Genomic DNA, 57,671 nt, shown 5'->3' with positions numbered 1-57,671 from the left:
GTCTCTGGCAAACCGAGCCGTTGGCCGGATAGCAAAATGAAGAGGACGGCCGTCCAGCCAACCAGAGCCAACAACGCTGGCGTCCAGCGGCGGAAACGCAGCGCCGGGATGAGCAGCAGCACCAATACACCACCAGCCAGATAGAGGAACGGCCGTTCCCAGGCCACGGACAGATAAGCTACCGGGAAGGTGTTGTAATTCTCCATGCTGTACCGCACCGTCTCGACCGGTTCGGTGACGCGGAACAAGTGGAGCATGTGTGGGCTTACCAGGAAAACAGCCAGGCCGGCCGCCGCCGCCAGCCAACGGCCGTGCCGTGCCCAACTCATCAGCCAGACGATGAAGGCAAAGGGCAGATAGAACAGAAAGACGCGAAAGTGAACCAGGAACACGCCGGCCGCCAGCAGCCCCACCAGCCACCAAACGCGCCGCCAGCCACGCCCACCGCGCACCAACTGCCAGGTCAGCCCCAATAAAACGGGCATGAGGAGAACGGCCGTTAACTGCGTCAAGCGTCCCCAAGACAGGTAGTAGGCGGGAAAGAAAAAGGGCAGCGCTGTCAGGAAGGCAGCGGCCAGCCCGGCGCGGCGGCGGCGCGTGAACAGCCAGCCGGCGGTATAGATTGCCAGGGGAATCAGCGCGTTGAGCAGTTGACCCAGGTAAAGCAGCAAGGTTGGCAGCGGCGCGCCGGTCATCAGAGACAGACTGGCGGAGAGTGTGTGGAAGCCAAAGTGGTAGGGAAAATGGTCTACCGGCAGATAAGGTGCGTAATTGTCGGGAATCGTGCCTTTTTCGACCATGACGGCCGTAATCAACCCATGGCGGCTGGCATCTACCCAGGGCGGAAACGCCAGATCGCGGACGGCCAGCAGACGCACCGCCAGACCCGCCAGCAGCAAGAGGAGCAGCGCCAGATGTTCCTTATGAAATTGCGGATTGCGGATTGCGGATTGCGGAAATCTGAAACCTGAAATCCGCAATCTCCAGAGCGCCAGCAGCCAGCCGCCAATAACCAGCAGCCAAAGCAGCCCACCAGAGAAACGTCCGCCAATCAGCGAGACCCACTGCCACAACAAAGCCCAACCAGCAATACCCGTCGTCAGCGCCACGCCCAACCAGGCCAGGGCGTCCCAGCGCCGCCAGACGGCAGGGCCAAACAACAACAGCAGCAAACCTGGCAGCGGCAAAAACAGCAGCGCCACAGCCAACAGCGCCCCAGCCTGCGCCAGAGCCGCGCCCAGGGCGCGGCTGGCATTGGCCCAGGTAAGTTGATAACGGGTGATCAGGCGCAGGTCTTGGGCGCCGGTGGTGGGTGTTTCGGTGTCTAACGGGCCGGTTTGCAGGCGCAGCGCGCCGCCGGCGTACACGTCCTGGTCGTAGCCCCAGACGGTCATGGGGTTGTCGGCGCTGCCGCTGATACGCAGGGTGTAGGTTTGCCCGGCAGACTGAGGCTGCGGCGCAAAGGCCAGCGTGATGGTTTGATTATGGGTCAGGGGGCGGGTGTCCCACTGTTTTTCGGCGGTCAGCCCACCGGCGGCGTCGAACAGTTGAACCAGTAAATAACCATCGCCGCCGCTGCCGGACAAGATCAGCTCGACTTCGGACAGGCCATCGTGGCCAGGGGTGATGGTTTGTTCCAGGCGCAGGGTGTCGCGGGGGATGGGCAGGGAGGTGTTGGCCCGGCTCTGGTTGGCGTCTACGGCCGTTATTGTACTCCACACCTCACGGCCCGTCGGCCACCACCCAGATCAGCGCCGCCAGGCAGCCAAACAGGAAAGGCAGTCCCCACCAGCGCCAGAGATGCGCCGGGCGCGCGGGGGGGGGAGAGGGGGAGAGAACGGCCGTTTCTGCAATCGGTTCCATACAGGTCTTATACACTTTGCCGGATAAAAAAAACCGCTCACATGGAGCGGCTTTCTGGTGGCGCCAACTGGACTTGAACCAGTGACCTAGGGCTTATGAGTCCCTCGCTCTGCCGACTGAGCTATAGCGCCAAAGCGAATGAGATTATAACCAAATCAGGCGGCGCTGCCAAATCCTGTGTCTAGTCTATGCCTGATAAGGCGATATCCGACAAGGTGACAAAAATGTCAGATGATGACCTTTGTGAGTATCCGTAAATCCTGCCAATCCGCTGTTCCTCTGGCGACTACCTCAAGGGGTAATAATCTGAAAGGGAATGGGCACAAACACCAGGAGGAACAAAAGCAGGGTAAAAATCGCCAACGCCCGGCGGCGGGGGTCCAGGGGCGTCACATCATCCAATGGCTCGGCGTAAGCGCGGCCAAAAAAGAAGAGCAGGAAAATCCAGAACAACCACATCGTCGCCCCGGTGAAGATGGCTAAAAACGCCAAAGCGATAAGCACGGGCCAAAAGAAGCGCCGCGCGCGCTTGCCAAACAACACATAAGCCACGTGCCCGCCATCCAACTGTCCGACAGGAATCAGGTTAAGTCCGGTCACCAACAAACCAACCCACCCGGCCCAGGCCACCTGATTCAGGGAAACGTCCAGACCATTGGCCGGCAGCATTTGCCCCAACACCAGAATTTTGGCGGCGGCATACAGCAAGGAATTGCCTTCGAGCATGTAATCAATGGTTGGCAGCGGTCCTACCGGTGAAGTCGCCAGACCATAAAGCAGGATTGGGATGGCAAATACCAGACCGCTCAACGGACCGGCCGCGCCGACATCGAACAGGGCGCGTTTGTTTTTCACCGGTGCTTTCAGGCGAATAAAAGCGCCCATCGTGCCGATGAGGGAGAAAGGCATGGGGATGAAATAGGGCAGGGTGACGGGCACTTTGTGGTAGCGGGCAGCAAAATAGTGGCCCAATTCGTGTGCTCCCAAAATGGTCATCAGGCTGAGGCTGAAGGGGATGCCGAGCCAGATTTGGGACAGGGCGGCGGCGAATCCACCTTCGCCTACCTCGCCCAGGGCGGCCATGAACATGGTGGAGAAGATGGTGGCGATGAGCAGGACCAGGTTGATGCCCCAATTGGAGGGCGGTGGATTGAAAACGCCTGGCAAGCCAATGAGAACAACACTGCCTTCTTCTTCACGGAGCATGGGGGTGAAGCCATGTTGTTCAAAAGCGACGCGCAGGTCGTCGTAACAGTCGGCGGTGGGGCGCAAAAAACGGCCGCGCAGCCGAAAATGCCCCGGCTCCGGCCAATCCAGGGTGGTGTCGGCGGTGGTGAAGAGGGGGGTGATGGCGTGGCGGATGTCTTCGACGGCCGTTAATGAAACCGTCGTGGCGTTGGGGTTATTAAACATTAATCAGGCTTAAACCCGTTCTTCTTCGGCGGCGTCTTCATCATTGTCACCCCAACTGATAATCCAGATGCAGGCTCCGGCCACCAAAATGGTGATAAGGATGAGCCAGAACCACTGCATGGTTTCTAGCCCTACGTCGCGGGCTTCATACAGCAAGATCAACACCATGCCCAGCGCCAGAACAAACCAGGCAGACAAGTTGGGGTGGTTGGTGACCGTTTTTTTGATTGTTTCCATGTGAAAATCCTTTTTGCGTGTGGCGCGTAGCGAGCGGCGCGTAGCAAATGGGTCGCCGGTCGCCTCGTATTAGCTTTTGTGCAGGCGCTCGTCTCGCAATACTTTGATCATGAGTAATGTGTCGGGCGGCTGCGATTCGGCTACGGCCGTTTGCCATACGTCCGGCAGCAGTTCATGTTCTACGACAATATACCCCTCATCGCGGAACAGGGTAGGCAATTCATCCGGCGCGTCGGCCGGCAAAAAAGCGGCCACCAGTTCGCCGATGTGGGCGTTGGCCGATTTTTCGATTTCCAGCAAAACGGCCGTCGCCGTCAGCCAGGCATCCACAGCCGGCAGCACAAAAATCTGGTCAATTCGGGCTACCTGGGCATCTATGCTCCAACCCATCACCACACCCACCTCAGCCCCAATCTGGCCCATAAAATAGCTGCGCTCGCTGAACGACATAAGCAGATCGGCTCGCTTCATGGTGACGGTCCCGTTGGTCGCCCTTTGGATCAGCAGCAGCACTGAAGGAATGTCGGACGGTTTAGCGCGCCGCACCTGGAGCGCATCCGGCCATGTCCGTTCGCCGGCGGGCTTGTGGGCCGACGCCAGCAGCTCTTTCAGACTTTGTGGACCGGTGGTGCGGGGTCTGGTTCTAGCGGCAGCGGCCGTATCGCCGATCAGCAACGTCATCGGCGCCGCCGCCGCCGGGTCGGGCAAACGGTTCCAGGCCAGCATAAACTGTGATTCCGTTTCCGTCATCAGGCCATCGGTGTCTAGCACCACGTCGGCCAGCGCCACTTTTTCTTCCTGCGGCGGCTGCGCTTTGATGCGCGTGGCCGCGCCCTCGGCATCCAGACCACGACAGATCATCAGCCGCTGCAGTTGGCGCTGACGCTGGCAGCGCGTCACCCAAATCTGGTGGCACGCTTTTGCCAGGTCGCCTTCCAGCAGTTTGATGGCTTCAATAAAGACGATGGCCGACGGACTGGCGCTGATGCGTTCGGCGACGACAACGCGCACAGCCGGATGCAGCATCGCTTCCAGGTCTTGCAGCGCGGCCGGGTCGTTAAACACAATCTGGCCCAGGGCGCGGCGGTTGATACGGCCGTCTTCCCGGCGCACCTCCGAGCCAAAAGCCACGGCAATGGCCGCCTGAATATCTGGGTCGTGGTCCATCAACTCGTGGACGATCTTGTCGGCGTCTATGGTCAACGCGCCCTGTTCGGCGGCCAGACGCATCACGGCCGATTTGCCACTGGCAATGTTACCCGTCAAGCCAATGATTAGTTTGCCGGCAAGGGTGATGGTTTGCGGCTGGTCACTCATGCGCCAATGTCTCCCATTCGCTCATACGCTGCGCCAATTCTTCTTCCACAGCGGCGTATTCTAAGCTCAGGCTTTGTATCTTGTCAAAGGATTGCGCCTGGGTGGCCGCTTGCAGTGTCTGGCTGATGGCGTGCAGCCGGGCTTCCAATTCATGGACTTGCCGTTCCAAAGCGGCCAGGGCTTCGGCCCGTCTGCGCTGCTCATTTTTGCTCAGCCGGGGCGCATCGTCGCCGTTGCTGGCCGGGGTGATAACGGCGCGGGCCTGGGCAGCGGCTTCGCGCGCAGCTTCGGTTTCCAGGCTGCGCTGCGCCAGGTACTCCTGGTAACTGCCGGTGTAAATGCGGAGACGGCCGTCGCGCAGTTCCCAAATTTGCGTCGCCAGCCGGTCCACCAGATACCGGTCGTGGGTCACCATCAAAATTGTCCCTTCAAACTCGGCCAGGGCCGCCTGCAACGTCTCCTGCGCTGGGATGTCCAGGTGATTCGTCGGCTCATCCAACAGCAAAAAGTTGGCCTTTTGCAAGGCCAGCAAAGCCAACGCCAACCGCCCGCGCTCCCCGCCGCTGAGCAGGCTGATAGGTTTGTACACATCGTCGCCGCGAAACAGATAGCGCGCCAGATAGCTGCGGGCCTCGCTGAGCATCATGTTTTGCTGCGCCAGCAGTTCGTCTAACACGGTGTTGTCCCGGTTCAAATTATCATGGGCCTGCGAAAAGTAGCCGATTTCCAGGCTGGCTCCCGGCGTAATCTGCCCGGCCAGTGGCGGCTGATGGCCCAAAATGGTGCGCAAAAAGGTGGTTTTGCCAGCGCCGTTGGGTCCAATCAACGCCGCCCGTTCCTGGCGATTCAACACAATGTCATCGGCCGTAAACAGCAGAGCGCCGGGGAAGCCAATTTGCAGGCTGCTGGTACGCAGCACCAGGTTGCCACTGCGATGAGAGGCCTGGATGCGCATTTTTACTTCTGCCGGACGACCTGGTCCTTGCAAGGCTTTAATTTGTTCATGGAGTTCGCCGATGGTGGACGCCTGCATCTCCACGCCATATTCCGCTTTCACCTGCATCCAACCTTTGCTTTCTAAATCGCCCAACACGCCCAACCCACCAGCGCGGATGGCCGCCACTTCCCGGCTGAGGCGGCTGAGTTTGCCCTGGGCCATTTGCGTGCGCTGCCCGGCCATGTTGCGGCGGATGTAATCCACTTCTTTTTCCAGCCGCTCCTTGAGTGTCGCAAATTCCTCCAGGCGGCGTTCCCAGCGCGCGTCGCGCTGCATCACGTAGGCGGAATAGTTGCCACGGTAGGTCTGGATGTCGGTAGGGGTCATTTCCCAAATGGTGTTGACGGTTTTGTCCAGAAAATAGCGGTCGTGGCTGACGATGAGGACCGCGCCTTCCCAGGTTTTGAGCGTGCCTTCCAACCATTCGATGGCCTGTACGTCCAGGTGATTGGTCGGCTCGTCGAGGATGAGCAGGTCGGGCGCTTCCAGCAGCAGCCGGGCCAGCAGGACGCGGGTCTTTTGCCCGCCGCTGAGGTGGGGCAAGGGCAGCTGCCAGGTCTGGTCATCGAACCCCAGGCCGGTGAGAACCTGACGGATACGCAGGTCGTATTGGTAGCCGCCGGCCAGTTCAAATTGCGCTTGCAAGGCGCTGTAGCGCTCGAACAAGTCGTCGCTGGCAGATTGACTGATGGCCGGATCGCTCATGGCGGTTTCCATGGCGTGCAGTTCGGTTTCGGTGGCTCGGAGTTGTTTGAAGACCAGCAGCATTTCATCGTAGACGCTGTGCTGCCGACCGGAAAAAGCTTCGGCGGCTTCCTGGCGCAAGTAACCAAAGCGGGTTCCTTTGGCCATATGGATGCTGCCGGCCGAGGGGGCCATCTGCCCGGCCAGGATGAGGAGGAAGGTGGTTTTGCCGATGCCGTTGGGACCAACCAGGCCGACTTTACCGTCTTTAGGGATGCTAACGGAGATGCCGCTGAACAGGTCAAACGCGCCGAAGGATTGGCCCAGGTTGGTGGTGGTCAGAATTGCCATAGCGGCTGATTATACCGTAATGGCCGGGGTTGTGGCTAAAGCGGATAAGAGCTTTTGGTTAGTGGAACAGGTTGAGGAAGCCGGTATTGATGGTTTGCAGGCGTTCTTTCCAGGATTTACGGCCGTTCCCCTCTGGCACGGGCTGATAGTTGGTGCGGTAATAATAGTTGTAGGCGTGCCCGAAACGGCCGTTGGCGTTTACCTTGTTTAAGATGACTCCGGCGATGGGGCTGTCCAGGGCTTGAATTTGGGCGACGGCCGTGCCAAACGCCGGGTAACGGGTGTGCCCCGCACTGGCGACAAGAATCGTCGTATCCACCAGGCGCGACAAAACCACGGCGTCGGTCACCGCCAACACCGGCGGGCTGTCGAAAATGACATAATCAGCCTGATCTTTTAGCCAGGCAAAAACCTCTTTCATACGCTCCGACCCCAACAATTCCGCCGGATTGGGTGGCAGGCGGCCGGCCGGCAGCACATAGAGGTTCGGGATGAGCGTCCCTTTGATGTAATGCGCGTCTTCCCGCCCGCGAATAATTAAGTTGCTCAACCCTTTGCTGCCGTCTACTTCTAACATCCGGTGCAGCATGGGGCGGCGCATATCGGTGTCTACCAACAACACCCGTTTGCCAGACTGCGCCAGGGCCGTCGCCAGGTTGATGGAGACGGTCGTTTTGCCCTCGCCAATGTTGGCGCTGGTGATGAGCAAGGTGCGTACTTCCCGGTCTACGCTAATAAATTGGATGTTGGTCCGTATCTGGCGGTAAGCCTCGGCCGCCGGTGAACGGGGTTCCATCGCCACAACCAGGGCGTCTACCGGCTTGGTGACTTTTACTTTTTGTAAGGAGCCAAGCGTCGTCAGACCGATGTTCAGTTCAATGTCTTTCGGGTTTTTGAGCGTGTCATCCAGATACTCCACCAGGAACACCAACCCCAGGGCCAACATGCCGCCAACAACGGCCGCCAGCAGCGTATTGGTCACGACACGGGGACGAACAGGCAGCAGCGGCAGGCGCGCCGCTTCGTCAATGACCAGATTGTCCAGGCTGCGTACCTCGGCGATGCGCACATCTTCGAAGTTGACCAACATGCGGGCGTAGGTTTCGCGCAGGCGAAGGATGTTGTCGTTTTGGCGGTTAACGGCCGTTTGGTTTAACACTGGCCTCTCTAATTCTATCGCCAGAGCCGTCTCGGCATTCGCCAATTCACCCGCCAACCGCTGCAGTTCATCTTCCAGACTTAACTTAAGGCTGGCATAACGCGCCAACTGTTGGGCGCTGTTACGTTCGGCAAATACGGCCGGAATTTCATTCGCCAGGTCGCGGGCCACCTGCGGGTCGGTATTCTCCACGCTCAGAATAATGAGCTGCGTATTATTGACCAACTGCACTTGCAGGAATTCCACCAGGTCTTCAGGCGGCAGAGACAGCCCCAGGTTAGCCAGCGCCTCAGCCAGCACTTCATAATTCTTCAGCCGCTCGGCGTAAGACTGGGCCAACTGCTCGCTGGTCAGCAGCGCGTTATAGGCGGTATCTACGCCATTACTGCCTTCGATGACCAACAGAGTAGCGGAAGCGCGATAAACCGGCGCTTGTGCGCGGCTGACATAATAAGCAACACCGCCAGCCAGCAGCACGCCGGAGATAATCAACCACAACCAGCGCCAAACCAAATATACGTATTGCCTTAGTTCCACACAGTTTCTCCAATATCTGCTATCGTGCTGCCTGCAAGGTAACGCATCTGGCAGCAAACTGCGGTAAAAGCGTGGTGAAACAACGGTGAAGGGGCCGTGAAACTCCTAAAAACAGGCAAAAAGAAAGCCCCTCAGCAGAGGGGCCTTTCTAAAAGAGTCGTAGCTGTATTCAGTATTCAGTATTCAGTATTCAGTGGCCAGTTTTCAGTCGGCGTCAGCTCTGGAAAACACCCTCTGAAAACTGACTGCTGAACACTGGTACAACAAATCAGGTCAGTTCAGGTATTGGCGTAAATGACCGGCAAAGTTGGGATGGCGCAGTTTACGCAGCGCTTCTTTTTCAAGCTGCCGGATGCGTTCGCGGGACAGACCAAACATTTCGCCCACCTCTTTGAGGGTGCGCGACTCGCCGTCTTGCAGCCCATAGCGCAGGCGCAAAATGCGCGCCTCGCGGGGGGTTAGTTGGTCTAAAATATCGCCCAGCTCTTCGGTGAGCATTTTGTTGGCGACCATTTCGGCCGGCGGCGGCGCTTCGATGTCTTCGATAAAGTCACCCAGTTCGGCGTCGGATTCGTCGCCGACGGGGCGTTCCAGGTGGACGGGCTGGCGGCTGGTGCGCAGCATCCAGCGGACGCGCTCGGCCGGCAGTTCCATGTTTTCGGCGATTTCTTCGGCGGTAGGTTGACGGCCGTATTCCTGCTCTAACTCCTGGGCGACCTGATACAATTTGCTGATGCGTCCGCCTAAATGGGCCGGAATACGAATGGTACGGCCGTGATTGGCCAACGCCCGCGTCACCGCCTGCCGAATCCACCAGGTGGCATAGGTGCTAAACCGATTACCCCGGCGATAATCATACTTTTCTACCGCTTTCATCAGCCCGACGTTGCCTTCCTGAATCAGGTCCAGGAATTGTAGGCCACGCCCCCGATATTTTTTGGCGATACTCACAACCAGACGGGTGTTTGCCCGAATAAGATGAGCGCGGGCCGCGTTGCCCACTTCGATCAAACGTTCCAGCTCATCCATCTCATCATAATCCGTGATGTTGTACTCCCCACTCTGCATCACATCTTCGGCGGCGCGACCGGCCTCAATTTCCATGGCCAACTGCACTTCTTCGTCAGCCGTCAGCAGCTGCTGCTGCCCCATTTCACGGAAATACAGGCCAACCGAATCGTCAATCGGCACGTTACTCAGATCAAATAAGGGAGCAACGTGCGCTTTGGGAGACGACGCCGTAAAAACAGGACCATCGGTATCATCCAGGTCAGCCAAATCAGCCAGTTCGGTGTCTTCTAAGGCCGCGCTCATCGCGTTGCTGGCCTCGTCCTCGTTTTCAAACACCGGCACACCCATAGATTGGGCTTCTTCCAGGATCGCCTCTAAAAGCGGTAAATTGTTTTCTACGTGGGGGAGAGCTTCAAGAATTTGATCGTATGTGATGTACCCCTGCTCCATACCATCAGTTAGCAAAGCGCCAACTACGTCCATTTCATCAAATGGATTGTCTAAATCGCTCAAGATTCCCTTTTCTCCTTAAATAAAATTGTGCTCAGGTTGTGTGGTATTGTGACTCTCACCCAACTCTGCCTCTTCCTGCACTGGGGCAGTCTAGCATACTCGACGAGCAAAAGTCAAGGGGGTGAGACGCTTCAAGCTGTTCTAAAAATATCTAAATCGAGGCCTAAAAAATTGTCTGAGTAGGGCATGAGCCAGAGGTGAGGAGGGCTATAAAGAAGAGGGGCATGGGCAAGGCAAACGGCCGTTACCCATCACCGGCACACATCATCCACACCGAGGAGGGGAATCTGCAAAACGGCCGCTGCCCGCCGCAAATCCAACTCGCAGTTCAGGGGCCACTGGCCGCCGGTAGACGGCCCAATGGTCAACGTTTGGCGCTGGCCGATGCCCCACCAGTCTAACATTTTCAGGGCAAATTCGGCTCGCGTCATCACCTGGCGGCCGGCCACGTTGAGGATGCCGGTGTAGGGGTGGTGGATCAGTTCCAGGCAGGCGTCCGCCAGCGTGTTCAGCCACACCGGGTTGCGAATCTGGTTGTCGAACAGCGTCACCGGCTGATTGGCGTGCAGGGCGTGGACCATCCAGGCGGTACCGTGGTCCATCCGCTGCAAACTGTAGATGAGCGAGGTGCGGATGATGACGTGGTTAGGGTGGGCGCTGACGGTGGTTTCGGCGTTGGCTTTGGCCCGGCCATAGGCGTTGACCGGGGTCGGCACGGCCGTTTCGTTATATGGCGCGCCTCCACGGCCGGAAAAGACCACATCGGTAGACAGGTGGATGAGCCGCGCGCCCACCGCAGCAGCCGCCTGGCTGATGTGGGCCGCGCCCAGTTCAATCACCGCCGCCATATCGCCGCCGCGGTTAGACCCGGCCATGTGGATGATGGCGTCGGGGGCAAAATCGGTGACGAGTTGGCGGACGGCCGTTTCCTGGCGTATGTCCAGGGTACGGCCGTTGGGCAGGCCCAGCGGATCCTGGCTGAAGGTGGTATACAACACCTCGTGGTCAGCCATCGCCTGCGACACAAAGTGCTGCCCCAGGTAACTGCTGCCGCCAGTAATCAGTAAACGGGTCACGCCATTTCCTCGTCCAATTCTTCCGCTTTGAGCAGCGCTTCTCGCGCGGCGGACTGCGCCGCGATCTGTTTGCTGCGCCCCTGACCCGTACCCCACGCCTGCTCACCGATCATCACCTGCACGGTAAATATCTTGGCATGGTCAGGGCCGGCCGTTTCCACCACAGCATAATGGGGGGTGATGTTATAGCGCGCCTGCGCCCAGACCTGGAATTCACTCTTGGCGTCTTTGTGCAGCGATTCTTCCAGGATGGTGACCAGCGTTGGCGCAATCAACTTTTCCACCAACGCCTGCGTCATCGGCAAGCCCTGGTCCAGATAGATAGCGCCAATCACCGCCTCAAAGGTGGCGCAGAGGATGGGCGTGCGCTCCCGGCCGCCGCTTTCCCCTTCGCCAAAGCCCACGCGCAAAAAACGGCCAAGCTGCCATTGGCGGGCAAACTCAGCCAATGTGTCGGCCCGCACCAACGCCGCCCGCAGGCTGGTCAGCTCGCCCTCGTCCATTTCCGGGAGCCGGTTATATAAATAAGCGCCAACCACAAAATCCAGCACCGCGTCGCCCAGAAATTCCAGGCGTTCGTTGTCTTGCAGCACTTGTTCATTTTCATTTAAAAAAGAACGGTGCGTTAAGGAGCGCGTTAGCAGCGAATAATCATGAAATTGTACGCCGATGAGGCTTTGCAACGTGGTAATAGCTTCGTCCATAGTGAGTAAACAGCGAAGGCCCTAAAAGTTTCAAAAATGTTAAGGTCTACAAGGCAAATTCCTGAATCGCCAGAACGGCGTTGTGGCCGCCAAACCCAAAAGCATGGTTCAGGCAGACGCGAATGCGACCAGGGCGGGCCACATTGGGCACGTAATCCAGGTCGCAGTCGGGATCGGGCGTTTCATAATGAATAGTTGGTGGGGCGATCTGGTCTCGAATTGCCAGGGCGCAAAAGATGGTTTCGATGGCGCCGGTAGCCCCCATGATGTGGCCGGTCATGGATTTGGTGGAACTGACGGCTAGATTGTAGGCGTGGGAGCCAAAGACGCTTTTGATAGCGGCCGTTTCGGCCGCGTCGTTGAGCTGGGTGGCTGTGCCATGGGCGCTGATATAGTCCACGTCGGTGGGTTGCAGGCCGGCGTCGGCCAATGCTTTGCGGATGGCTCTGGCGGCGCCGGCGCCGCCTTCGGCCGGGGCGGTGATGTGGTGGGCGTCGGTGGTTTGGCCGTAGCCAACAATTTCGCCCAGAATGGCTGCGCCGCGCGCCTGGGCGTGGTCCAACCGCTCCAGCACCAGCATACCGGCCCCTTCGCCAACTACCAGGCCGTCGCGGTTTTTGTCGAACGGCCGTGGCGCAAAACTATCAGCGCTGGAAGTGGCGCCGGCCCGTTCAAAACCGGCCACAGCCACGTCGGTGATGATGGTTTCGCTGCCGCCGGTTAACACGGCGTCTACTTCGCCCCATTGGATGGCGCGCAGGGCATGGCCGATGGCGTCGGCGCCGGCCGCGCAGGCAGTGGTGATGGTGGTGGTGGGGCCTTGAATGCCGTAATCAATCGCCAACATGCCCGCCGCGCCGTTGGGCATTATCATGGTAATGGCAAAGGGGCTGACACGGCGCAGTCCTTTTTCGATGACGACATGTTCTTGTTCTACCAACGTGCGGATGCCGCCGACGCCCGTGCCCAAAATGACGCCAATGCGTTCCCGATTGGCGGCGGTAATGGGCAGTTGGGCCTGGGCCATAGCTTCGTTGGCGGCGATGGTTGCCAATTGTTGGTAACGGTCGCGGCGGCGGGCCAGGCGTTTGTCCATGTGGTCTTCGGCGTCAAAGTCTTTGATTTCGCACGCGCCGCCGGACGTATGGTCGCCTTGTTCAATGGAGGTGAAAGGACCAATGCCAGGTTGGCCGGACAGAATGGCCGCCCAGGTATCGGGTAGGTTATGGCCCAACGCGGTGATGAGACCCATACCGGTGATGACCACACGCGGCTTTTGCCGGTTGCTGTTTTCCATGAATGCCCTCCGCTATTGTCAGGATGTTGAACTGCCGACGTGCCCGGTGGTTTGGCGACGTGTGGCGTATTTTTCCAGGGTGATTGTCAGAGCTTCGTCCAGGTCTACGCCAACGGCCGTTGCCAGCAGGCACAGGCTGTACAAGGCGTCGCCCAATTCACCGGTAAGGTTGGCGCGGGGGGCAAACGGCCGTTCGCCATACTCCGTCGCCAGCAAAATCTCTTTGGCCACCTCACCGACCTCGCTCATCAAATCAAGAGCATAAACACCGGGCGTGTGGGTTAAGTTCTGTTTTTTGGCAAATTCTGCGGCTTGCTGCTGCCAGTTCATAGGAGTTGTTAGTTGGGAGTTGTTAGTTGGGAGTTGGGAGGTCTATCAACTATCAACTATTATCTTCTTCCGTAGGTTGGTAATGCCCTTCTACCCACACACTGCGGTCGGCGCCCACCTCTTTCTTCCAGACGGGTACGATTTCCTTCAGGCGGTCAATGCCATAACGGGCGGCGTCGAACACACCCTGGTCGCGGTGGCCGGCGGCGCAGGCAATGTAGGTTGTCACGTCGCCGATGGTTAGCTGGCCGATGCGCTGCACGATGGCGATGCCCTTCACCAGCGGCCATTGCGCCCATATCTCCTGGGCGATTTGGGCCATCTTGCGCTCGGCCATGGTCGAATAGGCTTCGTATTCCAGATAAAGCGTCTCCGGTGGCAGGCCATCGCGTTGGGTCTGGCCGCGCACAGAACCGGTGAAACTGACCACCGCGCCTACGTCGGGCTGGGTCAGGCGTTGGTGGATGGCGTGCATGTCCAACGGTTCGTGGGTAATGGCGAAGTAGGTGGGATGGGGCAGTTGGTCTGCGCCGCCGCTGACGGGGGGGAAGATGGCGATTTCATCGCCGGGCTGTACGGCCGTATCCGCAAAGGCAAATGCCTGGTTAACGGCTACCAATGCACTGGGCAGCGCTTCTTGCAGAGTAGGATACTGGTCAGCAACGGCCGCCAGCAGTGTGTCTACGGTGGCTGGAGAGTCCAGCGCCAGATTGATTCTATCTTGTCCGGCGCGGTCTTTCAGGCTGGCAAACAGACGAATCGTCAGGTTCATACGCATTCTTCGGCGGTAAATGTACGCCGCTTTGTCCGCCAGATTTGTGTACCAGGCGGATGTCTGTCAGGCGCATGTGGCGGTCTACGGCTTTGGCCATGTCATAAATGGTGAGGGCAGCAACGGAGACGGCCGTTAACGCTTCCATCTCCACCCCCGTTTTTCCGGTCAACCGGGCAGTGGCCTCCACGTCTACGCAATTTTCTGCTGCATTGGGGGTGCAAGTCACATCAATGTGCGTCAGCATCAGCGGATGGCACAGGGGAATCAGTTCGCTGGTCCGTTTGGCAGCCATGATGCCGGCCAGTTTGGCGGTGGTTAAAACATCCCCCTTTTTAAGGTTTCCCTCTATAATCAGGCGGATTGTTTCAGGTTCCATAAGCACGCGCCCGCGGGCCACCGCCATTCGCTCTGTTTCCGGTTTGTGGCCCACGTCTACCATGTGCGCCTGACCCCGTTCATCAAGATGGGTTAACTGTTTTGTCATTGCTCTGTTATTATATGGATCATTGGATGATGCGCACACATTACGACGCAATCTACCTATCTCCCCATCTCGATGATGCTGCCCTATCTTGCGGTGGTCAAATTTATGAACAGACGGCCGTTGGTCATTCCGTACTCATCGTCACCATCATGGCCGGAGATCCGCCGCCGCAGGGTCCGTTTTCCGCTTTTGTCCAGGAGCTTCATGCGCGTTGGCGTCTGGTAGAGAACGCGGCTGCGGCCCGGCGCGCCGAAGATGTGCAAGCCTGCCAAATTTTGGGCGCAGCTTATGAACATTGGAGCATTCCAGACTGCGTTTACCGCACCCACCCGGTAAATGGGCGGCCTTTGTACCCAACCTGGGAAGACGTGATTGCCGCCGTTCATCCGGCTGAGGAGGGGTTGATTGGGCAGTTGGCCCAACAGATTGGGCGGCTGCCACCGGCGGGTCAGGTCTACACGCCGTTGGCGGCCGGCGGACACGCCGACCACCGCATCACGCGGGCGGCAGCGGAGCGGCGTTTTGGGGCAAAGCTGTTATATTATGAAGATTATCCATATGCGGCGGAGCGAGATGCGTTAACGGCCGTTATCCCCTCAGGTGACCCATCCTGGCAGTGGCGGGTTGTACCCCTGTCCGCAGCGAGTCTGGCAGCAAAGATAACGGCCGTTGCCGCTTATACATCTCAGGTTAGCACCTTTTTTGCCGGCCAGGCAGACCTGGAGCAAAAAATAACCGCGTATACAGCGCCGGGCGGCGGCGAACGAGTGTGGCAAAGAAGAGTGGGAAGCGGTGTTGTATAGATTGTAAGCGGTGTTCAGTGTTCAGAATACGGCTTACGGCTTACGTAACCCCATTGTACTGTTTGCTTGATAAATAAGGCCGGGTCAACTTATAATAAGCTCCTCTAGATAAATAGGGAAGGCGTTCACATATGGGGCGATTAACAACTCGTCAACTCCCCGGTAAACAGGGTCGAAAAAAGAAAGCCACCGCCAAAATCGGTTTACAACCCGGCGATATGCTGCAAGATCGGTATCGTATTGTGGGCGTGTTGGGCGCGGGTGGCTTCAGCTCGGTTTACCAGGCGCGAGATATGCGCTTTCCCAATGTGACCAAATTATGCGCCATCAAAGAAATGGTCATCTCAGCCCCGGACCCCAAAATCCGCGAGCTGACCATCCAATCTTTTGAGCGAGAAGCCAGTATGTTGGCGATGCTGGACCATCCCGCCATCCCCGATGTTTCTGATTACTTCACCGAAAAAGACCGCAGCTATCTGGTTCTGGATCTCATTCGTGGCAAAGACCTGGACCATTGGCTGGACGAACAAACCGAGGCGTTAGACCAGGAGCGGGCGCTGGATTGGGCCATTCAACTCTGCGACGCTCTGGGGCATTTACACCACCAAAAGCCGAATCCCATCGTTTTCCGCGACATGAAACCTTCCAATGTGATGCTGGACCAGCACAATCGCATTCGGTTGATTGATTTTGGCATCGCCAAGATATTTGAAGGCGGCAACAAAGGTACGATGATCGGCACGGAAGGGTATTCACCGCCGGAGCAGTACCGGGGGCTGGCTACGCCGGCCGGTGATGTATATGCGTTGGGCGCGACGCTGCACCACTTGCTGACCGGGCAAGATCCGCGCCTGGAACCGCCATTCACGTTTGCCGAACGGCCGATTCGTCCGATCAATTCCTCGGTGACGCCGGCGTTCGAGGCGATTATCATGCGCTGTCTGGCCTATGATCCCAAAGAGCGTTTTGCCGACGCCTGGGCGCTGAAGGAAGCGCTGGAGTTATTGGCGAATGCAATGCCGGTTAGTCGGGATGCGGGACCGGCGGTTATCGGCGGGGCAGCGGCCACGGAAAAAGGGGAAACGGCCGTTCCCAGACCTGTCACCAAACCCGTTACCGCGGCCAACATCCAGGCGCAGCCATTGTGGGTGTTTAAATGTGAAGATGAGATACGCTCTAAAGCGGCCGTAACTGAAAACCGCGTCCTGGTGAGCGTCTACGATAACAATCTATACGCCATCAATAAAGAAGATGGCGAATTTGTCTGGAAATTCCCTACATCCGATGGCGTGGGCGCATCGCCCTGCGTTTACGAAGACATGGTATTTATCGGTTCGTCTGACTCCATGATGTACGCGCTGGATTTGCGCAGCGGGCGCAAGATATGGCACTTCAATACAAACGGCGCCATCTATTCATCGCCGACAGCCCGCTTTGAGCACGTTTTTTTTGGATCGGACGATGGGAATTTATATGCGCTGAATGTGAAACACGGCCGTTCTGCCTGGAAAACCAACGCCTTCAGCGCCATCCGCTCATCTCCCTACGTAGACGACGAGCGGGTATTTTTCGGCACAGAAGGGGGCTACATTTTCTGCCTGGAACTCTCCAGCGGCAAGACCAAATGGCAGGCGCAAGCCCGCCGCGCCGTCACCTCATCGCCAACATTTGCCGAAGAAATTGTATTTGTGGGGTCCCTGGACACCACCGTATATGCTCTGGATGCCGCGACCGGTTGGGCGGTGTGGCGCTTCCGCACCCGTCGCCCAATCATTTCTTCCCCGGTGGTACACAATGGCGTGGTTTACATCGGCTCTTCAGATGGCAGCCTGTACGCGGTAGACATGAATTCCGGTCGCCAACTCTGGACATATGACACCAACGGACAAGTCAACTCTTCGCCGGCCGTCTGGCAAGACGCCGTCTATTTTGGCTCGACAGACGGGCATATCTACAGCGTCTCGTGCAAACGGGGTGAACTGCGCTGGCGGTACGACACAGGTAAACCAGTTATCTCGTCGCCAGTCATTGATGCGGGGGTTGTATACATTGGCTCAACCAACCATCATTTATATGCGCTGCCCGCCTAATCACAAAACAAACATGGTGCTAAAATAATGAATATGATTACGGATTTGGACGAACCCGAAGAAGAGAACGCAGACAAAACCCCAGACAGTATGCCTGATAAGGAAACCGATCTGACGGCCGAATCCTCCCAGGAAGACGACGAAGAAACAGAAATCGTTATTCCAGAAACAACGCCACTGACGAAAAATCCCTTTTTAGATGTGGGTGGTATAGAACCGGCCAAAACGCGCCCCATTATTAGCAAGGTAACAGAGCCTCTGCTGGACGACGAACCGCATATGCGGGTGGCGAAACGCTGCCACGTGGGAGCCAGGCGAGACCGCAACGAAGATTCCAGCCTGACTCTGGTGTCGGAAATCGGTGGGCATTTTGCCGTTTTGCCCTTTGGTTTGTATATCGTCGCTGATGGCATGGGTGGGCATTCAGACGGGCATGTTGCCAGCAAGATTGCTTCACGCACAGCGGCCGCGCATATTATCAACCATATTTACCTGCCTTTGCTGCAAGCTGACGACAAAGGCTTTAAGACGCCCATCCAGGAAGTGCTGGAGCAGGCCGTGCAAAAGGCGAACCGGGCAGTATTTGAGCATGATCCAGAAATGGACAGTGGCACAACGTTGACAGTAGCCCTGGTATTGGGGCGGCGGCTGCACGTGGCCCATGTGGGTGACAGCCGCCTGTACTTATGGTCCAATGGCAAGTTCGATCCGATTACCAACGATCATTCTTTGGTGCAGCGGCTGCAAGATGTGGGGCAGCTAACGGCCGAAGAAGCGACGTTTTATCGTTATGGGCACATTTTACTGCGGGCTGTGGGCCAGGCAGATGAAGTGGAAGTAGATACATACATGCGACTGCTGCCAAAATCTGGTAAGCTGTTGATGTGCAGCGATGGTTTGTCTGGTTTTGTTTCGGAAGGGGAGATCCGCGATATTTTGGAACGAGAGATAAGTCTGGAAGAGATGGCCGACGCATTGTTCCGGGCCGCGATGGATGCCGGCGGGTTCGACAATATAACGGCCGTTCTAGTTGACTTCGATCTATAATTGGGCTTGGTATGAGCGGCGAATCCACCTATTATTCCACGTTAGGGCTGACACCCGGGGCTTCGCCAGAAGCGGTGCGGGATGCGTTTGCCACCCTGGTTGCCCAATTCCCTCACGACGCCACCCATTCGCCACAGTATCAACAGCTGCTCCAGGCGTATGAAGTCTTAAACGACCCAAGCCGGCGAGCGACCTATGATTCTTTGATCCAAGATATATCACCGGCGCGGTTGGTGGTTACGGCCCAGGTCAGCCGGTCTAAAATTCCCATCGCCAACGCGCCACAAATTTTTTACCTGCTGGTAGAGGTGAACCCACCACAGCAAACGGCAAGATCGCGACGGCCGTTAAATTTGTGCCTGGTTTTAGACCGCAGCACCTCCATGCAAGGCCAGCGACTAGATTTCCTGAAAGCGGCCGTCGAACTGGTCATCGAAAAACTGGCCCCAGAAGATGTCATCTCCCTCGTTTCCTTCAGCGACCGGGCCGACGTAATACAGCCACCCACCCACGCCACTCACAAAAACGCGATCATTGCCCACATACGCAGCATTCGCGCTTCTGGCGGCACCGAAATGTACCAGGGCTTGTCAACCGGCATTGAACAACTTCAGAAAACCACGCTAAACCAATACAACAACCAACTCATCTTGCTAACAGACGGCCACACCTATGGCGACGCCCAAGAATGTATAGATTTATGCGCCAAAGCCGCCACACAGCAGATTGGCGTCACCGCCTTTGGCATTGGCAATGAATGGAACGACGCTTTTCTAGACCGCCTGGTGACGTTCTCCGGCGGACAATCGGCCTTTGTCGAAGAACCCACCCAGATCATCACCCATTTGCAGCAGCGTATTCAGGGCCTCGGACTCATTCATGCCCGCAATCTGCGCCTGAAAAAAGAGCTGCCACCACAACTTACCTGGCAATATGGCTTCAAACTGCTGCCTTTTGCCCAACCATTAGACGCCAGCAGCCCAGAGATTAAACTGGGCAATATTGAAGGCAAAGGCGCGCTGTCTTTTTTGTTGGAACTGGCGCTGCAACCGCAGCAGCACGAAGCGCGCATCGTTATTCCCCTGGAAATAAGCGCCGACATCCCGGAGCACAACGCCAAAGACCAGACATTCAAAAGCCAGGTGCAAATAACCGTAACCGCCAATCCACTGGAAGCGCCGCCGCCAAAAGACCTGGTGAAAGCGGTCCGCATGTTAAACATGTATCGGATGAACGAAAAAGTATGGGAAGAAATTCAAGCGGGTAACGTAGGCATAGCCGCAACGCGCTTGCGCCATCTGACCACCCGGTTGTTGGAGGCGGGGGAGATTAAACTCGCCCAACAGGCGCACGCCGAAACCGAACGCCTGACGACCATCGGCGCATTGTCGGCGGAGGGTTGGAAGCGGCTAAAATATGGGACCCGCGCCTTGATTGGTGAAACCGTAAAAATAGATACCGATGATACGTTGTAAAGAATGTGGAGCAACACAGTATGAGGGCGCATTGTTTTGCAGTGAATGCGGCCGTTTTTTGTTGGAAGATGACCGTAAAGCCACCGATGTTTTACCATTTTCTGATTACTACAGCCACCGGCCACCGCCACCACCCACCGAAGATTTTCAGTTGGAGACGGGCGCAGACCACAAAAAAATCACCTTTGTCATTCCCCACAGCCGCAACCGGCATGTCATGGAACTGGTCGGCCAAATTCGCATCGGGCGGGGCAGCACAGACACAGACGACACCCCAGAATTGGACCTGGCGGAAGAAAATGGGGCCGAGTTGGGCGTCTCCCGGCTGCACGCTACCATTCAATGGTCTAATCATGGCCTGGTGCTGATTGACCTGGAGAGTACCAACGGAACCTTATTAAATAACCATCGGCTGCCAGCGAAACGGCCGTATCCCCTCCGCAGCGGCGATGAAATTCGTTTTGGCGATTTACTCATACACATATTTTTTGATGCGTGACACCCATATCAATCAGATTTTCTTTCGGTATAAAACCCTATGATTTCCATAATCGTACACATAGCCAACGAAGACCCTATCGTTTGTGAAGTAGAAACTTTGCCACAAGGCGAAGACACCCTGGTCCAGATTCACAACCCACGCCGCCGTGACGGCCTGGACGTTCATTACCTGGACGAAGATGTCACCTCCGTCATCTACCCCATGCACCGCATCAACTTCATTCAGGTACTCCCCTCCACCGATGTCAACGAAGTCGTCGGCTTTGTACGCGAATAATGGTCGAACAAATTCCCACATCCCTCGATAAAAGCCCTCCCCGGCTGATCCTCATCGTAGACGACGAAATCCGTATGCGGCGCTTCATCCGCATGAACATGGAACTAGAAGGCTACCAGGTGATAGAAGCTGAAAATGGCCTGCAAGCCCTGGAACAAATCCGCAAATACACCCCAGACCTGGTTGTGATGGATGTGATGATGCCCGAAATGGACGGTTTTGAGACCCTGCGCCTACTGCGCGAAGTCTCTACCGTCCCCGTCATCTTACTGACTGTCAAAAGCGACGAAGATGACAAAATTCAGGGGCTTGGCCTGGGAGCCGACGATTATGTCACCAAGCCGTTCAGCCCACGCGAACTGAACAGCCGCGTCAGCGCCGTCATGCGGCGGGCCGATTGGCCCGCACCCGCGCCGCGCACCATCCTGCACGTTGATGATCGCCTGTCTATTGACTTCAATCGTCACCAGGTCATCGTTGCCGGCGAACGGATAGACTTGCGCCCCACCGAATACCGCCTGTTGAGTCAACTCATCCAAAACGCTGGTTGGGTTGTGCCCCACGAATCGCTGCTGGCAAAAGTATGGGGGTATGAATATCGTGACGAGACCCATTACCTGCGACTTTACATTAACTATTTACGCAAAAAAAAATGAAGAGAGACCTGCCAATCCCAAATACATTCTCCCAGAACGCGGCGTTGGCTATCGCTTCGCAGACCACAAAAAGATAAGAGCGCCCCGACAGAACAACCCTCTGGATTTTTCTTTCCCAAATTTCCATTATCATTCAGGGCTATGCTGATGCAAACGCATCATACGACCACTGACGCTACAAAGTTCTTTGACCAGATCAACACCTATCTGGGTGTCGAAGATCGCCTGAAGGTTCAAGAAGCGTTTACCCTTGCGCGCCAGGAACATGGGGACCAGCGGCGAAAATCCGGCGAACTTTTTTTCACCCATCCCCTTACCGTTGCCTATTACCTTTCCCAATACCACCTGGACGCTCCGGCCCTGGAAGCCGCCCTTCTCCACGACATCGCCGAAGACACACGTGTTTCCATCGAGGAAATCGAGGCGATGTTCAGCCCAGAGGTTGCCCGCCTGGTGAACGGCGTCACCAAACTGAAAGATGTTACGGAAGGCGTTTCTAAAGGGAAAAAACTGCCCCCTGAAGAAATCCAAGATAAAACACTCCACAAATTGTTTACGGCTATGACCGAAGATGTGCGCACGGTCATTATCAAACTGTTTGACCGCTTGCACAATATGCGCACCATCAAAGCCATGTCGCCGGCCCAACAACGACGCAAAGCGGAAGAAACCATGTCGGTTTATGCACCGCTGGCGAATCGCCTGGGTTTGTGGGAATTAAAAAACGAACTGGAGACGCTTTCTCTGGAAGTGCTGCACAACAATGCCTACAACATCATCAAACGGCGGCGCGACGATCTGGAACGTGAGCACCAGGAAATCTACCAACTGCTCGGCGGGCAAGTTTTTAATTGTTCTCGAAGCGGAAAATTGACGTGCGCAAGTGGTGTTGACCCCGAAAATATCTATTCGGTTCTCAGACCTGACCAACAATGGCGCTTCTTATGATGATTTAGACCGCACCATTCGGCTGGTTGTTTTGGTGAATGAGTGGCATGAATGCTATCTGGCGCTGGGCCATTTGCACCAGATATGGCGACCTGTTCCCGGCACATTCGATGACTATATTGCCGTGCCGCGAGACAATTTGTACCGTTCGCTGCATACGACGGTAGTCCATGCCAATGGACAGGCCATTAAACTGCGAATTCGCACGGTGGCGATGGACAAGGTGTCCGAGTCCTTTTTGAGAATATTAACGACAACATCAACCTGGAGCCGCTTAATCCGGGGGCCGGCGTAAAGGGGGTAGGAAGATGTCTTCCGCAAGCAGATTCGGGTCTACACGCCGCGCGGCGACATTGTGGAGTTGGGCCAGGGGGCGACAATTATTGATTTTGCCTATGCCATCCACACCGGTCTGGGCAATCAGGCGCACGCGGCCTATGTGAATGATGTGTTTTATCCGCTTAATAAGCCGCTCAATGATGGCGACCAGGTGCGGGTGGTGAAGAAGGTGAATGCTCAGCCGCAGCGCGCCTGGTTGGATGATGATTTGGGTTATATTGCCACGAATTATGCCCGTTCTCATGCGCGGCGCTGGTTCCGGCGTTTGCCTGGGCATCGGGCCATCGCGGAGGGGCAGGCGTTGGTGCAAACAGAGCTGAACATTTTGGGTTTCCCCGACTTTTCTCATGAGGAGATCGCCCAATCTTTTGGTTACGAAGCGCCGGAGCAGTTGTATTATGCGGTGGGGCGGGCGGATGTGCTGCCAACGGCCGTTGCCATTCACGTTCTAGAGTACAAATGGGATACCGGACCGGCGCGCAACCTGGATAATATGATCCTCACGGATACCGGCGAAGAAGTGGTTATCACCAAATCGCCAACACGCCGCCTTGCGCCTGTGGGGACTTGCCAGCCACGTCCCCGTGAACCCATTTTGGGCTTTATGCGTAAAGACGGCGGACTGACGTGCATAAAAGCGCTGTCACCTGCTGCGCCCGAACGCGGCCGCACAGTCAAATTAGGGCTGGGGCGAGACAACCCGTGAAGCCCACGAAGTGACCGTGCAAGTCGATGTGTATGACCGACCAGGGTCTATTATTTGAGATTTCCCAATTAATGGAAGATGAGCAAATTAACATTGCTTATATCCATACCCCACCCCGGCGCGGCGGCGAATTGCAGATTATTCTAACGCTAGAAGTGCTTCGCCCCCGCCAATTGGTGCGCATTTTGCACCAAATTCACGCTTTACCGAACGTTTTTGACCTCAGGTGCCTGCCAGATGGTCCCCCAGACCACAAATGGCGGCGCCCCCTTCCCCTTATTTACCAGAGTAGCCAGATTTGACCGGTTAGAATCGGCCGTTATAATCTTACGCTGCCCTGTTCACCTGAAAACAAAAGGTGCGGCCTGATATAAAGATAAGATGCGAGTTAGTTTTGAAGGAGTTAACCCATGCTTAAGAAAAAATTCTTTAAAACCAACGACGAATGCGAAGTGACATTCGAGTTTTCAGCCCCCGAAGCCACAGAAGTAGCCCTGTTCAGCGACGCACACAATTGGGAACCGGTTGCCATGAAAAAGACAAAAGAAGGCGCTTTCCGGGCCAAGGTTCGTCTGCCCAAAGATGGAAAATACCAGTTCCGCTACTTCGTAGATGGCACAACCTGGGCTAACGATGAAGCCGCCGATGCCTACTGGACCAATGAACACGGCAGCGACAACAGCGTTGTGTTCACCAGCTCTGAAAACTAACCACCATCTTTTTCGCATTAAAAAGCGGTCTGGCAGCAGACCGCTTTTTGTTTTCCCCACTACCACCTCTGGTTGTACAGCGCCCTCCCTCACGTTACAATTTGCAGGTAAGAGAAATGGCCGTCCTGCCAAATTCCTTGTCGTACAGACCCTATGGGATTCCAGACCATCTTGGTTATTCAAGAATCAAAACGGCAAACCCCAAGGGTTTTCATCAAACCAACGGAGAAACCCTTGGGGGCTTCCAATTTCAAAAAGGAGCATTCATGGAAAAGAACATGTCATTATTATTGGCTCAGGTCCCGCTGGACTGGCAGCCGCCATCTACACGGCGCGCGCCCAACTACAGCCGCTGGTCATTGCCGGAACCCAAATCGGCGGGCAGGTGGCTTTAACTTCTGAAATAGAAAATTACCCTGGGTTTCTGGTCCCAGGAACGCCCGTTCACCGGTCCCGAACTGGTAGAAGTGATGCAGAAACAGGCCGAGCACTTTGGCGCGCGCCTGGAATACGACGAAGTGGTTGCGGTGGACTTTAGCAAAGGCTCGCCGTTTACCGTCAAAACTTACGGCAATGAATATCAGGCCGACGCCGTCATTGTGACGGCTGGCGCTTCGCCGCGCCGCCTGGGCATACCGGGCGAGGAAGAGTTTATTGGCCGCGGCGTTAGCTACTGCGGCACATGCGATGGCTTCTTCTTTCGCGGCAAAGAGGTGATCGTCGTCGGCGGCGGCGACAGCGCTCTGGAAGAAGGATTGTTCCTGACCAAGTTTGCCAACTCCGTCAGCGTTGTTCACCGCGCGGGATCCCTTCGCGCCGGGCCGGCGCTGCAGAAGCGCGCTTTCGCCAACGAAAAATCCGCTTTGTGTGGGACTCGGCCGTTGAGGAAATTGGGCAACGGCACTGTTCAAGCTGTTAAAGCGCATAATCTAAAAACCAACGAAGCCAGCGAAATGCCGATTGATGGTGTGTTTGTGTTTGTCGGCCATTATCCTAACAGCAAGTTCCTGGAAGGGCAGGTAGCTATGGACGAGCATGGCTATATCATCACCGATGAGCTGATGCGTACCAGTGTGTCGGGCGTATTTGCCGCCGGTGAAATTCAGGACCCCATTTATCGCCAGGTCGGCACGTCGGTAGGCCAGGGCGTGGCTGCCGGTATGCAGACAGAACGGTGGCTGAGCGAACGAGAGTAAGAAGTGAACAGTGTTCAGTCAACAGTTTACAGAACACTGAACACTGAACACTGGCTACTGGATACCGAACACCATCATGCTGCGTTTCCTTTGGGCTTATCTGGTTTACACCTGGGGCGGACTGCACCGCTATTTTGGCAACCAAAACGCCATGCGCAGCGAACATGAGGCGGCGGTACGTTATTTTACGAAGGCCTATGAGATTGACCCCACGTTTCTACGGGTGCGTTTGGAACGTGGGGTCTTATTGTTTCGGGAATTGGGGCGTTATGGAAGAGGCGTTGGCCGATTTTAACGCCTGGTTGGTTGAAGAGTCCGTTTTATGCAGCGGAACGCTGTTTAACCGCGCCTTGCTGGCCCAGCAAAATTGCTCGTTACCAGGACGCCCTGGCTGATTTAGAAGCCTATTGCCCTTGCCCCCTGAGTACCTGCCCCAATCATCTGCTAGTTGTCTTGCGGACTTTGGTCGCCTCCGATGACGAGGCGGAGTAGGAGGGGTGTTCAGTGTTCAGTTTTGGGGGATGATAAAAACTATGGGGTAACGGCCGTTGCTTCTAACCCCGCCTCTGCTGCCACCTGCTGTAAATCAGCAAAACTGCCAATCCGGGCCACCCGCTGCAAGAAATCTTTGAGCGATGGGCTGGCCTCGCGCAGCGCCAGCACCGTCGGGCCAATTGGATCGGCGCCGGCTGCGCCCGGTTCGTCAGCATAAGCGCCGTAGAAGGCAAAATAAGCCTGGTTCAGTTTGCGAATGGTGTACCCGTTTGCCACAAACAGCTGCGGCGGCGGCTCCATATACGCTTCCGCGCCGTCCACGTCGCCGGCCGCCAGCATCGCGTCGGCCTGAATCCGGGTAGCGGCCATTTCGGCGGCAAAGTTAAATGGGGGTGGTGCGTCAGGGTCTAGCGGGGCGAGGGCCGTCGGCGCGGCCGGCGGGGGCACAAATTCCGGGTAAAACCGGGCGATCACCTGCTCGCCAATCTCCCGTCCCACAATAGAGGCCACCGTCTCGTTGATGGTGCGCACCTGGGGGTCGCTGACGTAATTCAGGCTCACCGGATAGGGCATGAGCCAATGATGGGTCCATTCGTGGGCCGTCACATCGGCCAGCCAGTTGATGTTGCTCGTTTCCATGATCATCGCCGGGTATACGGCCAGTCCGCCAATGGGCACAACCAGGGCTGAGAGGCTCAGGGTGTCGGCGACGGCCGTTTCCATCGCTTCCTTCTGCGGCGTGGTCAGGCCCACCGCCAGGGAAATCTGGTATTGGCGCTCAATTTTGTCTCGCGGCGAGACAATAAGAATCGTTGGCAGGGGGGTCATGTGCATCATCACCGGCGGCCACGTTCGCCCGGCTATTTGCAGCCCTTGTTCGCGCAAAATTTGCGCCACCTGGTCTTGCAAGACGGCCTCCGCCAACGGCTGTAGGCGGGCCATTGCGGCGCGGCTGGCGGCCAATTCGGCCTGCTGCGTCTGGGTGGCCGCATCCGGGTCGGCCACATCTGGGTTTACGTAAGCCTGTTCAATCTCCCAGTTGAGGCGGCTGCTGGTTTGCACCATGTTCAGATAGTCCAGCACCGCCTGGCGGCGCGCCGTCTCATCCAGAAAAGCGTGCCCGTTGCTCAGAATCGCCGTCCCCTTCGCCCAGGCAGCACGCAGCTCCCAAACAACAAAATCAAACTGGTTTGGCCCAACAATGGCTTGTAGTTGGTAGGCTTCCTGGCCAAAAGCGGGCCAATTAGGCACTAACAGCAAGGCCAACATGGTCAGGAGGGTGGCAACTTTTGCAAGCTGTAAGAGAAGCTGTTTACGCATAGGCTGGATGATAGTCAACTGGGGATGGGCGTACAAGGAAACGGCCGTGCGCTTCACCAGACGCTAAGCAACTTTCGGCGTCAAGCGTAAAACGCCGGGGGAGGTTGACGCCTGACGCCTGAGGCACGACAATACCATCAGGAGTAACGACGATGCGATTTTTAATTACCGGGGGGGCGGGCTTTTTGGGCGCGGCGCTGGCGAACTGGCTGGCCGAAGCCGGGCACATGGTGAGCGTGTTGGATGATCTGAGCAATGGGAATGCGGGGTATCTGGCTGCGGCCGTTACCTTCCACCAGGGCGACGTAGACAACATTCCCCATCTGTGGTCTTTGCTGCAAGGCGTAGACTGCGTCTATCACCTGGCCGCTCGCGTTTCCGTGGCCCAATCTATCCATCACCCGCGCGACTACACCCGCGTCAACGTCGGCGGCACAGTTGGGCTGATGGAAGCGATGCGCGATACCGGGGTGCGGCGGGTGGTGTTTGCGTCGTCAGGGGCGATATACGGCCGTTTGCCCAACCAGCCCGTCCATGAAGACGACCAACCCCAGCCCGATTCCCCCTATGCCGTCAGCAAATGGGCCGCCGAACAATACATCCACACCATCGGCCACTTGTGGGGAATTGAAACCGTCGCCCTGCGTATTTTCAACGCCTATGGCCCGCGCCAAAGCCTGCCCGTCTCTCATGCCCCGGTCATCCCCCGTTTTTTGCAGCAGGCGCTTACCGGCGGTTCGGTGGTCTTGTTTGGCGCTGGCGACCAGACCCGCGATTTTGTCTATGTAGACGACGTTGTGGCCGCGCTGGTAAGCGCCGCTACGGCCGGTCAGGTCAACCGGCAAATCATCAATATCGGCAGCGGCGTGGAAACCAGCCTCAACCAATTGGTAGACCAGATTGAACACGTAACCGGTCGCGCTGTCAGCCGCATCTACAACAACGAAAAAAGCGGCGGCGTTCCCCGCCTGGTGGCCGGCATCAGTCGGGCGCAAACGCTGCTCGGCTTCCGCCCCACCACCAGCCTGACGGCCGGCCTGCGCCGCACCCTACAAGAGGATGAGCGGTTTAGTCGGATAAAATAAAAAGAGCCGGAACAATGATGTTCCGGCTCTTCATGCCCAGGAGAGGACTCGAACCTCCACGCCCTAAGGGCACAGGCCCTCAACCTGCCGCGTATGCCAATTCCGCCACCTGGGCGATGCAGCGAAAGGTATTATAACTTGTGACCGGGTAGAGTCAAAAAAATTGGGTGGTGATAAAATACGTATCTTTCCCTGAGTTTCGTAGAAGGACCTGTTACCCAAACTGAACATGCTCCAATTCACAATTCACAATTCACAACTCTCCAGGAGTCTCCCATGAACCCCACTTCTATCACCTCCGTGGCCGATTTACGCCGCCACATTGTTGGTTTAGACCAACCTGTGCCGCTGCTAGACGGCCGTTGCCAACCCTACATCAACCTGGACAACGCCGCCAGCACCCCCGCCCTCCAACCCGTCTTGGACGCCATCGTCCAGTTCATGCCCTATTACGCCAGCGTCCATCGTGGCACAGGCTTTAAGTCGCGCCTCAGCACGGCCGCCTACGACCAGGCCCATCAGATTATCGGCCATTTTGTCGGCGCAGATTTAGCCACCAATACCGTCATCTTCGGCAAAAATTCCACCGAAGCGCTGAACAAACTCTCTTATCGCTTCCCCTTCCAGCCAGACTCAGTGGTCATCACCACCCAGTTGGAACACCATTCCAACGACCTACCCTGGCGGCAGCGGGCCAATGTGCGGCATGTACGGGCAATGAAGGACGGCCGTTTCGACGAAAACCACTTCGATCAACTCATGCGTGAAAATGCCGGGCGCGTCGCTCTGGTCGCCGTCACTGGCGCGTCCAACGTCAGCGGCTTCTTGCAGCCCATCCACCGCCTGGCGCGCAAGGCCCACGCCGCCGGGGCGCTCATCCTGGTAGACGCCGCCCAACTCGCCCCCCACCGCCGCGTAGATATGCGCCCCGACGACGACCCCGAACATCTGGATTTTGTCGTCCTGTCCGGGCATAAAATGTACGCCCCTTTTGGAACCGGCGCGCTCATCGGCCCCAAAGCCATTTTCCTGCAAGGCATACCCGACTATGTGGGCGGCGGCACGGTAGAAGTGGTGACGCTGGACGAAGTACACTGGGCTGGCGTGCCCGACCGCGACGAAGCGGGCAGCCCCAACGTCGTTGGCGCTATGGCGATGGCAGTGGCGGCGCAAATTCTCATGGACGTGGGTATGGAGCAGATCGCCGCCCACGAGGAAGAACTCATCGCCTACGCCCTGGAACGCCTGCCAACCGTCCCCGACCTGCAAATCTACGGTGAAACGGACCCCAGCCGCGCCCATGAAAAAGTGGGCGTCATTCCCTTCAATCTGGCGGGCATTTCCCACTTTAAATTGGCGGCGATTTTGGGTTACGAAGGGGGTATTGGCGTGCGCAGCGGCTGCTTCTGCGCCCATCCCTATGTGGTCCATTTGCTGCAATTGGATGACGCTGCGGCCGCCACGTGGCGCGATCAGCTGCTTTCCGGCGACAAATCGCATATGCCCGGTATGGTTCGCGCCAGCTTTGGCTGTTATAACAACACAGGTGATGTGGACCGGCTGGTAGAGATGCTGACGCGCATCGCTCGCGGCGACTACCGGGGCGATTACACGCTAGACACAGCTTCCGGCGAATACGCCCCGGCCAATTTCGTCGAGCCATTGGCCGATCACTTCCAGCTATTGTAAAAATAGACCCGACGGGTCTTAGAAATTCAGTAAGAGGCTTTGAACTGTATGAAACTGTGGCATTCATTATTTGTATCATTGATGTTGTTGTTGGCGCTGGCAGCGTGCAGCAACAAAGAGGAACTACTGCCAACGCCCATTCCTCCTGCGGCGGATGGGGTGGTGGGGGCAACGGCCGTCGCCCAAACCATCCCCACCATCCCCCCCACCACCGGGGCCTCTGGCCCGGCCACTTTGCCGCCACCACCTACCCTGGCCCCGGCTCCCACGGCCACGCCGCTGCCGGCCGCCACACCTGATCCGGCGCTGGAACCCGTTACCCTGCTGACGGCCGAGGATTTTGGCGACAACCGCAATCCCCTCACCGGCGAACTGGTGGACCCGGCCGATTTGCAGCGCCGGCCCATCATCGTCAAAATCCCCAATTCCCCGCCCAGCTACGTCCGCCCCCAGTCTGGCCTGAATGACGCCGACATCATCTACGAACATCTGGCCGAAGGCAGCGTCACCCGACTGTCGGCCATCTTCTACGACAGCCTGCCGGAAAAAATCGGCCCCATTCGCAGCGCCCGGATGATTGACCTGGAACTGCCGGCCATGTATGACGCGGCGCTGGTATACTCCGGCGCCGGCATCGGCGTCAGCCGCCTGCTGTTCGCCTCCGATTTCAGCTCGCGGATTTTGCGCTCCAACGCCCAGGGCTACTACCGTTCCGGCGAGAACAAACCAACGGAACACACCCTGTACATTGATCCCGTTGGCATCTACCAGGAACTCGAGGATCGCGGCCTGAACACCGCGCCCAACTTTAATCAGGTGATGGCTTTTGGCACCGAAGCGCCAGAGGGCGGGCAGCCGGCGACGAACCTGAAGATTGACTACATCTGGGAAGAAGTGGAGTGGCGTTACAATGCGGAGGACGGCCGTTACTACCGTTACGGCGACGGCCAACCCGTGTTGGATGGCAACAGCGGCGAACAGGCGCACACGGCCAATGTCGTCATCATCACCCCTTACCACGTGCAAGACCCATCTATCTGCGAACAGGTAGACGCCGCCGGCAACTGCCTGGCCCTCTCGGTGGAAATCCAGTTATGGGGCAGTGGCAGCGGCATTGTGCTGCGCGACGGGCAGCAGTTTCCAGTTACCTGGCAGCGCGTCGGCCGTTACGACCTGCTTACCTTTACCGACAAAGAAGGCAATCCCTTCCCGCTTAAAGTAGGCAACACCTGGGTACAAATTGTGCCTACCTGGCGCGGCTACGAAGGCGCGGTGCAGATTACCCCGTGACAGACAGCACGATGATCGCCGCGAAAGAAGCGCTTGAACGGCTGCAAGAAGGCAACGGCCGTTTCATTTCCGGCATTTCCGCTCGTGGTACCCTGGCCAGCCAGGCGCGGCGCAGCGAATTACTGGTCGGTCAGGCGCCGTTTGCCATCATCCTCGGCTGTTCCGATTCGCGGGTTCCGGCGGAAATCATCTTCGACCAGGGCCTGGGCGACCTGTTTGTCATCCGCGTAGCGGGCAACATTGTCGCCCCTTCATTGGTGGGCAGTGTGGAATTTGCCGCGACTAAATTTGGCACGCGGCTGGTGGTGGTATTGGGCCATTCCCAGTGCGGCGCCATTCTCACCACCCTGGACGAACTGACGCACCCCACAGAGCAGCGCTCGCCCAACTTGCGCTCCATCGTAGACCGCATTCGCCCCTCGGTGCAGCCGTTGTTGGCGACCGATCTGCGCCACGACCGGGATGAATTGGTGCGCCAGGCCGTGCGGGCCAACATCGCTGTCTCTGTAAACCATCTGCGGCACGGTTCGGCCGTTCTGGAACAGTTGATTCAGCGCGATGGCGTGCAAATTGTGGGCGCTGAATACTCGCTGGAGACCGGCGTCGTGGCGTTCTTAGACAGAGTTAAAGGGTGACTTGGTGACAAGGTACACCTTGTCACCAAGTCACCTTATCATCTCAACATCCCCTGCTTCACCAGCAGCTCTGCATTTAACACCGAGCCGCTGGCCGCGCCGCGTAGGGTATTGTGGGCAATTGCCATGAAGCGCAGCGTATTCACCGGGCATTCGCGCACCTTGCCCACCGTCCAGGCCAGACCATTGCCCGCGTCGCGGTCCTTGCGCGGCTGCGGCCGATCTGGTTCGGGGCGATAAATGAGCGCAGGATTGGGCATGGTGGGCAGTTCGCGGCAAATTTCCGGCGGCTGCCACTCCTGGAACAGGGCGATGGCTTCCTCTGGCGTCACTGCCTGCTGCAACTTCACTGAAACGCTGCCCAAATGCCCGTCTATCACCGGCACGCGGTTAGCCTGGGCGCTGACTTTGAAATCGGCTAATTCAAAACGGCCGTCCACATACCGCCCACACAACTTACGCGGCTCCGTCTCCAATTTGCCATCTTCGCCGCCAATGTACGGGATGATATTGTCCATGATGTCCAGCGAGGGCACGCCGGGGTAGCCCGCGCCGGAAATCGCCTGCATCGTCACCACCACGGCCGACTCGATGCCATACGCCTCATGCAAAATCTTCATCGGCAGGACGATGCTGGTGGTGGAGCAGTTGGCGTTGGCGATGATGCAGCCGGGCCAGCCGTATGCCTTTTGCTGGTGGGGGATGATAGCCGTGTGGTCGGGGTTCACCTCCGGGATTAGCAGCGGCACGAACGGGTCCATGCGGAAAGGGGAAGCGTTGGTCAGCACGGTGTAGCCAGCCGCGGCAAATTTCGGTTCCAACTCGCGGGCGTCGGCCGTGGGCAAGGCAGAGAACAGCACTTTGGGTTCCAGGTTCGGCTCAGTCGGCTGGACGATCATATCCGCCACCTGTTCGGGTGGGTCACCATCCAACAACCAGTTAACGCCTTCGCGGTACGGCCGTCCGGCTGTGCGCTCGGAACCGGTAAGTGCGACGATCTCAAACCAGGGATGATCCACCAGGTGCATAATAAAACGTTGGCCTACGGAACCCGTAGCCGCCAGAATACCAACAGGAATTTTATTGCTCATTTTCGCTCCATGCTGATTGACGATTGAGCGCATATTCTCAATCGTCAATCGCCAATCGCCTATAAAAAAAGCGCCGCCGCCCACATTGGGGCGATGGCGCTCGCGGTTCCACCCAAGTTTAGTATTCGGTGTTCAGTATTCAGTGTTCAGTGTTTGCCACTGAACACTGGTGACTGAATACTGAATACTCTCGCTTCCAGCCTGACGGCCGTGCGCTCTCTAAAACAGTCTCAGCGGTTACTCGTCCCGGTCATCGCGTTGTCGGCATCACCAGCGGCAACGCCCTTGTAGATTTCGCAGAATTATAGGAATGACAGACGGCTTGTCAAGGAAATAACCACCAGACATTGCCTGACCCGCTTGTTGCACATTGCCAGTTTTGGTACAATCGGATTCATCTGATTAATCTGATTTATTAGATAAATAGACGTATGCTGCTGCACAAACTCGATTCTGACTTCATCAAATATCTGATTGACCATCACGTCGAACCAGGTGATCGGCTGCCGACGCTAAACCAGGTCGGCGACGAGCTGGGTATCAGCATGGGCAAACTGCGCGAGCAGTTGGAAGTGGCCCGCACCCTCGGTTTTGTTTCTGTCAAAACACGCAAAGGCATCCAGCGCGAACCGTTTGATTTTGCCCCGGCCGTCCTGACGGCGCTGCTGTTTAGCCTGGGCACTGGCGAGGCACAGTTTGCCCAATTTAGCGCCTTACGCCAGGCCATCGAAACCCATATGTGGCACGAAGCCGTTGTTCGCCTGACCCCGGAGGACAAAGCGGCGATGCGCCGTCTGGTGGAGCAGGCGTGGGGCAAGCTGCGCGGGCAGCCGGTACACGTCCCGAATGGCGAACACCGCCAATTTCACCTGAAGACTTACCGGCATCTGGATAATCCTTTTGTACAGGGGTTGCTGTCTGCTTATTGGGACGCCTATGAAGCGTCAGAATTAACCCGCTTTGCCAATTATCAGTACTGGCTAGACGTTTGGACGTATCACGAGCGCATCGTAGACGCCCTGGACACCAATGATTTTGACCAGGGTTTGGTTTTGTTAACCGAGCATTTTGGTTTACTGCCAACCATTCCCTCAGGCTGATCTGGTCTGGGAAGGGTTGATATTTTTATGGATGAGGAGAGTGTTATGAGTGTTCCCACTGACCATTTTGAGGAACTAGAATCGGTTGTCATCCGTTTTGCCGGTGACTCTGGCGATGGTATGCAGCTTACTGGGACTCAATTCACCACAGCGTCGGCCGTGTTTGGCAACGACATCAGCACGCTGCCAGATTATCCGGCGGAAATTCGCGCCCCGGCCGGCACGTTGGCCGGCGTCAGCGGCTTCCAGGTGAATTTGTCGCAGCACGACATTCTGACGCCGGGCGATGCACCATTTATGCTGGTAGCGATGAATCCGGCCGCTCTGAAAGTCAGCCTGCCTGATCTGGAAATTGGCGGCATTATCATTGTCAACACCGACGCCTTTACCCCGGCTAATCTGAAAAAAGCGGATTACGCGGCGAACCCATTGGAAGATGGCTCGCTGAAAGGGTATGAGGTCCACGAAGTGCCCCTGACTTCGTTAACCCGTGAAGCGTTAAAAGGGTTAACCACCCTGACGACGAAGGAAAAGGACCGCTGCCAGAACTTTTTTGCTTTGGGACTGGCCTTTTGGATTTTTGATCGCCGTTTGGAAACGTCCGAATCTTGGATTGAACACAAATTCGCCCAGAAGCCGGAAATCGCTCAGGCCAACAAAATCGCGCTGGAAATGGGCTTCTTCTTTGGCGAGACAACGGAAGTTTTCCGGCGACGGTTCCATATTCGGCCGGCTTCTTTGCCATCGGGCACGTATCGCAACGTGACCGGGAATGAGGCGACGGCGCTGGGGCTGGTGACGGCCGCGCAAAAGATGGGCAAACCGTTGTTTTATGGCTCATACCCCATCACCCCGGCCAGCGATATTTTGCACGCGCTGGCGCCGCTGCGCAATTTCGACGTGCGCACCTTCCAGGCGGAAGATGAAATCGCGGCGATGGGGTCGGTGATTGGCGCGGCGTTTGGCGGCGCATTGGCCGTGACCGGGACCAGCGGCCCTGGCCTGGCGCTAAAAAGCGAGGCGATGAATCTGGCGATTATGCTGGAACTGCCGATGGTGATTATAGACGTGCAGCGCGGCGGCCCCAGCACCGGGATGCCAACGAAGACAGAGCAGGGGGATTTGTTGCAGGTGTTGTACGGCCGTAACGGAGAAAGCCCCATCCCTGTCCTGGCCCCACAAGGTCCGGCCGACTGCTTCGATATTGCCTATGAGGCGTGCCGTCTGGCGGTGCGCGCCATGACGCCGGTGGTCATTTTGTCGGAAGGCTACCTGGCGAACAGCTCAGAACCGTGGCACATCCCCAACCCGGACGACATTGCGCCGATTGAGGTGCGCCACCCTGAAGGGCGCAGCGACAGCAACGGCGACGCGCCGTTTTTCCCGTATTTGCGCGATGAGGAGACGCTGGCAAGGCCGTGGGCCATTCCCGGTACGCCTGGTCTGGAACACCGCATCGGCGGCCTATCCAAAGCGCCGATCACCGGCAATGTGTCGCAAGACCCGCGCCACCATGAGCAGATGATCCACCTGCGCGCCGAGAAGGTGGCGCGGTTGGCCGACGCTTTCCCCGAACAAGAGGTGTTTGGTCCGGCGGAAGGTGATCTGTTGGTGCTGACGTGGGGCGGGACATTTGGGGCGGTACGCACGGCCGTTACCCGCGCCCAAAGCAAAGGGTACGACGTGGCCCACGCCCATTTGCGCATCCTCAACCCCTTCCCGCGCAATTTGGGAAGTATTCTCAGGAACTACAAGCGTATCCTTGTTCCTGAACTGAACAGCGGCCAACTGGCGTTTGTTTTGCGCGGCACGTTTGGTCTGGACAACATCATGCCTTATCCGAATTTGCACGCACGGCCGTTCAAAATCGGCGAGGTGTACCAGAAACTTCAAGAGCTGTTTAGCGGTGAGTGAAGTGTTCACTGTTCAGTAACCAGTATTCACTGTTTCCCACTGAACACTGACCACTGACAACCGGGAGAAAATCATGACTGAAACAATTTCATTAGAACTAACACGCAAAGATTTTGTGTCTGACCAGACGGTGCGCTGGTGTCCGGGCTGTGGCGATTATTCGATTTTGGCGCAAATGCAGAAAGTGCTGCCGGAGTTGGGTATCCCCAAAGAAAAGATCGTCTTTATTTCGGGTATTGGCTGCTCCAGCCGCTTCCCGTATTACATGAACACCTACGGCATTCACAGCATACACGGCCGTGCCCCCACGCTGGCCTCTGGTCTGGCGGCAGCCAACCCCGACCTGAACATCTGGGTCGTCACCGGCGACGGCGACGCGATGTCGATCGGCGGCAACCACCTGATCCACGCCATGCGCCGCAACGTCGACCTCAAGATCCTGCTGTTCAACAACCGTATCTACGGCCTGACCAAAGGGCAATACTCGCCCACTTCACGCAAGGGCAAGAAAACCAAATCATCGCCCATGGGGTCCATCGAGCAGCCGCTCAACCCTCTGACATTGGCGCTGTCGGCCGAGGCCACCTTTGTCGCCCGGGCCATGGACACCGACACGGTGCATTTGGGTGAAGTTTTGCGCGCCGCCGCCGCCCACGAAGGCACGTCGTTTGTAGAAATTTACCAGGATTGTGTCATCTTCAACCCCAACGAGTGGGCCGGCATAGACGACCGCCGCACCCGCCCCGACCATGTGATCTATCTGGAGCATGACAAGCCGCTGATTTTTGGCAAAAACAACGACAAGGGCGTGCGACTGAACGGCTTTAAGCCGGAAGTGGTGGAATTGGGCGGCGAATTTAGCGAAAAAGACTTGATTGTCCACGATGAAACGTCGCAAGAATTGGCCTATATTCTGGCGCATATGGAGCACCCCAATTATCCGCCGCCGATGGGCGTGATTCGCCAGGTGCGCAAACCGACGTATACGGAAGAATTGATGGGGCAGGTGCGCATGGCCCAGGAACGTAAAGGCGTTGGCGATCTGCAAAAACTGTATCACGCGGCCGACGTGTGGACGGTTTAGCTGCGATATTGGGACACGGATTTGACGGATTTTCGTGGATAAATCTTAGGAACGAGATTTGAATAATCTACACGTTTAGATTGGACAAATCTCAGAAGATTTGTCCAATCTTCCGTGTGATTTTTGTGGGGCGGCGCGTAGGCGTCGCCCCTGGCTTTTTTAAGGAGCGTCTCTTATGGCTGTGATAGAAAACGCGGTGGAGGCAACGGCCGTTGCCCAACCTCCCACCGACAAACCCATCATCAACGATTTTGCCATTGTCGTGGCTACCGCCAACGGGACCGGCAGCCAGACGGCCAACATGGCCCTGCTGCGGGCCATCTTCAAAATGGGCGTGCCGGTGAACGGCAAAAATATCTTCCCGTCCAATATCCAGGGTTTACCCACCTGGTACCACATTCGCGTCAGCCAAGATGGCTATACCGCCCGGCGTGAAACCAACGAACTGCTGGTCGCCTTCAACGAAACCACCATTTACCAGGACGTGCGCGACCTGCCGCCCGGCGGCCTTTGCCTTTACAACGCCGACTTCCGCAGCCTGCCCACGCGCGACGACGTGACGATGGTGGGCATTCCGGTACGGCCGTTTGTGGCCGAAAGTGGGCTAAAAGGCAAGCTGGGCGACTACATCGCCAACATGGTTTACGTGGGCGCGATGGCCTATTTGCTCGGCGTTCCCCTGGCAAAAATTGACGAAGCGCTGGACGTTCACTTCAAACAACGGCGCAAATTTGTGGATTCCAACATGGCGGTAGTGCGCGCCGCCTACCAGTGGGCCAACGACAACATCGTCTACAACAGTCTCTACCGTGTGGAGCCGATGGCCGCAACGGCCGGCAAGATGCTCATCACGGGCAACGAAGCGGCCGCCCTGGGCGCGGTCTTTGGCGGCGTTTCCTTCGCTGCCTGGTATCCCATTACCCCGTCCACCAGCCTGATTGACGCCCTGAACGACTACCTGCCCCGGCTGCGGCGCGACCCAGAAACGGGTCAGGCCACCTACGCCGTGGTGCAGGCCGAGGACGAATTGGCGGCCATCGGCATGATTTTGGGCGCGGGCTGGAGCGGGGCGCGGGCGATGACCGCCACTTCTGGGCCGGGCATTTCGCTGATGGCCGAGTTTGCCGGCCTGGGTTACTTTAGCGAGACGCCGGCCGTCATTTGGAACGTGCAGCGAGTGGGGCCAAGCACCGGCCTGCCCACGCGCACCGGCCAGGGCGACGTACTGTTCACCTATTACCTGGGGCATGGCGATACGCTGAATGTGATTTTGTTCCCGGCGTCGGTTGCCGAGTGTTTTGAATTTGGCGTGACGGCGTTTGACCTGGCGGATGAATTGCAGACGCCAGTGTTTGTGCTGAGCGACCTGGACCTGGGCATGAACAATTGGATGACGGAACCGTTTGCCTACCCGGAGCAGCCGATGAACCGGGGCAAAGTGGTGACGGCAGCGGATTTGCAGCGAGACGGCCGTTTTGCCCGTTATCTGGACGTGGATGGCGATGGCATCCCTTACCGCACCCTGCCCGGCAATCCGCATCCGCTGGCCGCCTGGTTTGCCCGCGGCACCGGCCACAATGAGCACGCCGTCTACAGCGAAAAGCCGCAAGATTGGGAAAACAACATGCTGCGGCTGCGGCGTAAATTCGAGACTGCCCGGCAGTTGGTCCCCGACCCGATTATTCAGGAAGAGGCAGATGCGGCCTTTGGCATCATCGCCTTTGGCACGACGCAGTACGCCATTGACGAAGCCCGTGACCGGCTGGCAAAACAGGGCGTGGCGACGGGTTTCATGCGTTTGCGCGGCCTGCCTATCAACGACGACGTGCGGGCGTTCATCGGCCGTTATGAGCGATTGTATGTGGTGGAACTAAATCGGGACGGCCAAATCCACAAAATTTTGCAGACCGAAGCGCCAGAACAGGCGGCGCGGCTGGTTTCCCTGGCCCACATGGATGGGCTGCCGCTGACGGCGCGTTGGGTGGTGGAAGCCATCGCAGCGCAAGAAGCCGGGCGCAAGGAGCAGACAAGCGATGATTAACGAGACAAAACGGGGTAAAGAAAATAAATTAGGTCTGACGCTGAAAGAGTACAAGGGGCTGCCTTCGACCTTGTGCAACGGTTGCGGCCATAATTCCATCGCCAACCAGATTGTGCAGGTGGCCTATGAATTGGACATTGAGCAGCACACCATCTTGCGCATGAGCGGGATTGGCTGCTCCAGCAAATCGCCGGCTTACTTTTTGGGCGGGTCGTTTGGCTTTAATTCGCTGCACGGCCGTATGCCTTCCATTGCCACCGGCGCGTTAATGGGCAACCACAGCCTGCACGCCATCGGCGTCAGCGGTGATGGTGATACGGGCAGCATTGGCCTGGGGCAGTTTAAGCACATGGTGCGGCGCAACGTGCGCATGGTGTACGTGGTGGAAAACAACGGCGTCTACGGCCTGACCAAAGGGCAGTTTTCGGCGACAGCCGATGAGGGCCAGGTGTTGAAATACGCCGGCGAAAATGAATTCCCGCCGGTGGACCTGTGTATGGAGGCGATTGTCGCCGGGGCGGGGTTTGTGGCGCGGAGCTTTTCTGGCGACGCGAAGCAGGTGCGAGAATTGTTGAAGGCGGCGCTGCATTTTAATGGCACGGCCGTTCTGGACATCATCAGCCCGTGCGTGGCTTTTAACAACGCGGATACGTCTACCAAGAGTTATGGGTACGGCCGTGAACATGAAGCGCCGCTGCACGATTTTGGATGGGTTCCGCCGGCCGAGGAAATTGAATTGAACGACCTGGAACCGGGCGAGACGCGCCTGGTGGAAATGCACGATGGTTCTTTCATCCGACTGCAAAAGCTGGAAGAGGCGTATGATCCCGGCAACAAAATCGCGGCGCTGAGCCGCCTGCAAACGGCCCACGACAATCAGGAATTTATCACCGGGCTGATCTACCTGAATGAATCGCGGCCCACGCTGGCTGAAGTAAATCGGATGGTGGCTACGCCGTTGGCGCAGTTGGGGGAAGAGGTGTTACGGCCGTCGCGTCAGGCGTTGGCGGCGCTGCTGACGGAGTTCTAAACAGGTTTAGCACGGATGCAGCCGATTTTCGCGGACAAACATCATAAAAATCCGCGTGAATCGGCTGCGTCTGTAAAGGTCACGGTTAAGGTCATTCTGAGCGGAGTCTTCGGCCATCCGGCTTCGGAGCGAAGAATCCCTATTTGTCGGCAGCAAGGGGATTCTTCCTCGAAGACTCGTCAGAATGACAGCGCTTCCAACCAAATCGTGAGCATTACATTAATCGGCTGCATCCGTGGAAATCCGCGTCCCATTTTTTATCTTGTCGCAAGGGATCGGTTACTCGACGACAAACGTGGTGTAAAGCCGTGCCGCCAGGGAACGCAGCTGCTTATAACTCACTGGTTTGTTTAATACAAAATCCACTTTCTGGCTCAAAAAGCTGGCCCAGGCGCCATCGGCGCTGGCGACAATAATGCGCGTTTGCTCAAAGCGCGGATTGTCCACCATATAGTCCAGCACTTTTTCCCCCGACACATACGGCAGATGCAAATCTACCAGCACCAGGTCTGGCGCTGTCTCTTGCAGCCGCTCCAGGGCAATTTGCCCGTTGTTCAGCCCTTCGACCTGAAAACCGGCTTCTTGCAAAGCCTGCACATATAACTCGCTGAGCATCTCGTTATCTTCAATTACCAGCGCTATCATTTCGTTTACTGCTCGCCTCACTACCCACCAGTTGTTCAATTTTGCGTAACAACCGCTCGAAATTCACCGGCTTTGGCTCATACTCGTCGCAACCGGCAGCCAGACTCTCCTCACGGTCGCCTACAAGAGAGTGGGCCGTCAGGGCAATCACAGGAATCATACAAGTTTCCGGTTGTGCCTTAAGTTTTCGCGTCGCCTCCCAGCCATCCAGAACAGGCATCCGCATATCCATCAGGATAATATCTGGGTGATGAGCCAGGGCAAGGTCAACGCCCTCTTGCCCGTTGCTGGCCACCTCCACCCCATAGCCGCGCAGGTTGAGCCGCTCGGCGAGAATTTCTTGCAGCATATCGTCATCTTCGACGATGAGTATCCGAATCACACCTGTTCTCCTGCACGAGGTTCGCCCGGTGAGTGCGGTTACCTCGTTAAATGAATGCTATAGACATTCAGATAATGATTTTGGGTAGGGGCGGGCCTTGTGCCCGCCCCTTCACCAGAGGGCGACCACAAGGGTCGCCCCTACCAGCCAAAATGTTTTTCTGACAATCTATAGTTTTTGCGCTGTCGGAACGGCCGTTTATCCCCCCACCGCTTCCTGTATCGGCATAACCGCGTCGGGAAGGCGGGCAGGGTCTGGCGTCTGCACCGGCAAACGCACGGTAAATGTTGACCCGACGCCCGGCGCGCTTTCAACAGTGAGCGTACCACCCATCATCTCGGCAAAGCGCCGGCTGATGACCAACCCCAGGCCGGCGCCGTTGTAGTTGCGCGTCGGGGAGGCGTCTAGCTGGGAAAATGGTTGGAAAAGCCGTTTCACCTCGTCGGGCGACATGCCAATGCCGGTATCTTGCACCTGGATAACAATGGTGGAAGAGGGTCGGGAGGGGGGAACGGCCGTTAGCCCCTCAACCCGCAGCGTCACTTCACCTTCCCTGGTAAACTTACCCGCATTGCTCAATAAATTCAACAAAATCTGCTGCACTTTCGTCTTATCCGCATATAAAGTTCCCACGTCCGGCGGACACGCCAACACCAACCGATTCTGGTTCTGAATCATCAACGGTTCAGCCATTATCCGCAGCTCTTCCACAAAAGAGGCCACATCAAACCTTTCCGGGTACAGCTTCATCTTACCCGCTTCAACTTTCGACAAATCTAAAATGCTGTTCAAAATCGTCAGCAAATGATAGGCGGCCGCTTCAATGTTGCCCAAACGCTTGGCCAACAACCCCTCCCCCTTCGTATCCGCCTGCTCACGCAGCATCTCGCTGTAGCCAATAATAGCCGATAACGGGGTTCGTAGTTCATGGCTCATGTTCGCCAAAAAGATACTTTTGGCCCGATTTGCCAGTTCTGCCTCTTCTTTGGCCACCTGTAACTGCGCGATGGCCTCTTTTCGCTGCGTCACGTCTATCACCGCCACCTGCATAGCTGGGCGTCCTTGAAACTGAATTTGCGACGCCGTGAGTTGCAGCCACAAGGTCTCTCCCGCTGACGTCAGCAGACGCAGTTCCGTTTGCTGAGCGCCATGAACCAGCGACTCAAATGAGGACTGGTCTTCCGCGTGTACGCGATCACCAATCATCTCCAATGTTACGTCCGACAGCGCTTCAACCGTCAGACCGGTGATGGCGGCCAGCGCCGGATTGGCAAACCGAATCTGGCCGTCTTGGACGACAGCCAACCCTTGCAGCGAATACTCCACCAACGTGTAATAAGCGTCTTCGGTTTGTTTACGGCTGGTAATATCACGCAGGATCACCAACCGCCCTGACGGCCGTCCCCGTCTGTCGCTCAGGCCAATGATGCGCAGATCATAGTATAGAGCGCCATCTGTGCCAGGCATAGAAAGTTCTGTATTTACATCGGTGAGCAGATGTAACTGTTCCACCAGCGTGCCCCAGCTTTGCAGGCCTTGCGCCGCTAACAAACCGATCACATCGCTGGCGCGACAGCCCAAGATCAGTTCCGCCGCCGGATTGATGTCTATGATGCGCTGCTGTCTGTCCAGCACAACCAGGCCATCGGTGAGGTTTTCGATCAGGGTATCTCTGGCAAAGGGCATGGCGTCTATAAACCGGTAACCAAAAATTGCCCAACCAAACAGCAAGCCGGAAATGCAAAAGGCCACGGCCGTTGGATCGAAATAAGCCATCGCGCCCAATGGAAAAACGTAGAACAGATTCGCCAGCCAGGGCACAAACGCCCCTACCAAAATAATGCCCGACTGCCGGCGATAGAGGCGTGGAGCGCGGGCAAAGGCGATGACGAGCAGCGCGTTGCTCATAACAAAAAGCAAATAGGAGTAGGCGGTATGAACCCAAAATGCTGGTCCATAAATCATCTGGGCTTTGGGAAGGGCGCCGGTGAGGTCCAGAACCATGCCCTGACGGAACAGCCCATGGTAAAAGTTACTCCAGATCAAGATCAGTATGACCAGCGGCTCGGCAAACAGCGCGGCAATTTTAAGGCGGGATAAGCCTCGGATACGGCCGGTATATTCCAGGGTAAACAGGAACCAAAATACCGGCACTGTGGTGACGCCAAAAAAGGTGGCGTTTGACCAGATCAAGCGCCAGGTGGGGTGAACTGTCAGAATCTCCAGCAGGTGACAAAGCGACCAGAGAGAGACGGCCGTCATAAGCAAACTAAAATACAACGCGCCTGTCGTGGGCCGCCGACGCCAGGCATAAACAGCCAGCCACAAGGTAATCGCGGCTGAAGCAAGCAGCATCACGGCGGGGATAATCAACAACTGGTTCATATTTGGGTGGTATGAAGGGACTGGTTCTTCAATGAATTCTCCGGTTGGGTTGGCAGAAGTAAACGACAGGTTGATCCTTGACCCGGATGGCTGTGGATTTCTATGCGTCCGCCCATCAGGGTGGCAAAATTCTGGCTAAGGGCTAACCCTACCCGTGCGCCGTCGTATTGAACATTGGCTTCAGTATCTCCCTGAACAAAAGGTTGGAAGATGTGCGGCAGACGGTCTGGCGGGATGCCCCTGCCGGTGTCTGTGATCTGAAAAATGATCTGGTTGGGGGGAGTCACGGCCGTTTCCACCCAAACTCGCACTTCCACTTCGCCATCACTGGTATATTTTGCCGCGTTACGCAGCAGATTCACCAATATCTGTATCACGCGCGCCGCATCCCCCTCCATCACGCCTACGTCATCGGCGCAAACTACTGTCAGCCGGTTGCCATTTTGGGCCAGGAGCGGTTCTACCGCGGTCACTGCCTCGGCCACCAACGGGCGCACGGCAAAAGGCGCAATAGACAATTCTAATTTACCGGTATCAATTTTGGATAAGTCTAAAATATCGCTGACCATTTGCAGAACAGCGGACGCGGCCGTCTCGATTTTCTGCAACCGCGGCCGGATCAAGTCGGGCGATACCGGTTCAGCCAGGTCATCATCGGCCACCGGCAGCAGCTCTTGCAGCAGCTCGCTGTAACCGATCACAGCCGCCAGCGGCGTGCGTAATTCGTGGGTCATGTTAGACAGGAAGATGCTTTTGGCCCGGTTGGCCGCCTCCGCCTGCTCTTTGGCCGCCGACAGGTCTTGAACCAACTGCTGCTGCGCGTCGTACATCTGCGCGTTGCGCAAGGCCAACGCCACCTGGCTGGCGACGGCCTGCATCAACTGCAGGGCATCATCGTCAAAAAAGGCGCGCTCCGTGTGCGTCAACGTGATCAGGCCCAACAGGGTATCGCCAATGAGAATGGGCACAGACATCACCGAATTGGCCTGGTAGGGTTGGTCGGGTAAGGTGATCCAACGGCCGTCCTGTGTTGTATCGGCAATCAACACCGCCTGATGATGCTGCGCCACCCACCCGGCCAGCCCGCCCTTCATCACGTCCGCCTCAATCTCTTTTTTCACTTCCACCGACAAATCGCCCCGCGCCAGAAGGCTGTTCACCACCTGACCCTGCTCATCCAACAAAAAAAGGCTGCCCAGGTCGGCCCCGGTGAGCAGACGCGCCACTTTCAGGGTTTCCAGCAGCGCATCCGGCAAATTGTAGTGGGCTAAAACCGCGTGGGTGATGCCTGCCAGGTTTTCAAACAAATGCTTTTGCCGGGCCAGGGCAATTTCCGCCAGTTTACGCTCCGTCACGTCATGCAACATCATCATGCAGCCAATAATATCCTGGCGATGGTTATGCAAAGGGGAGACTTGCACATCGAGAAAACAAGGCTGCTCAGACCGGCTAACATCCACTTCGCCCTGTATCTGCGCTTGCTGCACATAGGCTTGTAACGGCAACAACCGGTCGCTAAATAGACTGTCTGCCCGCTGGCCCAACACCGCTTTCTCCGGCAAATCCAGCAAGCCCACCGCCGAGGCATTCAGGTCAATGAGCAATGTGCGTTGATTGAACACCAGAACGCCGGCGGCCATATTTTGCAAAACGGTATCGCGGGCAATGGGGTGATGTCCAGGAGCTGCAACCGCCACACGCTGAAGCCCATCAAAATGCCGGTGAGCGCAAAACCAAAGGGAGTTAAATCCAGATAAGGCGACACACCCAACACATATAAGCCGTTGCCCACCCAGGGAAAGATGGTCGCCAGACCCAGCAGCCGGATTTGTCGCCGATAAGCGTCGGGCACGCGCCGTGAGAGATTGAGCAAAATAGCGCTGCTGGCCAGCAAGACGGCGTAAGAGTAACTGACGATCAGCCAGAAAACCGGCCCATATTCAAAAGTAAGCGCCGGAAAAGGGCCGCTTGTATCCAGACTGATTTCGCGCCACAACAGCCCGGCTTGTGGCTCCAACCAGGCCACGCCAACGGTCACGGCCGGGATGATAAATAAAAGCGTGAGACGTCCCAGAGATGGCTGCCAGTGGCGGGCATATTGCAGGGTGAAGATGAAGCAGAAGACGCCAACGGTGGCGATGCCAAAGTATTGCACTTTGGCCCAGAAGAGTTTGGTGTCGAGGGAAACGGCCGCTATCTCCAGCCCATAGGCCAGGCACCATAACCCGGCGGCCACCATAAATAAAGCAAACGTCACCGCGCCAGAGGCCGGCCGCCGTCGCCAGGCAAGAATGGCTAACAGGCCGGTTAAAAGCGTCGCAGCAAACAGAGGAATGGTGTAAGGCATGGTCTGTTGCCAATTCATCTTGTGAGTTTATTGCAGGAAGCTGGCAATTACTGTTAAGAGGCAGGGAATTTTTATAGGAAATTGGTCATGGGTATGATGTTGTTTGGTGGAAGACGTGGGGAACGGCCGCTGCGTCAGGCTTTGACGGCGTTATTGGCAACACTTGAGACTATGGATGGCGATGGCAAAGGCGAATACCCATTTACCAGTTTTCCAGACTTCCGCCGATCTGCGGTAAAATAGTTGTTTATGGAGACTTGTACGATGAAGGAATTGGATCATCTACGCTTACGCTTAAAACAGAAAATGCCTTTTCTGGCAAAAACGTATCAGGTAGAAAGCCTGGGCATTTTTGGCTCCTTCGTGCGAAAAGAACAAAATGCCCAGAGCGATCTTGATTTGTTGGTCACTTTTACAGAAACGCCCAGTCTTCTGCGGTTGATCGAACTTGAATACTATTTGGGCGATTTATTAGGGGTGAGGGTGGATCTTGTCATGAAAGATTCGCTCAAACCGCGTGTTTCAGATAGGGTTCTGACTGAGGTACTTGCTGTATGACCGAGACAGAACGCATCCTGACCTACCTGGATGACATTTTGACAACCTCGGTCAAAATCGGTCAATTTATTGACGGTTTGACTTATGACGAATTCCAACAAGATGAAAAAACCATCTTTGCTGTTGTACGTGCATTGGAGATCATAGGCGAAGCGGCAACAAAACTTCCAGAATCTTTCCGAGAAACTCAAGCAGACGTCCCTTGGCGTTCTATGTCTGGGATGCGCAACAAGCTCATTCATAATTATGCGGTGATTAATCCGCTTGTCGTTTGGAAAACGGCTATTGAGGACATTCCCAAGTTATCACCTAAACTTGAGCGGATTATGGCTTCTTTACAGTAAGCGCGTGAACGGACGGCCGTTTTCCTTGGGTAGAAACGGCCATTTTTGATCCCCCTCCCCCCATGACCCTGCCCGACCTCTTGGCCCAACTGCGCCTCAACCGCGACTTCATCTCCCAGGTCGTCGCCTGGGAGCGCTTCCCCCCCCGCCCGGCCCAATTCCAGACGGTGAACGCGCCGGTTGACGGCCGTATCCTGGCCGCCCTGCAATCCCGCGGCGTCAGCCAGTTCTTCACCCATCAAGCCGCCGCCATAGACGCCGCCCTGAATGGCGACAATACCATCATCGCCACGGCCACCGCCTCAGGCAAATCGTTGTGCTACACCGTGCCCGTGCTGCAAAAATTGCTGGTACGGCCGTCCGCCCGCGCCCTCTACCTCTTCCCCACCAAAGCGCTGGCCCACGACCAACTCGCCGAAACGGCCGCCATCCTCAGCGCGGGCAAACTGCCCATCGAGGTGCATACCTACGATGGCGACACGCCGCAAAGCCGCCGGGCGCAGGTACGCCGCGCCGGCGGCATCCTCATCAGCAACCCCGACATGCTGCACGCGGGCATGTTGCCCTACCATCCCACCTGGCGCGACCTGTTCGCCAATTTGCAGTTCATCGTGCTGGACGAAATCCACACCTATCGCGGCGTGTTTGGCAGCCACGTCGCCAACGTGCTGCGCCGCGTGCTGCGCATTTGCGACTTTTACGGCAGCCAGCCGCAGGTGATTTGCTGCTCGGCGACCATCGCCAATCCCCAAGAACACGCGGAACGATTGGTCGGACGGCCGTTCACCCTCATCGGTGAAGGGCAAAATGGCGCACCGACGGGGGAAAAGCACGTCATCCTCTACAACCCGCCCATCATCAACGCCGAATTGGGGCTGCGCGGCAGCGCGGTGATGGCCGCCCGCGACGCGGCCGTCACCTTCCTGGCCCACGATGTGCAGACCATCGCCTTTGCCCGCACGCGGCAGACGGTGGAACTGCTGCTGACCTATTTGCAGGATGAGATGAAATATTTGGGACGGGAGGCAACGGCCGTTTCCGGCTATCGCGGCGGCTATTTACCCCTGGAGCGGCGCGATATTGAGCATGGTTTACGCAGCGGCGCGCTGCGCGGCGTGGTCGCCACCAACGCCCTGGAACTGGGCATAGACATTGGTGAACTGGATGCGGCCGTGCTGACGGGTTATCCCGGCTCCATCGCCTCGACGTGGCAGCAGATTGGCCGCGCCGGGCGGCGGGCGGCGCAGTCGGCGGCCGTCATGGTCGCCAGCAACAACCCGCTCGACCAGTACATTTGCCTTCATCCGCGTTATCTCTTCGGCCAGACGCCGGAACACGCGCTGACCAATCCCGACAACCTGCGCATCATGGTCCGCCACCTGCTTTGCGCTGCCTACGAACTGCCCTTCCGCGCCGATGAGCAATTTGGCGGCCAACCGGCCGAGATTTTGCTGCACGCCCTGGAAGCGGAGGGACTGCTGCACAAAACGCGGCAGCAGTATCATTATGTGGGTGAAGGAGCGCCGGCCACGGCCGTATCCCTGCGCACCAGCGGCGACGACAACGTCATCGTCCACGATTTGGGCCACGAGTTGGACGAGACGAAGACGCGGGCCATCGGCGAGGTGGATTTGGAGCGCGCGCCGACGGTGGTGTTCGAGGGGGCCATCTACATGCACCTGGCGCGAAGTTATCTGGTGGAGCATCTGGATTGGGACGGCCGTATCGCCTATGTGCGCCCGGTGGACGTGGACTATTACACGCAGGCCAGTGTGGGCAGCACGATTCGGGAATTGCGGGCGACGGAAGACAATCAATTGACAATTGACAATTTGTACCGCGCGTGGGGCGAGGTGACGGTGGTGACGAAGGCGACGGGCTACCGGCGGATTAAGCGCTATACGCAGGAGACGTTGGGGTTTGGCGAGATTGATTTGCCAGAGATGACGCTGGAGACAGACGGCTACTGGCTGATCTTTGGCGAGGCGCTGACGGAGAAATTGTACGACGCGGGGATTTTGCTGCGGCCGAATGATTATGGCCCGAACTGGCAAACACAGCGGCAGAAGGCGCTGGAGCGCGACGGCCGTCGCTGCCAGATTTGTGGCGCGGGTGGGGATGGGGTGTTACTCCATGTGCATCATAAACGGCCGTTCCGCGAATTTAGCTACGTGCGCGACGTGAACGAGAACTACCTGGACGCCAACAAGCTGGAAAACCTGGTCACGCTCTGCCCCTCCTGCCACCGCCAGGCCGAAGCCGGGCAGCAGACGCGCTCGGCGCTGGGCGGGCTGGCCTATGCGCTGGGTAACCTGGCTCCCCTGTTCCTGATGTGCGATCCGGGCGACATCCAGGTCACGGCCGAAAGCCGCAGTCCCCTCACACAAGCGCCAACGGTGGTGGTCTATGAGCGGGTGGCGGCCGGCGTCGGCTTTAGCCAGCGCCTCTATGAACTGCACGACACGCTGCTGGACGCCGCCCTGGAACTGGTAACGGACTGCCGCTGCCGCGATGGCTGCCCGGCCTGCGTCGGCCCGCCGGGGGAAATTGGCCCGGAGACAAAGGGCGTCACTCGTCGCCTGCTGCGGATGTTAAACGGATCAATTGTTGACTCTTGAGCAGAAATCATTGTCAATCAAAGTTATAATAAGAACACATCTCTGCACCAATAAAATGTTGAGATAGAAGAAAATTCCAGAGCATTATCCGATTTAATATATCAAGGCGCTATGCTAGCAAAAGAAGCTTATCTCAAAAAATTATCCTCATATTTGGCATTGCTTCAGACGCACATCTCAATGAGAGGCCAAATGGCTTTGTTTGATGTGAATATCGTTGCAGAAGACATAGTCAAAGAATTGCTCAATCTAGCTTTTGGCCTTGAGCTGATCAATCTCAACAAAAACACCTTCAATCAAGCCAGTATTGATTTAGGGGATTTGAAGAATGGCGTGGCAGTACAGGTAACATCAACAAAAACATCTGCAAAGATTGAGACAACTATCAATCTGTTTTTAGAACACGGGCTTTATGAAAAGTACTCAAAACTGTTGATTTTTGTTCTCCAGCCAAAGCAAAAGACCTATAAGAAGTTTGATACCCATAATCTGTTCAACTTTGATCCAGAAGAACACATTATAGATTTTGAATCATTCATAAGATCTGTTCAGTCGCTTGAAACAAGTCAGCTAAAGCAACTGGTGGACTTGCTTGATACAGAAATAAGAATTGATGGCCTCAAAGAAGATAGATCTAAAGATAGCCCTGATGCCCTCCAAGAATTTTTCAATCAACTAACTCAATGGTTCAAAGTTCTAAATTACACTATCGAACCTGAAAGCGTCGAAATACAAAAGGGCTACTTTAGGTTGATTATCAATGTTCCAGAACGTCGAGGTTATTCTCGGATTTTTGTTCGCGGTATTAGCGGCGTAGCGGAAATGAAAGACTTGCATGCATTAAATGCAGATATACAAAACCACAGAGTTAATGAAGCTTGGTTGATTTCTGCCCGCAGGGTTGCCCAGTCAGTTAGGAACTCAGTACAGGATTCTGTCTATTGTTACACTTTTGATGAGCTTATCGACTTGGAGGCTGATTTCACAGGGTATATTGATTGGCTTGAACGAGAGATCGTGAGGCGTGGTATCAAGGATAATTATGTAGACATCGCATGTAAACGAGATGAGACAGACCCTCTAACGCCCAAAAAAGTAACGCCAAGCACATATGATCGATCAAATGGCTGGATTGATGGTTATATTGATCAATGGCTAGATGATCCTGCGAAAGAACACATATCTATTCTTGGGCAGTTTGGCATGGGGAAGACCTGGTTTGCCCTGCATTACGCCTGGGTCATGATAAGGCGTTACTTGGACGCAAAAGAACGGGGAATTAAGCGTCCGCGGTTACCTCTGTACATTCCTTTACGTGACTACGCTAAAGCCGTAAGCATAGAATCTTTGTTTTCTGAATTCTTTTTCCGGAAGCATGAAATCCCTATACATGGCTACTCAATTTTTGAAGAACTGAACCGCATGGGCAAGTTTCTTTTGATTTTCGATGGATTTGACGAAATGGCGGCACAAATTGATCGTCAAAAGATGATCAATAATTTTTGGCAGTTAGCGCGAGCTGTAGTGCCTGGAACAAAAGTGATTCTTACATGTAGGACGGAACACTTTCCAGAGGCAAAAGAAGGCCGATCACTTTTAAGCGCAGAACTTCGGGCATCAATATCAAATCTGACAGGTGAACCGCCCCAATTCGAGGTTTTGGAACTTCTACCATTTGATGACATACAGATAAAAGCTTTGTTGGCTAAACAAGTTAGCCCAGATGTTGCAACCAGAATAGTAAATGACGTTCGGTTGTTGAATTTAGCGCGTCGCCCTGTAATGACAGAGTTGATAATTGAAGCACTTCCAGAAATCACCGCAAACAAAGCTGTTGACATAGCCCGTATTTATTTGTATGCCATTCAGCGCAAGATGGAACGCGATATTAAAGCAGAACGCACCTTTACTTCAATGAGCGATAAGCTGTATTTTTTATGCGAATTGTCATGGGAAATGTTATCGACAGACAGAATGCAGCTTAATTATCGTGAATTTCCAAACCGATTAACAAAACTTTTTCCTCATGCCGTGAAAGAGCAAAAAAACCTTGATCATTGGCATTATGACATGATGGGACAAACCCTGTTGATCAGGAATTCAGATGGAGATTATAGCCCTGCGCACAAGTCTCTGCCGGAATTTTTTGTTGCTTATAAGTTTGCAGCACAACTTGGCGGTCTCCTTCAAGATTTCTTATCACCAATATTTCAACAACCGGAAATCACCTCAAATCGAGCAACTCAAAAATACACGTGGACATCTTATTTTCAACGGGAAATAGTTGACGCCATTAAAGAAAAGCACCCGATTTTTGAAACTTTTGGCTGTGAGACACTGAGTACTCTGGCAACAACCTTTGGGAAAGCACCCCTTTCTGAGGCTTTGATCGAATTCCTAAAAGATATGGTTGATAAAGAGAGTTTGTGGAATCTGGTTTTTTTGACACGAAACAAATCATTTGAAGAGACTCGTTTTATTGGGGGGAATGCTATCACGCTTCTCCGTAGAATGAATGCAAATCTTTCAGATCAAGATTTGAGTCACACAATTCTAGTAGGCGCTGATTTATTCAACGCCGATCTATCTAATACAAATCTGTATGGTGCGAGCTTGACGCAAGCGAATCTAAGCGGCTGCACCCTTGCAGGAACTGACTTGCGTTTCGCTGATTTAACAGACTTGCAAATAGGAGAAATGGGGGAAGTATTAGATGTAGAATGGAATCCAAATGGCCGCTGGTTAGCGAGTACGAGTGATAACACAAACCTGTACCTGTGGGATTCTGAAACTTGGGAACAGAAAATCCTATTTAAATCTAACAATGGCCCAGTCGTAAATGTGCAATGGAGTGGTGATGGGAGGTACTTGATTGCTCTTACAGAGACTGGAAATCTTAACCTTTGGAGAGTGGTAAATTGGCAGACCATTCAATTAAACGGGTTATTCGCGATCAGCACTTTCTCAAGGTTTGCACACGACGATCACCCTAACTTGGCTATTGGCTATTCAACCGGAGCGGTCCAAATCTTTCATACTGGAGATTGGAGTGTAGGTCATTGGTGGTTACCTGATTTTTCATCTCCAGTGACCGCATTATGTTTCAGCGAGGATAATGAATATATCGCTATTGGTTACCTGAATGGTTGTGTGCACGTACGACGCGAGCATAATGGGGAGTTGGTACAAGAAATTGAACGATTGCTGTCACCAATAACGTATTTACAATTTCTAGAAGGAAACAACTATTTGCTCATTTACATTGGCGGTTATGAAATTCAAGGCTCTGTAAGTGGAGGGAGAGTGTTATCCGCAGAGGCAAATTATTTAGTTGAAGGCTATATAGAGCAGGCTGCTGAGGAATTTGAGGTGTTTTATGAGGACAACAAGGAGCAGTTTGAGGAAAAGTATAAGCGACGATTGAAAAGAAACCTGAGCAAGCAAAAACTCTTCAAATTAAAGAAGGATTTTTACAAAGAAACAAATCCAGAGGGTTATAGAGAACTGCTTTATTGGGCAGAGGCCCGTGCTGAAGAAGATCTCATGGAAGCCACTTGGCTAGACGAAGAGGCTGAGGAGGAGGCATATTTTGATTGGCCTACTAGAAAAGCGTTTGTGGCAGGTTTCGTAGAGAAGTGGGATATAAGAACTGGTAAAAGACTGCTCCTTCGTTGGAGTCTAACACATGAAGGTATGTCTATGGCTTATTTGGACAACGGCTGCTATTCAGTAGGACGGTTCAATGGTAGTGTGTTGATTTGGGACAATGATTTCATCAATATAATCAAATATTTGCCAGATCACACCAAACCGATTCTTGCTCAGTCCTTTAATCATTCGTCCAAAAAACTTGCCACAGGTAGTGCGGATACAACAATACGGGTGTGGGATGTTGACAAAAGCAGTCCTTCATTTGGGAGATGCATCAAAACACTAAAAATCAAAATGAATTGTAAAGGGTTACAAATCGAAGGCGCTCGTGGACTAAACGTGTTAAGTCCAGATGGAGGAACTTCTCTTAAATTATGGTTCGTGAGACGTGGCGCACTTTATAGTTAACAACTAAGTGTCATGGTTATTAAATGCATATCATCGTGACCTGGTTCCCGGTTTATTGGTTTACCGTGAACCAGGTAAAAACGGCCGTTCCCTCACCCTCACCCTCACCACAACCAATAAAGGCAAACGGCCGTTTTGCGCTATAATACCCTGCGATACAAATCATATTGGCTAAACAGATAAGATAAGATGCTAAAAGAAGTATTACACGCTATTGAATCGGCCAACGGACCTGTCCATGTCGCCCAACTGAGCCGACAGTTGGGCATCGAGCGCAGCGCTCTGGATGGCATGATTGCTTACTGGGTGCGGCACGGCCGTCTCTACGACGACGCCACATCCCAAGAGAACGCCTGCCCACCCGGGCACTGCGGCTCCACCTGCACCGGTGCAGCCACCTGCGCCTTCGTCGCCAAAATGCCCAAATCTTATACGGTGAAACGGCCGTAATCGCCCACATTCACCCAATTACCTGCCAGGAATGGGGCTTGACACAACCAGCGGGCTATGCTACCTTCTTAACCATGAAACACACGCACACCAAACACCTTTTATTAGGCCGCTTATTACCTGGCAACCTTGTTGCCGGGGTGGGTTGGCGTGTGCCCCAAACCTGGTCTGCATGACACTATCTCCTTGTTGATTTTGTAAAAAGGCCACAGGCACATGTCCTGTGGCCTTTTGATTTTCCAGCTTTGTTTTCCGGCCACGAGACCCACCTCGTGGCCTTTTTTGTTTTTCAACCAATACCCAAACTGCACACTTCACAATTTACAGTTCACAATTCATTATGGAGCGTAACCGATGACCAACAAATCCAACCCATCACCCGGCCGTTACCCCTTCCCGGCCATCGAAGAAAAATGGCGCGCCGCCTGGCAGGCCAGCAACCTGTACCAGACCGGCAGCGATCCGGACAAACCAGATGTGTACATCCTGGATTTTTTCCCTTATCCATCAGGCGATGGGCTGTCGGTGGGACACGGCCGTAACTACGTACCCACCTGCGTCAGCGCCCGCTTCATGCGCATGAACGGCCACAACGTGCTGCACCCCATGGGTTGGGACGCCTTCGGGCTGCCGGCCGAAAATTACGCCATCACCCACGGCATTCATCCCCGCCAAAGCAGCGCCCAATTCTGCGCCACCTACAAACGCCAGATGCAGCTCCTGGAATGCTCCTATGATTGGTCCCGCGAATTGAGTTCCACCGACCCGGCCTATTACCGCTGGACGCAGTGGTTTTTTCTGCTGCTGTTCCGGCGTGGGCTGGCGTATCGGGCGCTGGGCAGCCAATGGTGGTGTCCCCAGTGCCAGACCATTCTGGCAAACGAACAGGTGGTAGATGGTACATGCTGGCGCTGCGATGGCGAAGTCAGCCGCAAAGAGCTGGAGCAGTGGTACTTCAAAATTACCGCCTACGCCGACCGGCTGCTGGCCGACCTGGACACAGTAGATTGGCCGGAATCCATCAAAACCATGCAGCGCAACTGGATCGGCCGCGCCACAGCCGAAGATGGACAGACCGTCAGTTACAAAATGCACGACTGGCTGATCTCGCGCCAACGGTATTGGGGCGCGCCGATCCCCATTATCCACTGCCCGGCGTGCGGCCCGGTGGCCGTGCCGGAAAATCAACTGCCTGTCCTGCTGCCAGACACAACCGATTTTGCCCCGGCGGGCGACGGCCGTTCCCCGCTGGCGCGCATCACCGATTGGGTGCAAACCATCTGCCCGCAGTGCGGCAGCCCGGCCCGGCGCGAGACCGACACCCTGGATGGCTTCGCCTGTTCCTCCTGGTATTTCCTGCGCTTCGCCAACCCCAATTACGACGAGGGGCCGTTTGACCCAACGGCCGTGCGCCGCTGGCTGCCGGTGGATACTTACGTCGGCGGCGCGGAACACGCCGTGATGCACCTGCTGTATGCCCGTTTCTGGACAAAGGTCATGGCGGATGCCGGTCTGGTGGATTTTGTGGAACCGTTTAGTCAACTGCGCAACCAAGGGATGCTGCTGGCGGCCAGCGACGGCCGTAAAATGTCCAAATCACGCGGCAATGTGGTCACGCCCGACGAAATGGTCGCCCGCTACGGAGCTGACGCCCTGCGCGCCTATCTGCTGTTCCTGGGTCCGTTCGACGCCGAAGTGACCTGGGACGAGGCGGGGATTCGGGGAGTGACGCGCTTTCTGGACAAATTTTGGCGGCTGGTGGAAGAATTTAATCCAAAGGCACAAAGGGACGAAGAGACAAAGGAGGACGGGGAGTTTGAGCGGCGGCGGCATCAGATCATTCAACGGGTGACGGCGGATATGGCGGGATTTCGCTTTAATACGGCCGTTGCCGCCCTGATGGAATATGTTAACTATCTGAATGATTGCCGCGAGAAACCGATTTCCTATGCCCAATGGCGGCGGGCGCTGCAGAGCCTGACACTGCTGCTGGCGCCCATCTGCCCTTTCATCACCGAGGAGGTGTGGCAGGCCAGGCTGGGACATGCGCAGTCTGTGCATCAGCAGACGTGGCCCACCTTCGACCCAGACTATCTGGCCGAGACGTTGGTAACACTGCCGGTGCAGATAAATGGCAAAGTGCGTGACCGGATTGTGGTGGCTGTGAACGCGACGGAGGCGGTGGTGCGGGAAACGGCCGTTGCCTCCCCCGGCATTCAAAAACACGTAAACGGCCGTGCCATCCACCAGATCATCATCGTACCCAACAAATTGGTGAATATAGTTATTGGTTGATAGTTGATAGTTGTTAGTTGTTAGTTGGTAACCATTGATAACTAAAAAGACCTGCGGCGCTGGCGTCTCGCAGGTCTTCCTAACAACTAACAACTAACAACTTACGGAATGCACAACACCTGCCCGGCGTAAATCAGATTCAGGTTGTAGATGCGGTTGGCCTGGGCGATGGACCAGGGGTTTGTGCCATACCAGGTACTAATCCGATTAAGGTTATCGCCATAGCGCACCGTGTGATAAAACCGGCAGTAGGTGGTGGGCGGTGGCGGGGGAGCTGGTGGCACAGACCCACTGGGAATAAACAGCACCGTACCGGCGAAAATGAGATTCGGATTCCAGATATGGGGATTGGCCGCCAGAATCGCCTGAGTTGTCGTACCATACAAGCGGGCAATACCGGAAAGCGTTTCACCCCAACGAATGGTGTGATAGACGCCACCTGTCTGCTGCGTCGGCGCGGCCTGCGTGGTGGCAGTTAACCCCAGCAGCAGCACCAACGCCAGCAAAAACACAACCAACATCTTTTGCTTGCGAAGGCGTAGGATAATATTCATGTTTCCTCCTGCGTGTGATGAAATGGCCGTCTTACTAACGGCGCAAACGACCCAACGTGCCAGCCTGACTCTGCCCGGCTGCGCCTTAACATAAGGACAGGAGTACTATAGCATATTTTTCCGCTGGCTGGCAAGAGGCGACGTCCTTCGTTGAAGCGAAAAGAACGGATTTTTCACGCCAAAAGAAAAGACGGCCGTTAAACGGCCGTCTCATCACCATAAATTCTTGGAGATACCGGGACAATGCCTACTGTGGCTTATTAGACGCGGGTACTATACTCGCCTGTTTCCGTGTTGACTTTGATGCGGTCGCCCACCTGAATAAACAGCGGGGTCTTCACCCGCAGCCCGGTGTCGGTGACGATTTCTTTAGTAGCGCCGGTGGCCGTATCGCCAGCGACCGCATTTTCCGCCTCCACGACCTCAAATTCCATAGACTTGGGGAAAATATAGTCCAGGATTTCACCTTCGTAAGAGAGCAGTTCCAATTCCATGTTATCGCGCAAATAATATTTGTCGTCTTCCAACACAGCGTGGGCAACTTGCTTCTGCTCATACGTTTCGGTGTTCATAAAAACGTGAAACTGCCCATCGTCATACAGATACTGGTAAACACCCTTGTCCAGACGAATATCTTCCACGCGGTCGCCAGAGGTGAAGGTAATTTGCAGGTTCGACCCGGTGCGTAAATCTTTGACGTTTACGCGAATGGTTGCTTTGCCGCGCCCCGGTTTGTTGTGGCTGTATTCGGTCACTTTATACAA

At 55.8% G+C, this 57,671-nt stretch carries 51 protein-coding genes, 2 tRNA genes and 2 pseudogenes (2 of these 55 only partly in view); 30 read left to right on the top strand and 25 right to left on the bottom strand.

The features are described 5' to 3' along the window. The 15 genes from IPM39_18610 to moaC all read right to left on the bottom strand — a co-directional run. Nucleotides 1–1,721, bottom strand: partial view of a hypothetical protein gene (locus tag IPM39_18610; protein MBK8988050.1) — the 5' portion only. It extends 568 nt beyond the left edge of the window; only the first 1,721 of its 2,289 coding nucleotides appear in the window; the start codon lies at nt 1,719–1,721; its stop codon lies off the left edge, out of view. A gap of 1 nt (nt 1,722) precedes the next feature. Then, entirely contained in the window at nt 1,723–1,863 is a 141-nt protein-coding gene (locus tag IPM39_18605; protein MBK8988049.1) for a hypothetical protein, read from the bottom strand. Between the two features lie 55 nt (nt 1,864–1,918). Further along, nucleotides 1,919–1,994 (bottom strand) — tRNA-Met (locus IPM39_18600). A gap of 160 nt (nt 1,995–2,154) precedes the next feature. After that, nucleotides 2,155–3,276, bottom strand: a complete 1,122-nt coding sequence (locus IPM39_18595; protein ID MBK8988048.1) for a site-2 protease family protein — start codon at nt 3,274–3,276, stop codon at nt 2,155–2,157. A gap of 9 nt (nt 3,277–3,285) precedes the next feature. After that, entirely contained in the window at nt 3,286–3,513 is a 228-nt protein-coding gene (locus IPM39_18590; protein MBK8988047.1) for a hypothetical protein, read from the bottom strand. Nucleotides 3,514–3,582: 69 nt separating this feature from the next. Then, nucleotides 3,583–4,830 (bottom strand): dephospho-CoA kinase, encoded by a 1,248-nt coding sequence (locus tag IPM39_18585; GenBank protein MBK8988046.1) that lies wholly within the window; start codon nt 4,828–4,830, stop codon nt 3,583–3,585. Then, a complete protein-coding gene (locus IPM39_18580) occupies nt 4,823–6,862 on the bottom strand; it encodes an ABC-F family ATP-binding cassette domain-containing protein (protein MBK8988045.1) in 2,040 nt (679 codons plus the stop codon). Before IPM39_18580 ends, IPM39_18585 begins: the two co-directional genes overlap by 8 nt. 58 nt (nt 6,863–6,920) lie before the next feature. Beyond that, nucleotides 6,921–8,558 (bottom strand): polysaccharide biosynthesis tyrosine autokinase, encoded by a 1,638-nt coding sequence (locus IPM39_18575; GenBank protein ID MBK8988044.1) that lies wholly within the window; start codon nt 8,556–8,558, stop codon nt 6,921–6,923. 273 nt (nt 8,559–8,831) lie between these two features. Continuing rightward, the gene (locus tag IPM39_18570) at nt 8,832–10,052 is read right to left on the bottom strand and encodes a sigma-70 family RNA polymerase sigma factor (protein ID MBK8988043.1); all 1,221 of its coding nucleotides are present in this window, start codon (nt 10,050–10,052) and stop codon (nt 8,832–8,834) included. Nucleotides 10,053–10,333: 281 nt separating this feature from the next. Beyond that, on the bottom strand, nt 10,334–11,158 hold the full coding sequence (locus tag IPM39_18565) for an SDR family oxidoreductase (protein MBK8988042.1): 825 nt from the start codon (nt 11,156–11,158) through the stop codon (nt 10,334–10,336). Further along, the gene (gene rnc, locus IPM39_18560; protein MBK8988041.1) at nt 11,155–11,862 is read right to left on the bottom strand and encodes a ribonuclease III; all 708 of its coding nucleotides are present in this window, start codon (nt 11,860–11,862) and stop codon (nt 11,155–11,157) included. The genes IPM39_18565 and rnc overlap by 4 nt, the downstream gene beginning before the upstream one ends. Before the next feature lie 46 nt (nt 11,863–11,908). Then, on the bottom strand, nt 11,909–13,159 hold the full coding sequence (gene fabF, locus IPM39_18555; GenBank protein MBK8988040.1) for a beta-ketoacyl-ACP synthase II: 1,251 nt from the start codon (nt 13,157–13,159) through the stop codon (nt 11,909–11,911). An 18-nt stretch (nt 13,160–13,177) separates the two neighbouring features. Further along, entirely contained in the window at nt 13,178–13,489 is a 312-nt protein-coding gene (locus IPM39_18550; protein ID MBK8988039.1) for a nucleotide pyrophosphohydrolase, read from the bottom strand. Between the two features lie 52 nt (nt 13,490–13,541). Beyond that, nucleotides 13,542–14,261 (bottom strand): molybdenum cofactor biosynthesis protein MoaE, encoded by a 720-nt coding sequence (locus tag IPM39_18545; GenBank protein ID MBK8988038.1) that lies wholly within the window; start codon nt 14,259–14,261, stop codon nt 13,542–13,544. Further along, nucleotides 14,206–14,748 carry a cyclic pyranopterin monophosphate synthase MoaC gene (gene moaC, locus IPM39_18540; GenBank protein ID MBK8988037.1) on the bottom strand — a complete coding sequence of 181 codons (543 nt, stop codon included), beginning with the start codon at nt 14,746–14,748 and terminating at the stop codon, nt 14,206–14,208. The genes IPM39_18545 and moaC overlap by 56 nt, the downstream gene beginning before the upstream one ends. Nucleotides 14,749–14,774: 26 nt before the next feature. Between moaC and IPM39_18535 the strand changes: the two genes are divergently transcribed. The 14 genes and pseudogenes from IPM39_18535 (at nt 14,775) to IPM39_18470 (ending at nt 25,791) form a co-directional block, all read left to right on the top strand. Continuing rightward, a complete protein-coding gene (locus IPM39_18535; GenBank protein MBK8988036.1) occupies nt 14,775–15,551 on the top strand; it encodes a PIG-L family deacetylase in 777 nt (258 codons plus the stop codon). 131 nt (nt 15,552–15,682) lie between these two features. Continuing rightward, nucleotides 15,683–17,641 (top strand): serine/threonine-protein kinase, encoded by a 1,959-nt coding sequence (locus tag IPM39_18530; GenBank protein MBK8988035.1) that lies wholly within the window; start codon nt 15,683–15,685, stop codon nt 17,639–17,641. 27 nt (nt 17,642–17,668) lie between these two features. Further along, entirely contained in the window at nt 17,669–18,688 is a 1,020-nt protein-coding gene (locus IPM39_18525) for a serine/threonine-protein phosphatase (protein MBK8988034.1), read from the top strand. A gap of 11 nt (nt 18,689–18,699) precedes the next feature. Continuing rightward, nucleotides 18,700–20,163: a VWA domain-containing protein gene (locus IPM39_18520; protein ID MBK8988033.1), complete on the top strand. Its 1,464-nt coding sequence runs from the start codon at nt 18,700–18,702 to the stop codon at nt 20,161–20,163. Nucleotides 20,164–20,194: 31 nt separating this feature from the next. Continuing rightward, nucleotides 20,195–20,662 carry an FHA domain-containing protein gene (locus IPM39_18515; protein MBK8988032.1) on the top strand — a complete coding sequence of 156 codons (468 nt, stop codon included), beginning with the start codon at nt 20,195–20,197 and terminating at the stop codon, nt 20,660–20,662. Nucleotides 20,663–20,701: 39 nt separating this feature from the next. Beyond that, entirely contained in the window at nt 20,702–20,941 is a 240-nt protein-coding gene (locus tag IPM39_18510; GenBank protein MBK8988031.1) for a hypothetical protein, read from the top strand. After that, a pseudogene (locus IPM39_18505) lies at nt 20,941–21,745 on the top strand (response regulator transcription factor). Before IPM39_18510 ends, IPM39_18505 begins: the two are co-directional and overlap by 1 nt. After that, nucleotides 21,745–22,545 carry a bifunctional (p)ppGpp synthetase/guanosine-3',5'-bis(diphosphate) 3'-pyrophosphohydrolase gene (locus tag IPM39_18500; GenBank protein MBK8988030.1) on the top strand — a complete coding sequence of 267 codons (801 nt, stop codon included), beginning with the start codon at nt 21,745–21,747 and terminating at the stop codon, nt 22,543–22,545. The pseudogene IPM39_18505 and the gene IPM39_18500 overlap by 1 nt, the downstream one beginning before the upstream one ends. Nucleotides 22,546–22,579: 34 nt before the next feature. Next, nucleotides 22,580–22,840: a bifunctional (p)ppGpp synthetase/guanosine-3',5'-bis(diphosphate) 3'-pyrophosphohydrolase gene (locus tag IPM39_18495; protein MBK8988029.1), complete on the top strand. Its 261-nt coding sequence runs from the start codon at nt 22,580–22,582 to the stop codon at nt 22,838–22,840. Nucleotides 22,841–22,900: 60 nt separating this feature from the next. After that, nucleotides 22,901–23,590: a bifunctional (p)ppGpp synthetase/guanosine-3',5'-bis(diphosphate) 3'-pyrophosphohydrolase gene (locus tag IPM39_18490; protein MBK8988028.1), complete on the top strand. Its 690-nt coding sequence runs from the start codon at nt 22,901–22,903 to the stop codon at nt 23,588–23,590. Between the two features lie 71 nt (nt 23,591–23,661). Then, nucleotides 23,662–23,892: a hypothetical protein gene (locus IPM39_18485; protein ID MBK8988027.1), complete on the top strand. Its 231-nt coding sequence runs from the start codon at nt 23,662–23,664 to the stop codon at nt 23,890–23,892. 108 nt (nt 23,893–24,000) lie between these two features. Next, complete coding sequence (locus IPM39_18480) at nt 24,001–24,300, top strand: isoamylase early set domain-containing protein (GenBank protein ID MBK8988026.1); 300 nt, start codon at nt 24,001–24,003, stop codon at nt 24,298–24,300. After that, nucleotides 24,251–25,496, top strand: a pseudogene (trxB, locus tag IPM39_18475) (thioredoxin-disulfide reductase). The gene IPM39_18480 and the pseudogene trxB overlap by 50 nt, the downstream one beginning before the upstream one ends. A gap of 76 nt (nt 25,497–25,572) precedes the next feature. Continuing rightward, entirely contained in the window at nt 25,573–25,791 is a 219-nt protein-coding gene (locus IPM39_18470; protein ID MBK8988025.1) for a hypothetical protein, read from the top strand. A 236-nt stretch (nt 25,792–26,027) separates the two neighbouring features. Here IPM39_18470 and IPM39_18465 read toward each other — a convergent pair whose 3' ends face one another. Next, complete coding sequence (locus tag IPM39_18465; protein ID MBK8988024.1) at nt 26,028–27,311, bottom strand: hypothetical protein; 1,284 nt, start codon at nt 27,309–27,311, stop codon at nt 26,028–26,030. Between the two features lie 152 nt (nt 27,312–27,463). On the opposite strand from IPM39_18465, the gene IPM39_18460 reads away from it, so the two are divergent. Continuing rightward, a complete protein-coding gene (locus IPM39_18460; GenBank protein ID MBK8988023.1) occupies nt 27,464–28,396 on the top strand; it encodes an NAD-dependent epimerase/dehydratase family protein in 933 nt (310 codons plus the stop codon). A gap of 33 nt (nt 28,397–28,429) precedes the next feature. Here the strand turns inward: IPM39_18460 and IPM39_18455 are convergent. Then, a tRNA-Leu gene (locus IPM39_18455) sits at nt 28,430–28,511 on the bottom strand. 161 nt (nt 28,512–28,672) lie between these two features. Between IPM39_18455 and IPM39_18450 the strand changes: the two genes are divergently transcribed. From IPM39_18450 to IPM39_18440, 3 genes are read left to right on the top strand one after another with little or no spacing between them, the layout of a single operon-like run. Continuing rightward, nucleotides 28,673–30,085, top strand: a complete 1,413-nt coding sequence (locus IPM39_18450) for an aminotransferase class V-fold PLP-dependent enzyme (GenBank protein ID MBK8988022.1) — start codon at nt 28,673–28,675, stop codon at nt 30,083–30,085. Between the two features lie 48 nt (nt 30,086–30,133). Beyond that, nucleotides 30,134–31,375, top strand: a complete 1,242-nt coding sequence (locus tag IPM39_18445; protein ID MBK8988021.1) for a DUF3048 domain-containing protein — start codon at nt 30,134–30,136, stop codon at nt 31,373–31,375. 11 nt (nt 31,376–31,386) lie between these two features. Next, on the top strand, nt 31,387–32,010 hold the full coding sequence (locus tag IPM39_18440) for a carbonic anhydrase (protein MBK8988020.1): 624 nt from the start codon (nt 31,387–31,389) through the stop codon (nt 32,008–32,010). Nucleotides 32,011–32,048: 38 nt separating this feature from the next. On the opposite strand, the gene asd is transcribed toward IPM39_18440, so the two are convergent. Beyond that, nucleotides 32,049–33,101: an aspartate-semialdehyde dehydrogenase gene (asd, locus tag IPM39_18435; protein MBK8988019.1), complete on the bottom strand. Its 1,053-nt coding sequence runs from the start codon at nt 33,099–33,101 to the stop codon at nt 32,049–32,051. A gap of 431 nt (nt 33,102–33,532) precedes the next feature. On the opposite strand from asd, the gene IPM39_18430 reads away from it, so the two are divergent. The 5 genes from IPM39_18430 (at nt 33,533) to IPM39_18410 (ending at nt 40,270) form a co-directional block, all read left to right on the top strand. Continuing rightward, on the top strand, nt 33,533–34,201 hold the full coding sequence (locus tag IPM39_18430; protein ID MBK8988018.1) for a FadR family transcriptional regulator: 669 nt from the start codon (nt 33,533–33,535) through the stop codon (nt 34,199–34,201). Nucleotides 34,202–34,246: 45 nt separating this feature from the next. After that, nucleotides 34,247–36,115: a 2-oxoacid:acceptor oxidoreductase subunit alpha gene (locus tag IPM39_18425; protein MBK8988017.1), complete on the top strand. Its 1,869-nt coding sequence runs from the start codon at nt 34,247–34,249 to the stop codon at nt 36,113–36,115. A 73-nt stretch (nt 36,116–36,188) separates the two neighbouring features. Beyond that, nucleotides 36,189–37,199 (top strand): 2-oxoacid:ferredoxin oxidoreductase subunit beta, encoded by a 1,011-nt coding sequence (locus IPM39_18420; GenBank protein ID MBK8988016.1) that lies wholly within the window; start codon nt 36,189–36,191, stop codon nt 37,197–37,199. 175 nt (nt 37,200–37,374) lie between these two features. After that, nucleotides 37,375–39,240, top strand: a complete 1,866-nt coding sequence (locus IPM39_18415) for a 2-oxoacid:acceptor oxidoreductase subunit alpha (protein ID MBK8988015.1) — start codon at nt 37,375–37,377, stop codon at nt 39,238–39,240. After that, nucleotides 39,233–40,270, top strand: a complete 1,038-nt coding sequence (locus IPM39_18410) for a 2-oxoacid:ferredoxin oxidoreductase subunit beta (GenBank protein MBK8988014.1) — start codon at nt 39,233–39,235, stop codon at nt 40,268–40,270. The genes IPM39_18415 and IPM39_18410 overlap by 8 nt, the downstream gene beginning before the upstream one ends. A 279-nt stretch (nt 40,271–40,549) precedes the next feature. Here the strand turns inward: IPM39_18410 and IPM39_18405 are convergent, their stop codons facing one another. The 5 genes from IPM39_18405 to IPM39_18385 all read right to left on the bottom strand — a co-directional run bounded on the left by IPM39_18405 (nt 40,550) and on the right by IPM39_18385 (nt 46,047). Further along, nucleotides 40,550–40,915, bottom strand: coding sequence for a response regulator (locus tag IPM39_18405; protein ID MBK8988013.1), 366 nt, complete (start codon nt 40,913–40,915; stop codon nt 40,550–40,552). Beyond that, nucleotides 40,896–41,297, bottom strand: a complete 402-nt coding sequence (locus IPM39_18400) for a response regulator (GenBank protein MBK8988012.1) — start codon at nt 41,295–41,297, stop codon at nt 40,896–40,898. The genes IPM39_18405 and IPM39_18400 overlap by 20 nt, the downstream gene beginning before the upstream one ends. Before the next feature lie 198 nt (nt 41,298–41,495). Beyond that, nucleotides 41,496–43,682, bottom strand: a complete 2,187-nt coding sequence (locus tag IPM39_18395) for a PAS domain S-box protein (protein ID MBK8988011.1) — start codon at nt 43,680–43,682, stop codon at nt 41,496–41,498. Further along, complete coding sequence (locus IPM39_18390; protein ID MBK8988010.1) at nt 43,679–45,304, bottom strand: GAF domain-containing protein; 1,626 nt, start codon at nt 45,302–45,304, stop codon at nt 43,679–43,681. Before IPM39_18390 ends, IPM39_18395 begins: the two co-directional genes overlap by 4 nt. Next, the gene (locus tag IPM39_18385; protein ID MBK8988009.1) at nt 45,271–46,047 is read right to left on the bottom strand and encodes a hypothetical protein; all 777 of its coding nucleotides are present in this window, start codon (nt 46,045–46,047) and stop codon (nt 45,271–45,273) included. The genes IPM39_18390 and IPM39_18385 overlap by 34 nt, the downstream gene beginning before the upstream one ends. Nucleotides 46,048–46,116: 69 nt before the next feature. Between IPM39_18385 and IPM39_18380 the strand changes: the two genes are divergently transcribed. The 7 genes from IPM39_18380 (at nt 46,117) to IPM39_18350 (ending at nt 56,353) form a co-directional block, all read left to right on the top strand. Beyond that, complete coding sequence (locus IPM39_18380; GenBank protein ID MBK8988008.1) at nt 46,117–46,272, top strand: hypothetical protein; 156 nt, start codon at nt 46,117–46,119, stop codon at nt 46,270–46,272. A 21-nt stretch (nt 46,273–46,293) separates the two neighbouring features. Beyond that, nucleotides 46,294–46,587, top strand: coding sequence for a nucleotidyltransferase family protein (locus IPM39_18375; GenBank protein MBK8988007.1), 294 nt, complete (start codon nt 46,294–46,296; stop codon nt 46,585–46,587). Next, nucleotides 46,584–46,931: a DUF86 domain-containing protein gene (locus IPM39_18370; GenBank protein MBK8988006.1), complete on the top strand. Its 348-nt coding sequence runs from the start codon at nt 46,584–46,586 to the stop codon at nt 46,929–46,931. The genes IPM39_18375 and IPM39_18370 overlap by 4 nt, the downstream gene beginning before the upstream one ends. Nucleotides 46,932–46,993: 62 nt before the next feature. Next, nucleotides 46,994–49,549 carry a DEAD/DEAH box helicase gene (locus IPM39_18365; GenBank protein MBK8988005.1) on the top strand — a complete coding sequence of 852 codons (2,556 nt, stop codon included), beginning with the start codon at nt 46,994–46,996 and terminating at the stop codon, nt 49,547–49,549. A 111-nt stretch (nt 49,550–49,660) separates the two neighbouring features. Further along, nucleotides 49,661–53,608, top strand: a complete 3,948-nt coding sequence (locus IPM39_18360) for an SMEK domain-containing protein (protein ID MBK8988004.1) — start codon at nt 49,661–49,663, stop codon at nt 53,606–53,608. A 189-nt stretch (nt 53,609–53,797) separates the two neighbouring features. Further along, nucleotides 53,798–54,058: a hypothetical protein gene (locus IPM39_18355; GenBank protein ID MBK8988003.1), complete on the top strand. Its 261-nt coding sequence runs from the start codon at nt 53,798–53,800 to the stop codon at nt 54,056–54,058. Between the two features lie 354 nt (nt 54,059–54,412). Continuing rightward, on the top strand, nt 54,413–56,353 hold the full coding sequence (locus IPM39_18350; protein MBK8988002.1) for a leucine--tRNA ligase: 1,941 nt from the start codon (nt 54,413–54,415) through the stop codon (nt 56,351–56,353). A gap of 101 nt (nt 56,354–56,454) precedes the next feature. Here the strand turns inward: IPM39_18350 and IPM39_18345 are convergent, their stop codons facing one another. Then, on the bottom strand, nt 56,455–56,907 hold the full coding sequence (locus IPM39_18345) for a LysM peptidoglycan-binding domain-containing protein (protein MBK8988001.1): 453 nt from the start codon (nt 56,905–56,907) through the stop codon (nt 56,455–56,457). A 260-nt stretch (nt 56,908–57,167) separates the two neighbouring features. Next, nucleotides 57,168–57,671, bottom strand: partial view of an elongation factor P gene (gene efp, locus IPM39_18340; GenBank protein ID MBK8988000.1) — the 3' portion only. 54 nt of this gene lie beyond the right edge of the window; 504 of the gene's 558 nt are visible here — the last part of the coding sequence; the start codon falls outside the window, past its right edge; its stop codon occupies nt 57,168–57,170.

Source organism: Candidatus Leptovillus gracilis (genome assembly GCA_016716065.1).
In the GTDB taxonomy this organism is placed as follows: domain Bacteria; phylum Chloroflexota; class Anaerolineae; order Promineifilales; family Promineifilaceae; genus Leptovillus; species Leptovillus gracilis.
Note: the sequence above shows the minus strand (reverse complement) of the source record. Positions and strands in the feature narration are given on the sequence as shown.

Coding starts and splice junctions, on each gene's coding strand:
- fabF (MBK8988040.1), bottom strand. CDS start 13,159: ATGGAAAACAGCAACCGGCAAAAGCCGCGTGTGGTCATCACCGGTATG.
- IPM39_18430 (MBK8988018.1), top strand. CDS start 33,533: ATGCTGCTGCACAAACTCGATTCTGACTTCATCAAATATCTGATTGAC.
- IPM39_18590 (MBK8988047.1), bottom strand. CDS start 3,513: ATGGAAACAATCAAAAAAACGGTCACCAACCACCCCAACTTGTCTGCC.
- IPM39_18425 (MBK8988017.1), top strand. CDS start 34,247: ATGAGTGTTCCCACTGACCATTTTGAGGAACTAGAATCGGTTGTCATC.
- IPM39_18510 (MBK8988031.1), top strand. CDS start 20,702: ATGATTTCCATAATCGTACACATAGCCAACGAAGACCCTATCGTTTGT.
- IPM39_18520 (MBK8988033.1), top strand. CDS start 18,700: ATGAGCGGCGAATCCACCTATTATTCCACGTTAGGGCTGACACCCGGG.
- IPM39_18420 (MBK8988016.1), top strand. CDS start 36,189: ATGACTGAAACAATTTCATTAGAACTAACACGCAAAGATTTTGTGTCT.
- IPM39_18605 (MBK8988049.1), bottom strand. CDS start 1,863: ATGGAACCGATTGCAGAAACGGCCGTTCTCTCCCCCTCTCCCCCCCCC.
- IPM39_18440 (MBK8988020.1), top strand. CDS start 31,387: ATGATCGCCGCGAAAGAAGCGCTTGAACGGCTGCAAGAAGGCAACGGC.
- IPM39_18350 (MBK8988002.1), top strand. CDS start 54,413: ATGACCAACAAATCCAACCCATCACCCGGCCGTTACCCCTTCCCGGCC.
- IPM39_18460 (MBK8988023.1), top strand. CDS start 27,464: ATGCGATTTTTAATTACCGGGGGGGCGGGCTTTTTGGGCGCGGCGCTG.
- IPM39_18450 (MBK8988022.1), top strand. CDS start 28,673: ATGAACCCCACTTCTATCACCTCCGTGGCCGATTTACGCCGCCACATT.
- IPM39_18385 (MBK8988009.1), bottom strand. CDS start 46,047: ATGAATTGGCAACAGACCATGCCTTACACCATTCCTCTGTTTGCTGCG.
- IPM39_18580 (MBK8988045.1), bottom strand. CDS start 6,862: ATGGCAATTCTGACCACCACCAACCTGGGCCAATCCTTCGGCGCGTTT.
- IPM39_18525 (MBK8988034.1), top strand. CDS start 17,669: ATGAATATGATTACGGATTTGGACGAACCCGAAGAAGAGAACGCAGAC.
- IPM39_18500 (MBK8988030.1), top strand. CDS start 21,745: ATGCAAACGCATCATACGACCACTGACGCTACAAAGTTCTTTGACCAG.
- IPM39_18345 (MBK8988001.1), bottom strand. CDS start 56,907: ATGAATATTATCCTACGCCTTCGCAAGCAAAAGATGTTGGTTGTGTTT.
- IPM39_18380 (MBK8988008.1), top strand. CDS start 46,117: ATGGGTATGATGTTGTTTGGTGGAAGACGTGGGGAACGGCCGCTGCGT.
- IPM39_18465 (MBK8988024.1), bottom strand. CDS start 27,311: ATGCGTAAACAGCTTCTCTTACAGCTTGCAAAAGTTGCCACCCTCCTG.
- IPM39_18545 (MBK8988038.1), bottom strand. CDS start 14,261: ATGAACCTGACGATTCGTCTGTTTGCCAGCCTGAAAGACCGCGCCGGA.
- IPM39_18415 (MBK8988015.1), top strand. CDS start 37,375: ATGGCTGTGATAGAAAACGCGGTGGAGGCAACGGCCGTTGCCCAACCT.
- IPM39_18595 (MBK8988048.1), bottom strand. CDS start 3,276: ATGTTTAATAACCCCAACGCCACGACGGTTTCATTAACGGCCGTCGAA.
- moaC (MBK8988037.1), bottom strand. CDS start 14,748: ATGACAAAACAGTTAACCCATCTTGATGAACGGGGTCAGGCGCACATG.
- asd (MBK8988019.1), bottom strand. CDS start 33,101: ATGAGCAATAAAATTCCTGTTGGTATTCTGGCGGCTACGGGTTCCGTA.
- IPM39_18530 (MBK8988035.1), top strand. CDS start 15,683: ATGGGGCGATTAACAACTCGTCAACTCCCCGGTAAACAGGGTCGAAAA.
- IPM39_18585 (MBK8988046.1), bottom strand. CDS start 4,830: ATGAGTGACCAGCCGCAAACCATCACCCTTGCCGGCAAACTAATCATT.
- IPM39_18360 (MBK8988004.1), top strand. CDS start 49,661: ATGCTAGCAAAAGAAGCTTATCTCAAAAAATTATCCTCATATTTGGCA.
- IPM39_18395 (MBK8988011.1), bottom strand. CDS start 43,682: ATGAACCAGTTGTTGATTATCCCCGCCGTGATGCTGCTTGCTTCAGCC.
- IPM39_18445 (MBK8988021.1), top strand. CDS start 30,134: ATGAAACTGTGGCATTCATTATTTGTATCATTGATGTTGTTGTTGGCG.
- IPM39_18570 (MBK8988043.1), bottom strand. CDS start 10,052: ATGGACGTAGTTGGCGCTTTGCTAACTGATGGTATGGAGCAGGGGTAC.
- rnc (MBK8988041.1), bottom strand. CDS start 11,862: ATGGACGAAGCTATTACCACGTTGCAAAGCCTCATCGGCGTACAATTT.
- IPM39_18375 (MBK8988007.1), top strand. CDS start 46,294: ATGAAGGAATTGGATCATCTACGCTTACGCTTAAAACAGAAAATGCCT.
- IPM39_18535 (MBK8988036.1), top strand. CDS start 14,775: ATGATGCGCACACATTACGACGCAATCTACCTATCTCCCCATCTCGAT.
- IPM39_18370 (MBK8988006.1), top strand. CDS start 46,584: ATGACCGAGACAGAACGCATCCTGACCTACCTGGATGACATTTTGACA.
- IPM39_18405 (MBK8988013.1), bottom strand. CDS start 40,915: ATGATAGCGCTGGTAATTGAAGATAACGAGATGCTCAGCGAGTTATAT.
- IPM39_18355 (MBK8988003.1), top strand. CDS start 53,798: ATGCTAAAAGAAGTATTACACGCTATTGAATCGGCCAACGGACCTGTC.
- IPM39_18485 (MBK8988027.1), top strand. CDS start 23,662: ATGGAAGATGAGCAAATTAACATTGCTTATATCCATACCCCACCCCGG.
- IPM39_18470 (MBK8988025.1), top strand. CDS start 25,573: ATGCTGCGTTTCCTTTGGGCTTATCTGGTTTACACCTGGGGCGGACTG.
- IPM39_18480 (MBK8988026.1), top strand. CDS start 24,001: ATGCTTAAGAAAAAATTCTTTAAAACCAACGACGAATGCGAAGTGACA.
- IPM39_18550 (MBK8988039.1), bottom strand. CDS start 13,489: ATGAACTGGCAGCAGCAAGCCGCAGAATTTGCCAAAAAACAGAACTTA.
- IPM39_18410 (MBK8988014.1), top strand. CDS start 39,233: ATGATTAACGAGACAAAACGGGGTAAAGAAAATAAATTAGGTCTGACG.
- IPM39_18365 (MBK8988005.1), top strand. CDS start 46,994: ATGACCCTGCCCGACCTCTTGGCCCAACTGCGCCTCAACCGCGACTTC.